This is a genomic window from Johnsonella ignava ATCC 51276, from assembly GCF_000235445.1.
In the GTDB taxonomy this organism is placed as follows: domain Bacteria; phylum Bacillota; class Clostridia; order Lachnospirales; family Lachnospiraceae; genus Johnsonella; species Johnsonella ignava.
Genome location: NZ_JH378829.1, coordinates 303571 through 361241, shown reverse-complemented (window position 1 = coordinate 361241; position 57671 = coordinate 303571). Strand labels below are relative to the sequence as shown.

The following is a 57671-nucleotide window of genomic DNA, read 5'->3' as shown; positions in this document are numbered from 1 at the left end:
TTTTGTAAATACCTGTCTGTGGTATGCCGCAGATTGTATATGTCTCAGATATTTTTTATTTTCTCTAACCTTTAAGGCAGCTATAAGCGAGCGTATTCTTATCCTTGCTGCACCCAGGTTGTTTACCTCATCTATTTTCAGTACAGTATAGATCTTTCCGGAGCCTGTAAGTATATCGGATACCTGGTCGGTAGTAACAGCATCAAGACCGCAGCCAAATGAATTAAGCTGTACAAGATCAACTGTCTCTGAAGTTTTTACAAAACTTGCGGCTTTATATAGACGTGAATGATACATCCACTGGTCGCTTACAACTACCGGACGTTCAACAGGAACAAGGTGTGATACACTGTCCTCAGTAAGCACTGCAAGCCCAAATGAAGCAATCATCTCAGGTATGCCGTGATGTATCTCAGGATCTACATGATAAGGTCTTCCGGCAAGTACAATGCCTCTCCTGCCGTGTTGTGAAAGCCAGTTTATGGTTTCCTCTCCCTTTTTTTCTATATCGATTTTAGCCTGAAGCAGTTCTTTCCAGGCAATATGTGCAGCTTTTTTGACTTCTGCCGCTCCTATGCCGAAATCATTTTTCATTACCTTTATAAGCTGCTTTGTCAGAATTTCCTCATTCGTAAATGCCATAAAGGGGTTAAGGAAACGAACTCCATGTTCAGCGATTTCTTCAACATTATTTTTAATATTTTCGGCATATGAAGTAACTATGGGGCAGTTAAAATGATTACCTGCATCAGGAGTTTCATTTCTCTCATAAGGAACGCATGGATAGAATATTGTTTTTATACCGTTTCTTATAAGCCAGCTTATATGCCCGTGAACAATTTTGGCAGGATAACATTCAGACTCGCTTGGAATTGATTCTATTCCCATCTCATAAATCTTTTTTGTTGACATGGGGGAAAGTACAGTCTTAAAGCCCAGTTCCTTAAAAAATACCGCCCAGAAAGGGAAATCCTCATACATGTTTAAAACACGAGGTATGCCTATGATGCCTCTTATAGCCTCATCAGGTTTTAATGTTGGATAATCAAATATTCTGTGGTATTTATAATCAAATAAATTCGGAACTTTAAGATGATCTGAAACAGGCTTGTCTTTTCCTAAACCTCTTTCACAGCGGTTGCCTGATATAAACTTTCTGTCTCCTGAAAATTTATTGATTGTAAGCACACAGTTGTTGCTGCAAAGCTTACATCTGCTCATTGAAGTTTCAAATGAGAGATTTATTATATCATCAAGTGAGAGCATTGTACTTTTTTGCCCTTCATGGCGTTCTCTTGCTATAAGTGCTGCACCGAAAGCTCCCATGATACCGGCTATATCCGGTCTTGTGGGATTGCAGCCTGCTATTTTCTCAAATGCACGCAGCACTGCATCATTATAAAAAGTCCCACCCTGTACTACTATATGCTCACCAAGATCCTTTGCATCGGATATCTTTATAACCTTAAATAAAGCATTTTTAACAACTGAATATGCAAGTCCGGAGGATATATCCGCTACGGTTGCCCCCTCTTTTTGTGCCTGCTTTACATTTGAGTTCATAAAAACGGTACATCTTGTACCAAGATCAACAGGGTGCTTTGCAAAAAGTGCTTCTCTGGCAAAGTCTATCACATTATAGTTAAGTGATTTGGCAAAGGTTTCTATAAATGAGCCGCAGCCTGCAGAACAGGCTTCATTAAGCTGAACGGAATCAACTGTCGCATCTTTTATGCGTATACATTTCATATCCTGTCCGCCTATATCAAGTATACAGTCCACCTTAGGCTCAAAAAATGCCGCAGCATAATAATGTGCTATTGTTTCGACTTCGCCTTCATCAAGCATAAAGGCTGATTTAAACAGTGCCTCGCCGTAACCTGTGGAGCATGAATATACTATGCGTGAATCCGGATTTATAAGCTCTTTAAGCTCTGCTATGGCTGAGATTGCGGTTTTAAGAGGTGAGCCGTTGTTTCCTGAATAATATTTCCATAACAGCCTGCCGTCATCTCCTATCAAAGCCATCTTTGTAGTGGTTGAACCGGCATCTATACCAAGATACATATCTCCTTTATAGTCTGAAAGCGAGCCGGTTTGTACGGCATTATCACTGTGTCTTAAGATAAATTCGGCGTACTCCTCGTCATTTTCAAAAAGCGGTGCAATTCTTGCTATCTCATGTGCCATCTGTACACCGTTTCTAAGTTTATTTATAAGGGAATCAAGCTGCATTGCATTAAGTTTTTCACAATTCATAGCAGCTCCTATGGCTGCAAAAAGATGTGAATTTTCCGGAGCGACTATATACTCCCCCTCAAGCTTAAGCGTTCTTATAAAAGCGGCTCTAAGCTCGGATAAAAAGTGCAGAGGACCGCCAAGAAAAGCAACATGTCCTCTTATAGGTTTGCCGCAGGCAAGACCTGATATTGTCTGATTTACAACCGCCTGAAATATAGATGCCGCCAAATCCTGTCTTGTAGCACCCTCATTTATAAGAGGCTGTATATCCGATTTTGCAAAAACACCGCATCGTGCCGCAATAGGATAAATTGCCTTGTAGTCTCTGGCATATTCGTTAAGCCCCGGAGCATCTGTCTGCAAAAGAGATGCCATCTGATCTATAAATGAACCTGTACCGCCTGCGCATATACCGTTCATTCTCTGATCTATACCGCCTGTAAAGTAGATTATCTTTGCATCCTCACCGCCAAGTTCTATTGCCACGTCAGTCTGCGGAGCAAAGTATTTTAAAGCTGTTGCAACCGATACGACTTCCTGTACAAATACTGTATCCAGGTGTTTTGCGAGATTTAATCCGCCTGAACCCGTTACCATAGGAACTATATTTATGCTTCCGAGCTGTTTTTGTGCCTTGCTTAATATATCTGCAAGAGTTCCCTGTATATTTGCGAAATGTCTGCGGTAGTCTGAAAACAAAAGAGAATTCTGTTCATCTATAATTGCGGACTTCACAGTGGTTGAGCCTATATCAATCCCAAGTATATATATATTGTTTTTACTGCTCATAATTAAATTTTTAAAGCTATATTTATGAATTTGACATGTCAGGTAAACAGTGATTAAATCAGAGCTTACTTAAATGCAGTCAAAAACAGGTTAAATTAACAAATAAAAACTTTAAGCCCTCCTTATTAAAGTACCATGATATGTAGACATGGCTTTACAGTCTTATAAACAGCTCCTGCAAAACCTGAGATTTATATATAGGTATAAAAGACATGGTGAATACAGTGTTATATAAAACTGTATCCAAATTTTATCATACGAGGCTTAATAAAGCAATTCAAACAAATGCAACTTGCGGCTTTTTGTTTGGGTTGACAATAGGGGCTTTTAATGTTTTAATTGGTAGGGTTATATCTTTTACATTTTTATTTTTAATAATTAATTGTAAATAATAACGGAATTAAAAACCTAAAAAACTTTATTTAAGCTATTTGTTTTTAAATTAAGTATTAAATTTGCATTAAAGAATGGTTAGATTTGCAAATGGTTAGATTTGCAAATGATTGGATTTGTAAATGATTTATTTGCAAATGATTGATTTACATTTAGGAGGAATATGAAATTTTTTGATAATATGGAAAGTAAGTTTTCAAAATATGCCATAAAAAACCTTTCCTTATATATAGCAGTGATTTATTGTCTGGGTTTTTTGATAAATATGTGGAATAATACTATATATGTTCGTTATCTATCACTTGATGTATATGCCATACTTCAGGGGCAGTTCTGGCGTTTATTTACATGGCTTTTATATCCGCCGTCTTCAGGTATATTATTTGCGTTCGTCATGACTTATCTTTATTATGTACTGGGAACATCGATTGAGATGAGGATCGGAAGCTTTAAATATAATGTATTTATATTTACAGGTATACTGGGACATCTTATAGCCGCATTTATTGTATTTGCTTATAATACAAATGTAAGCGGTTATGTTGGAAATACCTATTATATAACTCCAGGGCACCTTAATCTGTCAATCTTTCTGGCATATACGCTTTTAGAGCCTGACAGTATAATATGGATGTATTTTGTACTGCCTGTAAAGATAAAATATCTCTCCGTGATATATGTGGCAATGGAAGGATACAGTTTCTTTAAAGGAGATATGCTTGAAAGGATTGTCATAGCTTTGTGTCTGCTTAATGTTATGGCATTTTTCCTTTTAAGAAAGAACTGGAAAAGGGTTGCACCTGATGAAATTAAAAGAAGATATGAGTTTAAAAAACCTGCGGACAGAACTGCGGTAAAAATAGTTCCATTTACAAGCATACATAAATGCCATGTATGCGGCAGAACTGAAAAAGACGGAGACGATCTTGAATTCAGGTATTGTTCAAAATGCAATGGAAATTATGAATATTGCCAGGAACATCTTTATACACATATACATGTAAAATAGTAAAGGCTTTAAAAGTATGAAGTTCTGACATTACCGGACTTTAAAGAACTGTATTTTTATTTAAAATATAATTTAAACTCGCAGACATTACTGCGGAGGATAGATTTTAAAACTTATATATTTAAGATAATAAAGGCTTTAAAAAGCCTTAATATAAAGGAGATAATAAACAGATGAAATTTTTTATTGATACTGCAAATGTTGATGACATTAAAAAGGCGAATGATATGGGTATAATATGCGGTGTAACTACAAATCCTTCTCTTATAGCTAAAGAGGGCAGGGATTTTAACAAGGTAATTAAAGAGATCACTGATATAGTTGACGGACCTATAAGCGGTGAAGTAAAAGCAACTACAGTTGATGCACAGGGTATGATTGATGAAGCCAGAGAGATTGCCCGTATACATCACAATATGGTAATTAAGATACCTATGACTGCAGAAGGGCTTAAGGCGGTTAATGTCCTTAGCAAAGAGGGTATAAGCTGTAATATGACACTTGTATTTACCGCAGCCCAGGCACTTCTTGCCGCAAGAGCCGGCGCTGACTATGTATCACCGTTTCTTGGAAGGCTTGATGATATATCAACTCCGGGAATTGATCTTATAAAGACGATAGTTGAAATATTTGCAATTCACGGTATTGAATGTGAGATAATAGCTGCAAGTATAAGAAATCCGATACATGTAATCGACTGTGCCAAGGCAGGTGCGGATATCGCTACCGTTCCTGCACAGGTAATATTCCAGATGATTAATCATCCGCTTACAGAACAGGGAATTGAAAAATTCCAGAAGGATTATAAGGCTGTATTCGGCGAGTAGAAGCGGGAAAGGCGGGCAATAATGAAAAAAACAAAGATTATATGCACTATGGGACCAAATACCAATGATAAGCAGCTGCTTAAAAAGATGGCACTTGCAGGCATGGATATAGCAAGGTTTAATTTTTCACATGGTGATTATGATGAACATCTTTCAAGATATGAACTTTTAAAGCAGGTAAGAGAAGAAACCGGCATACATGTTGCAGCCTTAATTGACACTAAAGGTCCTGAGATACGCACAGGAGTGCTTAAAGGGCATGAAAAGGTAAACCTTATTGAGGGCAGCAGTTTTACGCTTACCGTAAATGAGATTGAGGGTGATGACAAAGCGGTTTATATAAACTATCCGGGGCTTATAAATGATGTTTCCGCCGGAGACAGTATACTTATAGATGACGGTATAATTGAACTTAAGGTCAAGTCCGTTTCTAAAGCTGAGATTGAATGCAGAGTAACCGTCGGCGGTGAGCTTGGTGAGAGAAAGGGCGTAAATGTTCCCGGAGTTTCAGTGAAGCTTCCTGCACTTACCGATAAAGATAAAGAAGATATAAAATTTGCAATGAAACAAGGTTTTGATTTTGTTGCTGCAAGTTTTGTAAGGGATGCCGAATGTATCAGGCAGATAAGAGAGCTTATTGAAGAATATAATTCAAATCTTATGATTATAGCAAAGATTGAAAATCAGGAAGGTATTGAAAATATAGATTCAATAATAGATGCCGCTGATGCCGTTATGGTTGCAAGAGGTGATATGGGTGTTGAGATACCTGCCGAGAAAGTACCGTTTATACAGAAAACTATTATAAAAAAATGCAATATAGCCTGTAAACCGGTTATTACAGCAACGCAGATGCTTGATTCTATGATAAGGAATCCCAGACCTACAAGAGCTGAGGCTACCGATGTTGCAAATGCTATATATGAAGGCAGTGATGCGGTAATGCTTTCAGGTGAAACCGCCATGGGTAAATACCCGTTAGAGGCTCTTAGCATGATGGCGAAGATAGCTGAGGAAACAGAGAAACATCTTGACCACAGGGCATACAGAAACAGGAGAATTTCTGCAATTAACGGCAAAAACATCTCAAATCAGGTAAGTTACTGTGCAGTATCGACTGCCGATGCTCTTGGTGCCGCCGCAATAGTGGCACCTTCTATATCAGGATTCACTACACGCATGCTTTCAAAGTGGAGACCGAGTATAACTATAATAGGACTTTCTCCGAGCGCTGCGGCAGTACGCCAGATGCAGCTTTACTGGGGGGTTGTGCCTATTGAAGCAAAAAGAGCACAAAGCAGTGATGAGCTTATAACGGCTTCGCTGCAAAAAGCAAAGGAGATGGGCTATCTCCATAAAGACGAGCTTGTAGTAGTAACGGCAGGCGTTATAGCGGATAAACATGAGAGAAAGCCTGCGACACATACTAATATAATGCAGATAGAGCTTGTTAAATAGTACTACCGTTAAAACGGATCGTAGAAATTCGATAAATCCCATAAATTTAAACAATTCATATATCATAATGTTTGCATATCCTATACCGGATATTAGGTTTAGGCTATGCGAATATTATAAATAAGACAATATAAAGACCACGGGCGTAGTTAAACCCGTGGTCTTTATATTGTCTTATTTCAGTAAAACATCTTCTAAAAATAGGAGTTTTTGGCATTTCTTATGCTGAATACAGTATAGCATATCCTATCGTAAAATAAATGAATACTTTATAAATTAATTCTGAATAAAATCTTAAGTATGTAATATAATTATATGTGATTTTCCAGACAATTTGAATGTATTTGATTAAAATGTTTTAAACTTTCTGTTAAGAATTATCTCTAAATTATGGTTTTATTAGTTGTGCCTCTATTTAGTTGATGTACAAACTATGGTTAGGATTTAAGAGTTAAGTTTAGGAGGTTGTCATAAATTTTAATTAAAATCTATTTTACTTTATGACAATGTTTTGATATAATTTTTATAAGAAAACTAAGGAGGGAAATTATATGATTAATTTGGTTGAAATCGGAAATAGGATTAAAACACTTAGAGATGAATCCAACCTTACTCAAACTAAGGTTGCAGAGTACTTATCATTAGATCAAAGTATGATCGCAAAAATTGAAAAAGGCGAAAGAAATATAACCTCGGATGTGATTGAGAAGTTGTCCAGATTATTTTGTTGTACAGTGGATTATATTTTATCAGGTGCAACTCCTGAACAAAAATGTACTATTTCATTTAGGACAAGCAGTTTAACATCAGACGATCTTAAATCTTTAGCAACAATTAATAAGATTGTTTTAAATCAGTTTGAGATGGATAAGATGTTGGGGGGTAATGTAAATGATTGATAAAATGAATTTGAGCAATAAAGCATCCAATTTAAGAAAAAAATTAGGTGAAGATGGTTCATCGCCTGTTGATATTTTTAAGATAGTTCAGAGAATAGACAATCTTACGCTTGTTTTTTACTCATTTGGGAAAAATATCAGTGGAGTATGTTATAAGGGAAAATCTTCAAATGTTATTGCAATAAACTCGGCTATGTCTGTAGGAAGACAAAGATTTTCTCTAGCTCATGAACTTTATCATCTATATTTTGATGATTTAAATAAAAACTCAATTAGTATGATTTCGATTGGTAATGGTGATGAAAATGAGAAAAAGGCTGATCAGTTTGCATCTTACTTTTTAGTTCCTCCATCATCACTAGATGAATTAGTTGAAGAGATTAGAAAAAAAGAAATAAAAGAAAAACTTACTGTAGAAGATGTAATTAGGATTGAACAATATTATGGAGTAAGTCATAAGGCTATGTTGTACAGGTTATTAAATGATGCTTATATTCAAAATGAACAAAGCCAAGATATGGAAATAGGTGTTATAGAGATAGCAGCAAAGTTAGGTTATGATACAACTCTTTATCGACCGTCATCAGAAAATAAAAATAAAATAGTTTTTGGTCATTATATCGCCGCTTCTGAGAAGCTTTTGGAGTTAGAACGTATTTCACAAGGTAAATATGAGGAATTATTACTAGATGCTTTTAGAGATGATATGGTTTATGGTATTGATGTAGAGGAGGAGTTGCCTCTTGACTGATGCAATATTTTTTGATACAGATTGTATTTGTGCTTTTTTGTGGGTTAATAACGAAAGCTTATTAGAAAAAATGTATCCGGATAAAATTATTATTCCTAAAGAAGTTTATGATGAAATTGATAAACCGGCTATTTCTCATCTGAAGGCTAGAATTGATCGATTGATAAAAAATGGTTCGGCTAAGGTAATGAGTATGGATATTGGAACTGAAGAATATTCTTTATACAGAAATTTAACAACTTTTTCAGGAAATAATAAAGTTATCGGTAGTGGTGAAGCTGCATCAATATCTCTTGCAAAAAAGTATAATGGAATCTTAGGCAGTAATAATATTAGAGATGTGGCTTATTATGTAAATGAGTTTTCATTAAGACATATTACGACAGGTGATTTACTTATCGAAGCATTTAAAAGGGAACTCATCACAGAACAACAAGGCAACCAGATATGGGCGGATATGATAAAAAAAAGAAGAAAAATTGGAGCAAATTCGTTTACAGAATTTCTTAAAATTAAAGTGAGCAAATTAAAATAAACTTAGATGATAATTGCCTGTAGAAAGTACTTTCCAACCATACACAACAGTTTTGTTTATACATGGACGAGCTGTCTTATTTGTGTTAGAATAAACGATAATGAGATTTTCGATATTAATATAATGCGTATTTAATTAAATTAAATTAATACGTTCCTTAATATTTATGTGCATTGATGTGCCCGAAATCGCATAGTAACAGCACAAAACATCTGCAATTTTTGTAAGGGAAAACATTTAAATATACGTTGACAGAAATTAAAAATAATATTATATTATTACTCAAAAAGAACATATGTTCACGGAGGGATTGATGAACACAGAAGATAAACAAAAAGCATTAAGTAATGCACTTGCACAGATAGAAAAAACATATGGCAAAGGCTCGGTCATGAAGCTTGGAGACTCATCCGCCGCCATGAACGTTGAAACAGTGCCTACAGGTGCACTCAGCCTTGACCTTGCACTGGGTCTTGGAGGTATACCTAAAGGCAGGGTAATTGAGATATTCGGTCCTGAATCATCGGGAAAAACAACAGTTGCACTGCATATGGTAGCCGAAGTACAAAAAAGAGGCGGCATAGCCGGCTTTATAGATGCTGAGCATGCACTTGACCCTGTATATGCGAAAAATATAGGTGTCGACATAGACAACCTTTATATATCACAGCCTGATAACGGTGAGCAGGCTCTTGAGATAACCGATACCATGGTGCGCTCCGGTGCGGTGGATATAATAATCATAGACTCGGTAGCCGCACTTGTTCCTAAAACTGAGATAGACGGAGAGATGGGAGATACACATGTAGGGCTTCAGGCAAGACTTATGAGTCAGGGACTTAGAAAACTTACAGGTATTATGAGCAAGGGAAACTGCACCGTAATCTTTATAAATCAGCTCAGAGACAAGATAGGAATTATGTTTGGAAACCCCGAGACTACTACCGGAGGAAAAGCCCTTAAATTTTATGCCACTATAAGGATAGACGTAAGAAAGGGAGAGCCTATAAAGGCAAACAATGAACAGATAGGAAATCAGATAAAGGTAAAAATCATAAAAAATAAGATTGCTCCCCCATTTAAAACTGCCGTTTTTGATATTATTTACGGAAAGGGCATTTCAAAAGAGAGCGATATACTTGATCTTGCCGTAAACTCCTCAATAGTCGATAAAAGCGGTGCATGGTACTCATATAATTCGGTGAAGATAGGACAGGGAAGGGAAAATGCCAAGCAATATCTTAAAGAAAATCCGGATATATGTTTTGAGATAGAAAACAGGATCAGGCAGCTTAACGGACTTGAACTTTTAAGTAAGGCTGCGGATATAGACTCAAAAACCGGAGATATGACGAACAGTGATACAAAAGAGCCTGATGATGGAAAAACCGCTGAAAAGTCAAAAGGGAAAAAGGCAGCGAAAAAGTCCTCTGAAAAATCAGATGAATTAAGTTTACAGGCAGAGTCTGAGGACGGTTTTAAAAATTCTGCCTCTACAGAGGATATTTACAGCTCAGGTGTGCAGGAGCCTGACGGTATGAATAAAAAAAGTTATATAAATAAACCGGAAGACTCACCGTCATATGAAATTGATGAAGACGGCGGATATGAACCCGATACTTCGGATTATGAAGATTAAGGAATATGATAGTAAGCACTATAACCCCTTTAAATAAAAAAAATTAAAGATCAGCACATATGACGGGATTGAATTTGCATTATACACAGGTGAGGCAGGGCGTTTTTTAATAGAACCCGATACTGAAATCGATGATATGATCTATTATAAGGAGATTTTCCCGCTTCTTTTTAAACGTTGCAAAGAAAAAGCCGCATATATATTAAAACTTCAGGACAAAAGCGAGTTTGAGCTGAGAAGCAAACTTAAGTCGGCTTATTACCCCGATGAAGTCATTGATAAAACCATAGCCTGGACTTTGGAAAACAGATATATCAACGATGAAAGATATGCCGCATTTATAGCTATGAGCGGCAGTGATAAAAGAAGTAAAAAAGAGCTTTATATCAGAATGAAGCAAAAGGGGATAGCTGAAGATATTATATTAAAAGCCATTGATGATGCCTGTATAGATGAAGAAAAAACGGTAAGGGAAATACTTAAAAAGAAACACTATGATCGGACATGTGATGATATAAAGATAAAATCAAAGATGATTTCATATCTTACCGCAAAAGGTTTCAGTTTTGAAACGGTAAAAAAATGTATACAGGAGGACAGTTGAAAATACACTGATTTTACACCTGTCAAATCAATATTTTAAATATAAAAAGTTTAAATTAAAAAAGTTTTTATTAACAAGTCCGAAACAAAAACTTTTACTATTAATATCTGGAGGAATACATTTGCATACGGCAATTTTCACTTTTACGCAGTCAGGGTTTTTGCTCGGCATTAACCTTGCAAAAGCCCTTGAACAGGGAAAGAAGCATATATATACTTATAGACGGTTTATATCCGATTCGGACCTTAGCCTAAATGATGACTGTATACTTCATTTTATTGAAGCTGTTAATGACGGCAGGGGACTTGGAAAAGCGGTAGAGGATGAATTTGCCGTGTCGGATGCACTTATATTTATAGGTGCGACAGGTATAGCCGTAAGGAGTATAGCGGCATATGTAAATGATAAATTTAAAGACCCGGCTGTGCTGTGCATTGACGAGACAGGCAGATTTGTAATTCCTATACTTTCAGGTCATGTGGGCGGTGCAAACAGGCTTGCATATAAGATATCCGAACTTATAGGGAGTACTCCCGTAATTACAACTGCAACGGATATAAGAAATGTCTGGGCGGTAGATGTATTCGCAAAGGAAAATCTGCTTGAAATATCCGACAGAAAAACTGCAAAAAAAATAAGTGCGGCACTGCTTGAAGGAAAAAGCATAGGCTTTTTAAGTGATTATAAGGTAAGAGGAACCTTTCCCGAACGTGTTTTAAAGGATAGTATTGAGAAATATAATGTCTATATAACAAACGGTCTTGATATAACTAAAAGTCCTGCCCTGTGTAAGATAGGGCAGGATTCCCTGCTATCTGCGGCAAATACTTATAATTTTCTTAAGCTTATACCTAAAAATATATGTATAGGTATCGGTTGCAGAAAAGGTGCAGACTTTTATGATATGCTTAAAAATTTAAAAGATGTATTTAAAAAGCACAATATTGATATAAGGTCAGTATCACATATAGCCAGTATAGATGTAAAAAAAGATGAAGTTTGCATAAAAAAACTTGCCGGGGCTCTGAATACAGAGCTTTGTTTTTTTACTGCCGATGAGCTTAAATCCGCATATGGAAGCTTTGATGATTCGGAATTTGTAAAAAAAACGGTGGGAGTCGGAAATGTATGTGAAAGGTCATGCATGCTTGTATATGGAGATATGCTGTTTAAAAAAGAAATATATCCGGATATGACATTTGCAGCTTCAGTTGAATATTCGAGGGTGTATAATATATGATACTTATAATAACCGACAGCCCTAAGGAGGCTTTTATTTTAAAAAGGTTTCTTATAAGGGAAATTTTAAGAACCTCCGTCAGACTGTATAAAGATGCCGGAAGTATACAAAGCGGCATATACAAAAAAGGTTTTAATATTTTAAAAAATAAGATTATAATATTTACTGAACACGGACGGGTAATAACTCCGGTCAGTGAGAAAAAACGCCGATTTATTGAAAATGCCGGAAAAAAAGGACAAAGGCTTGCAAAAAAAGCACGGACGGTATATCTTTTAAGGCGTGCTTCGGCAGGAGAGAGTATAGTGTTTATAAAAAAAATTATAAAAACGGGAGGGAAAAATATTTATGAATATGAATAGGGTTGTTAAACGCCTGTTTATGGAGATAAAGCAATATAAAAAATCGTCAATTATAACGATACTGTGCACTCTTGGAGCAGTTTTTTTTGAAATACTTGTCCCTTATGTCATAAGTATGATAATTGATAAGGGAGTCATGCAGTCAAGCCTATCAAATATAATAAAATATGGCTGTATCATGATTGTATTCGCCTGTGCGGCACTTGCATGCGGCATAGGTTCGGGATTTTTCGGAGCTGAAGCCTCATGCGGCTTTGCCGCTAATTTAAGGCAGGCAATGTATTTAAATATACAGAGATTTTCATTTGGAAATATAGACAAATATTCGGCTTCCGGGCTCATAACAAGGCTTACAACAGATGTTACAAATGTACAAAATTCATATCTTATGATTCTCAGGCTTCTTTTAAGAACTCCTGCCATGATATTTTTTGCTATGGTAATGACTGTAATTATAAGCCCCTCTCTTTCACTTATATTTTTTGCAGGTATATTGGTACTGGGAGTGATACTTTTAATACTTATGAAAACGGCTATGAAATCATTTACTGCGGTATTTGACAAATATGATGATTTAAATGAAAGCGTACAGGAAAATGTCAGGAATATAAGGGTTGTAAAAGCATTTGTACAGGAAAAGCAGGAAAAAAATAAATTTAACAAAGCTGCCGTAACTCTTTATGAACTTTTTGTAAAAGCTGAAAAGGGGATAGTAATAGTAAGCCCGCTTTTGTATTTTATGATTTATGGCTGTATACTGCTGCTGTCATGGTTTGGTGCAAAGATGATAGTAGCCGGGAGTTTGACAACGGGCCAGCTTACATCACTGTTTTCGTATACTATGAATATAATGATAAGCCTTATGATACTTTCATTTACTGCCGTTATGGTGATAATATCCGAGGCGAGTGCTGTAAGGATAGTTGAAGTTCTTGAAGAAAAATCAGATATAGTTTCACATGAAGAGCCGGTTAAAACAATAAAAAACGGAAGCATTGAGTTTAAAAATGTATATTTTTCATATTCAAAGGAAAGCTCTGAACCGGTACTTGAGGATATAAATATAAGTATAGCCTCGGGGCAGACCATAGGACTTTTTGGAGGCACGGGAAGTTCAAAGTCATCACTTATATCGCTTATAAGCAGGCTTTACGATGTAACCTCAGGTGAGGTGCTTGTAGGAGGTGTAAATGTCAAAGACTATGATCTTGAAGTACTTAGAAACGGAGTAAGCGTAGTTCTTCAAAAAAATGAACTTTTTTCAGGTACTATACTTGAAAACTTAAGGTGGGGCAATAAAGAGGCTGACCTAAAAGAGTGTAAAAGAGCATGCCGGACTGCATGCGCCGATGAATTTATAGAAAATCTGCCTGATGGATATAACAGTTATGTTGAAAGAGGCGGTGCGAATTTTTCAGGTGGTCAGAAACAGAGGCTTTGTATAGCGAGGGCGCTTTTAAAAAAGCCTGCTGTTATTATACTTGATGATTCTACAAGTGCAGTTGATACTGCAACTGATAAAAAGATCCGGGAGGCATTCAGGCATGAGATGCCTGAAGTAACTAAGATAATAATATCTCAGAGAATATCGTCTATAAAAGATGCTGACAGTATAATAGTTATGGAAGACGGAAAGGTAAATGCCATAGGTACACATGATGAGCTTTTACAAGGCAATGCTATATACTCAGGTGTATTTGCAGTGCAAAATGAAGGCGGCGGTGATTTTGACAGGATGGAGGACTAGATATTCATGGACAGGAAATTTGAAATAAAGACGGTAAAAAGGCTTTTAAGACTTATAATTAAAAAAAATGAGCTTAAGCTTTTTGTAGTTGGAGTGTGCATATTGTTTTCCTCTCTTTCTATGGTTATGGGAATATCATTTTTAAAGCCGCTTGTTGATAATTATATAGAGCCGCTTATAGGAGCACAAAATCCGGATTATCTGCCTATGCTCAGAGAGATTATACGCATGGGAATTATATTTACATTTGGAATTATATGCTCATATGCCCACAATTATATAATGGTATATGTAGGACAGGGCATAATGAAAGATGTGAGGAGAGAGCTTTTTGAACATATGGAAAGCCTGCCTATTGCTTATTTTGATACCCACTCTCATGGCGATATAATGTCTGTATATACAAATGATACCGACACATTAAGGCAGTTTGTAAGTCAGGCACTTCCTCAGGTACTGAGTGCGGTTATTACAATAGTAAGTGTATTTGTAAGCATGTGTCTTATAAATGTACCTCTTGCTCTGACAACCGTGCTTATGGTGGTTGTAATGCTGAATGTGAGCGGAAAAACTCTTGCATTTTCAGGCAAATATTTTATCTCCCAGCAGGAAAAGCTGGGTCAGTTAAACGGTTATATAGAAGAAATGATAAGCGGACAGAAAGTCATAAAGGTGTTCTGTCATGAAGATGAGGCTTTAAAAAATTTCAGTGTACTGAATGAGCAGTTAAGAGTAAATGCCCAAAAAGCCAATTCATTTGCAAATATACTTATGCCCATAGTAACACAACTTGGAAATTTAAGTTATGTAATAGTTGCTATACTTGGTGCGGTATTTATAATAAAAGGTTATTTTGGTCTTACAGTAGGCTCGCTTGTAGCATTTTTATCACTTGTAAGGAGTTTTAATTCGCCGTTTTCCCAGATAGGAGGGCAGGTAAATATGGTAATAAGTGCCTTTGCAGGTGCAGGAAGGGTTTTTAAGCTGCTTGATGAAAAATCCGAGACTGATGAAGGGTATGTAGTACTTGTAAATGCTTATGAGGATAAGGACGGAAACTTAAGAGAATGTGAAAAAAGAAGCGGAACATGGGCATGGAAGCATTACCATAAGGCTGACGAATCGACAACCTATAAAAAGCTTGAAGGCGATATAGTGCTTGAGGGAGTTGATTTTTCATATATTAAAGGAAAAACCGTGCTTCATGATATAAGTCTGTATGCACATAAAGGACAGAAGGTTGCTTTTGTAGGTTCAACCGGTGCGGGAAAGACTACCGTAACGAATCTTCTTAACAGATTTTATGATATAGACAGCGGTAAAATACGCTATGACGGTATAAATATACAAAAAATAAAAAAGTCGGAACTTAGAAAGAGTCTCGGCATAGTGCTTCAGGATACACATCTTTTTACAGGCAGTGTTATGGACAATATAAGATATGCCAGACCGGATGCCTCTGACGATGAATGTATACATGCAGCAAAGATTGTAAATGCCCACAGCTTTATAAAGAGACTTCCGAGGGGGTATGATACCGTACTTAGTGGAGACGGTACAAGTCTTTCACAGGGTCAGAGACAGCTTCTTTCAATAGCCAGAGCGGCACTTGCAGATCCGCCGGTGCTTATACTTGATGAGGCAACCTCTTCAATAGATACACATACCGAGCGTCTTGTACAGGACGGTATGGATGCTCTTATGGACGGCAGGACGACATTTGTTATAGCACACAGACTTTCTACTATAAGAAATGCCGACTGTATTATGGTGCTTGAGGCGGGCAGGATTATAGAAAGAGGAAGTCATGAAGAGCTTATAAAGCATAAAGGCAGGTATTTTCAGCTCTATACAGGACTTGCAGTCAATGACTGATTTATGACATCAAAACTTAAGCACTTTGTAATATATTTTTTAGATATCATTTACAAGCCGTTCAGGATAAATTCATAATTTTGCACAAATAAACTTCATGTACAATATAAAAATCATAACTAATGCTAAGATATACCCCTTAAAAAGAGGTCTATGCCTAAAAAGTCCCAACTCGCATATATTTTTTGAGAATCAGTTTCCAAAGTTTTGACAAATTATTAATATTTTATGAATATTAGTGTAAGAGATTATTGTAAAAAAACTACAAAAATGCTATCATATAGATGATATCAGGGGGAGGTTGCCCCTGTTATCATTTGTATAAATTTATCAAAGGTTAGAGGAAATGGAGGGATTTTATTTGATTTTGCATAGAAAATATTTTCAGATAAGCTATTAAGAACTGTTTTTAACTGTTTTTTAATAGAGGCTTTTTGTTTAAGTAATTAAAACCAAAAGCAACATTTAATAACGGCTCCAATGTTCAAAAAAATAAATATATTTAAAGAAGGAGGTAGCCATGACAAAAAATAAATTTGTTAGGCTGTGCCTAGTTTCCTCAGTTATGGCACTTTCATTTTCAAGCCTTGCTCAGGCGGGTGAATGGAAGGAAAATAATGGAAACTGGCAGTATGTCAATACTGACGGTACTCCCATTCAAAACAAGTGGGCAAAGTCAGGCGACAAGTGGTTTTACCTTGGGGATGACGGCAATATGGTAAAAGATGCCCTTATAGAAGATAGCGGTGATCTTTATTATGCCGATTCCGAAGGTGCCATGCTTACCGAGGCATGGAGGGAGGTGCAGGATCCCGATGGCGTCAATGAAAGCTTTTGGTACTATTTTACAAAGACCGGAAAAGCTTACAAAGGTAAAGGAGAAAAGCTCTCAACTAAAGAGATTGAAGGGAAAAAATATCTCTTTGACGATACCGGGAAAATGGTAAGGGGCTATGTCAATGCAGACGGACAAAAGATCGATGCTGACAGTACCTCACCCTATGTAGATACGGTATATTTCTTTGGTGATGACGGTGCTATGTATGTTGACAAATGGCACAGGTATGAGCTGGTTGCAGATGACAATCTGTTCAGCAGACTTGCCGGAAGAGAGTATCAATATTACAGTGAGATGTGGATGTACTTTGATAATACCGGAAAAAAGGTTAAGGCTTCAAGTGATACATCTGCAAAGGTAAAGGAAATAAACGGAAAGAGGTATGCATTTGATGAAAACGGTATAATGATGCCTCAGTTTTCTGTTGATAATGCCGAACAGTTCCTTTCCACAAGCAGTAATGCAAGAAACAAGACTAAGCTTCGATATGGTTCGGAGGATTCCGACGGTCATCTGACAGGCGATTACTGGACATTCAGAGTTCCAAGTGTCAATATGGATCAGAGTGAATTTGAAGAGCAGGAATACAGCTGGTTCAGAACAAAGTTTAACGGAACATTGTATAAAAACAAAATTCAGGATGTATACGGCAAGAAATATGCGTTTGATGAGATAGGCCGTATGCAGACAGGCTTTGTAATAATGAATGAAGACGGAACTTTTTCAAAACAGTTTGATGTAGATGCTTTCAACAGCGAAGATTTTAAAACGAACGCAGGAATACCTGAGGTTCTGCCTGTAATTACAAGAGGAAACCTATACCTGTTCAGTTCAGACGAGCTTAATGACGGCTCAATGATCAGCGGTAAGGAAATATCCGTGGCTTTAAATGACGGTGTTGCCGTGTTCGGCTTTAAGAAAAACGGCATCGCTTACGGAAATAAAAACAAGCTTCAAAAAGTCGGAGGAAAATATTATATAAACGGTCTCAGACTTAATGCCGATGCCGAGCTTGGATACGGGATTATCTATAAATCTGCAAATGATGCGGTTGTAGTGGATAAGAACGGAAGCGAAGTAAAGGGCAACAGAAAGGTTTTAAGAGACGGTGAGGGATATTGGATAGTTATACAGAACAATAAATTTGTCGCAAGGGTCAATGATGCCGACAGACCGAGGTGGAAAGACGGAAAGTTCTGGCATTATGATGATGACAAGGAAAAACCCCAGAATCAAAGATATATAGCTGCTATAAGCTTTTCTCAGGACGGGGACAGCAACCTTGATGACGATTTTATTGTATATAAAAACTGATATTGGGAGGAGAATTGATAATTAATGAAGAAAAGTTTTTTAAAGAAGCTTAAGCAGTCAACTGCGGCAGTGCTGTCGGCAGCGATGGTGCTTGGCGGCTTTCAGGGCTTTGGCACAGGGGTTGGCGTGGCACATGCCTACCAGACTGAACTTGAGCCGAATACAGCGCTTATGGAAGGAAAACCGATTTCGTCGTTCCAAAACTCACACTACTACGATCCGAGTACAAAGAGAATGGGAAGAGCGGCATCATACGGCTATGGCTCAACGACGGCATATAAATTTGGTTATATACATATGGCTTCACAAGGATCTTTTGACGGGTGGAAGTTTGATATAAACGGGTTGGTGGAGCCTGTTAATAACGAGCCGGCACATGATGAAAATCAGGAACCCTATGTTATATCGGACGGAACCGATTCGGGAGCTTTAAATTCAACCTATAAGTCATCTGATCCTCAGGGGTATACCACTGCTGTAGGATTCGGTCCTACAAAACCCACGTCTTACGTTGAGATAGGCAGAGTTAATGTAAAAAAAAGTGAGTATACAGGCTCGGACTTTCATCCCGGCAGAGACGGAGAGATAAAAAACGGTGAGGTTGTAAAGGTATTCGGCAGTGATAATAAAGATCTCAAGCTTGAGATGAGGCTTTCAGTAAAGCCCTCTCCTGACAAAAAATATATTTTGGCGGAGTATACTGTATATAATGCAAATACCAGTACATCAGACAGCGACAGTAGAATTGTTGATACCGGAAGAACTGACGGAGGTCGTACCGTCTGGTTTGCAACAGGAACAGATATTATGGTTGCTGAGGACGATTATGCACCGGCTTGGGCTACAAAGAAGGGGGCTCATGACGGAAGACATATAGAGGGTATACATGCTCAGGGGCATAATAACAAAAAGTATACTCTTGGTGCACTTGATATACTTACCTATCATCCACAGCTTAACTTAGGTATTGCAAAGAGGGAGTCGGGAGATCCGAGCAATATTACATCATGGATTGGTTACTATGGAAATTATTCAAGTAATTACTTTACTGATTTAAATGATTATTCATATATGCCTGGAGGCACAAATACATCATCAACTGACTCAGGCATAGCTTATTCGCTTAGATTTGATCTTTTACCCGGCGAGACTAAGACCGGTACTATAGCATTTTCAATGAGGGGACCTACATATTATGTAGATCCTGTAGGCGGAAATGATTCAACTGGAGACGGTTTTTTAAGTAAACCGTTTAAAACTACTAAAAAGGCACTTGAGGTAATTGGATCAAGAGGTCCGAAAAAAGTTTTTGTATTCCTTATGAATGACGAGACTATAAGTGAAACTCTGACCATTCCGGCAGGAAAGGATGTTACTATCCAGACTACCGACTATGTCATGGATCAAACTACACAGGCTAAGACAAGTCCTTATCCTATAGAGATTGATGGAAGTGGGGAAAGAACCAATTCCAAAAAGATTATAAGGGGCACCAGTCTTAGGGGAGATATGTTTAATGTCTCTAATGCAAATTCAAACCTGACATTCAGTGATATAGTTATAGACGGAAACAAATCTGCTACACAGGGACTGCCTGAAAACCAGCAGCCTATAGGTTCGCTTGTAAATGCATCAGCCGGAAATATTATGACACAGAGAGGTGCTATATTCCAGAACAATAAGATAGTTTCTAACGGAACTGATGCAACAGTTGCAAGTGCAATTAATATAAGCGGCAGTGCAAATCTTAAGATGGACTACGGCGTGGTAAAGGATAATGAATCTTATCAGGGCGGTGCGATAAATATCGAAGGTTCTGGAAAGATGACGGTTGCCAACAATGTAAATGTAACAGACAATATAAACGGTGCCGGCGGAAAATCAAATGTAAGGCTCGGTCCAGGTCAGGTTATAGGGGTTGTAGAGCCTCTTCCAAGTTCATCACGTATAGGTGTTATGACTAAAAATCCACCGGCAAGCGGAACTGCTGAGGTTAATGTTGCTGAAAAGCTCGGAAATCATTCTTCGCTTCCTTACTCGGTAAGCAATTTCCCGGCTGACAAATCGCCTGCACAGTGGACACAGCTTACAGAAGACAGCACTAATGATAACAGAGTGGTCCTTAAGGCTACACAGGCTGCATTTTCTGTAAACTATGTATATACTGATGACAATGGTAATGATACAACCGTAAAAACACCTAGAAATACGACTCTTGTATCAGGTACCGCAATAAATGAAGTGCCACCTGTAATACCAAATTATATTTATAAAAGCGTTGAAGTTACACCTCCAAACCATGGACTTTCTGTAAATAATACTACAGGAAATGTAAACGGTACTATGCCGGGTGTAGACGTCAATATAAAATACAAATATGAGAGAAATGTAGGAATTGCATATTTTAATCCGGATGGAGGTCTGCCTGCAAATATACCTCCTATAGAATCGGCAGTGGGCGTTGCACCAAGTGCAAATATGCCTACGGTTTCAAAGACAGGATATACATTTGCAGGATGGTTTAAGGTGAACATCGGTCCTGACAATACTCCGTGGACAGGTGATGATACCCTTGACCCTGCTCCTAGTGCGACACTTCCAAATCCTGTGCTTCAGGGAAAGATTTACTTTAAAGCGAAATGGAATCCGGACACTACCGGACGTCCGTTTGAGGTAACTCATAAAAATACAAATACAACAATTCCGTTTGTGTTTAAGCAGGATACTGTAAATAAGCAATATCTTGATGAAACAAGGGCGGATAAAGCAGTTATACCCGGTTATAAAAACATCTCAAGAAATGCAAATCCTTCAAATAAGGGTCAGTTTGGCGGTACATTCCAGCATGCAAGTGGAAATGTAACAGCAAATACCCAGACCGAATATGTAGGAAGAATGCCGCTTGGAGATTTAAAAGTAAACTACATGTACAATGTGGATCCTACTCAGAATTTTGAATTTAAAGTAGAACATGTAACAACCGGAGGTGTTACTGTAGGCACTGCCGTACCTCCGATTCGTAGAGTGGCAGAGGCTCCTATAAATGCTTCACCGTTAAATCTTCCGGGATATACATTGCAGGGTGCAAGCATTACACGTGGAAAGACGGATAATAGTGCAAACAATGTAATAGGACTTGATACTATTGCAAGTAGTGTTGCCGGTTCGGTAGTAGATGCAAATACGGCTACATTTGACGGAAGTAAAAATTTCAACTCATATATGCCGAATCAGGATGTAACTATAACATATACTTACAGTGCTGCCGGCTATACAGTAGCAAGGAACTATCTTGACAGCACAAGTCATTTGGCTATAGGTATTCCGAAAGCAGTTTCAGGATATCAGCAGAATGATCCTATTTTACCGAGAGGTGCAGGAGTACTTGATACGGCGGCTTCAAAGTACGGCTATACATATGGAAGCAGTACAGTAGAACCGGCAAGTACAGTTACTGTACAGGCAAACGGTGCAATAACCGGAACCGTACCGGGAAGTGATGTTACTGTTACACATATGATGAACAGAGATGGGAATTACTGGAAAAATATGACTTTTGCTGTTGCGGCTGCTCCGTATGACAAGGGTTCCATATCAACCGTTGCTCCTATAAGCTTCCTTATAGATGATCCTAATACTTCCGATGTTGAAGAGGAGGCACACAGGTTCAGCTTTATAAGTTCTACCAATGCAATGCCTGTACCGACTCCGCAGGATGCTCCGTTCTACAGATTTGCAGGCTGGTATACTGATGCCGCAGCTACAAATAAAGTGCTTGATGGTACTACATTCCAGGGAGATACAGTACTTTATGCGAAGTTTGAAAAGGATCCGGCATATTGGATAGATATAAACTTTGACAGTGATGATAAGGGAAGCATATCCGCTCCCTCGACACTGAATGTCAAGAACAATGCTACATGGGCATCAATAGCTTCAGAGCGTCCGTCTCCTGTAAACAGCGTGCCAAATTATATATTTGACAGATGGACTATAAACGGTAATAATGTTGATGATTCTACCGTGCTTGTGCCGGGTACCTATCATGCAAACTTTAAGAAGGATCCTAATATATGGGGTCTTAATATAGGAGACTTTAATGCAAGCGGTCATATAGCTTCTGACGGTAAGGGTCAGATAAGAGTAAGACAGACTCAAGCCGGAAATGTTTATATAATTACTGATGAGAATGACAATGTAGTTGCAGTCCGTACAGCACCTGATGATAGTGTACTTCCTTTTGACGGTCTCTATCCGGGTACAAGATATAAGGTAAGAGAGGCTGTTCCGGGAACTAATGCAACTGTAGGTCAGCCTGTTCCTTCAGGAAGCGGAATAAGTGCTCCCAAGACGGTTGATATACCTACTCTTGAGAATAACTACAATGTCGGATTTGATCCTGTAAATGAGGACAGGTCGCAGATTGTTGTAAACCCTGCCGATCCGGATTCAGACTATGCTCTTTTAGATGAAGACGGTAATGTAGTGCATGACTGGAAAACACCGGTTGGAAATAATCCTGCTACCGTAACCTTTGATAACCTTGATCCCGGCAAAACCTACAAGGTTGTTGCAAGGAAGAAAGGCGATACATCAGTTACTCCCGCTTCAAAGAGCGACCTTGGAACTAATGTAAATGCAAATCCCGGAGATATGGCGGAAGCAAACAAATATATAGTTGAGGTTAAGCCCGGAGACAACAATATTGTAAAAATATTGTCAGTAGGCGGAAAAACACCTTCAGAGCGTGATGGCGGCAGTGATTTAAAGGTAATTGATGCCAAAGCGGAAGAGGAGGTATCCGTACATGCCGAAGCTGTCGATGCAAATGGAAGAGCTTTTAAATACTGGGTTGTAATTTCAGGCAGAAGCAAAAATATCTCAGGAAAGATAACAAATACCGATTTCACATTTAAACTCAGTGGAAGCAATGTTGTGTTAAAGGCTGTTTATGAAAAAACGAGACCGAACGCACATAGCGGAAATGCTGAAAATATTATAGTTGATGAGGAGATAAGAGGAGGTGCTTCAGGTGAGTATGCACTTGATCCTGACGGCATAGAGGGTGTTGAAAGTCGTCTTACCACTCCTGCTGATAGAGTTCTTATAGGACAGGGAGCAGATGTAAGATATAGAGTTGTATTTAACAAGAGACAGGCGACTTCAACTGAGGTAGCTAATGTTAAACCGATATCCGAATCAGGACATAATCATCCGGATGCTTTCAGCACTGCGTGGGCACTTGATATAAAATCTGAGAGATATATTGACGGAAGGTTTGTCGGAGAGGTTGTTCCTCCGCCAGCAACACCTTCAAATGCTACTGTACCGGTACTTGTACAGCTCCCGGCTGAAGATACCGATATGATGGATTATCAGCTTTTTGATGTAACTGATGCTTCTACACTTGCACTTGGTGCAATTGACAACTTTGCTACCGATGAAAGCAACAATCCTGAAAAGACTGCCGGATACTTCAGTTTCACAGGAGAGATAGGTCATAAGTATGTACTTGTATACTCAAAGGCATTTAAGCTTAGATTTATAGATAATAATCAGTCAAGAAATTATCTTGATTTTGATGAAAATGGTGTCCGCAATAATTTCTACCATATGTTTAAGGTAAGGAAGAAGGATTCTGCTATTGATTATCTAAGCGGACCTGATGAGTACGCAAGAGTTATAGCCTATGCAGGTGATCCGAGCGTTTCGGGTTCACGTGGTACCATGGTTACACCGTTTATAGATGTATTCGGTGTAAGACATACCTATCTGGGATGGAGCAGGAGCAATATGCCTGCAAATATACGCCCGTTTGATCAGGCTGCAGAAATTACAAGCAGACAGGTACTTTATGCTTACTATGATAATAACCGTACCTTAAGAGAACAGGCAAAAACTGAACTTGAAGGTCTTAAGGTTGAGGCTGAAGACATAATAAAGAGCCCATATCTTAAGAACAATGAGGTTGATGAACTTAAACAGGCAATTGCCCGTGCTGCTGCAAGACTTGCACAAAAACGTGGAGAACTTCTTGACAAATCACTCTTTGAAACCGGAGGAGGACAGGAAGATCCGCTTCGTATGGCGACTCAGGAAGAGCTTGAGGATTGCATCAATGAATTAAAGCGTTTGATTGATGAATATAAATCAAGAATTTCAGCAAGAGACGGTAACTTTAAAAACAGAACCGGCGGCGGAGGTTCAGGCGGAGGTACAGGAAGTGCCGGAAGAGGTAACGGCACCGCTTCAAGACCGTTTGAGGCAACAAGTGAGAAAACATTTACTCTCGGTGTTGACGGCAGCTGGAAGATAAATGAGCAGACCGGAAGATGGTCATTTGTATTAAATGGAGGACTTCCATTAAATAATACATGGGGTAAGATACAGTACAAGGATGCTGCAGGAAAACTTCTTACAAAATGGTATTTCTTTGACAATCAGTCTTCAATGGCACAGGGTTGGTATCATGATACCAGAGCCGATAAGTGGTATTTCCTGAATGACTCAAGCGGAGCCGATGCAGGTCAGATGGTAACCGGCTGGTACAGGGATGCTGCAGGTATGTGGTATTATCTTGATCCGGTGCTTGGAGAGATGTATGTAGGATGGCGTCAGGTTGGTGATCCATGGTACTATTTCTCACCTTCAAGCGTTGAAGGTCATCCAAAGGGCTCACTTTATGTAAATACCACAACACCTGACGGTTACAGAGTAAACCATAACGGTGAATGGGTACAGTAGGGCGAGAAGGAGATATTTATTTAATGAAAAAATTTAATTTTAAAAGACATATAGCTTTTATGCTGTCTGCCGGCATGGTTTTTTCCATGCTGGCACCGGCAGTGCCGGCGTATGCAGCTGATTATAAAAACTTTAGCTTTAATCTTGGTATATATAACACGAATGAGGGAGTAAGTCTGCCTGATTTGGTTTCAGGAGGTGTACAGAATGTTAAACAAAGATATCCGAATCTTCCCGTAGATACCAATAAAAACGGTCAGCCGGATACGTCAGTTACCCCAAACGACAACCTTGAAATGCCGTGGTGGGATGTAGAATGGGACACATTTACTGCAAACCCGGCACAAGGTACGAAACCGGCAGCCACATGGAACGGTGTAAATTTTAACTTTGACGGTTATGCACTTGCAGGTTGGTATGAAAACCGGTATGATTCGAATCCTACACAGCAGAGAGTTAATAAGCTTCCTAAGAATTTCCCACCGGGTTCTGGGACTAAGACCTATTATGCACGCTATGTCTCAGACGGTACAAAATATAATTTTAAGGTGAAACATATTGACAGTTCAGGGCTTAGTGTATTTGGAACAGGGGTGACTGAAAAAGAGGAAACATCTCAAAATCAGGTTTTAGTTACTATCCAGGCAAGACCTAAGGTAATCCCGGGATTAAAAGCCAATTTAAATCCGGCTTCCGATATAAGTATGTTTAACCCGAATACAACTGTTCCGGCTTCAAAGACATATTCACAGTATGGATTTACGGTTGATCCTGATAATAATGTAACAGGTTCGGTAGTAAATAAGGACATGGAGGTTAAGTATACATATGTTGTTGATACTTCAAAAACTTTCGGTCTTTCAAGCGAGCATGTTTATCTGAGTGCTGACGGTACAAGTATTGCAAACAGTAAGATGGAGAGAGCTCCGCTTAGTGCTGGAGCCAGTATAGCTTCTGCCGATGCAAGGGTTATACAGCCTGATCAGACTGCTATAACACCACAAAACGGCAATACTCAGCCGAGGTATCTTTTGGTTACGGCTGACGGAGTAAATCCAAAGACCGGAACAAGCGGCTTTGGAGGCGGCGATGTTAAGGCACCGTATTATACATCAGGCACAACTCCTGATGTGAGTCGTTATGTAGTGGCACATGCCGCTACATTTGAAAGCGGTTACAAGATCGGAGGCAACATGCCGAACCAGGCACTGGGTGTGAGATATACCTATGTTCCTAACCCGGATTACAGGGTTCATATATCGGTACAGTATGTTGATGAAAATGATCAGCCTATACTGGATCTTGTAAAAGATAAGCTCGGAAGCTCATGGGACAATTCATGGGTTGTAAATAATAATGATAACACTGTAGAGTTTCCTGTAGTACCAAACGGTACCGCAAATATACCGGTACCCAGTCTTACAGACTCAGGATATGGGGCTCCGCAGTATGTATATACAAGCAATGCGCTTGATGTTACAAATACTACAAACAACTACAATCCGGCTACAAACAGCGGAACCTACGGTGTTACAATAGGCGGCAATACAGTAGGTATGAAAATAACCTATACCAAGGATCCGGGAAGTTGGGCTACACTTGTTATAAACAAGGAAGGTTCAGGTACTCTTACTGACAGGTTAAGTGGTGCTGAGTATGACAATGCACAGCCACGTCCTATAAGTTTAAAGAAAAATAATGACGGTACGGTATCTGTAGGTCTTGATATACTTCCGACCGCATCTCAGCCTTATGGTTATGAATTTGACGGTTATTATGTAACCGGTACCTCAACAAAAGTGCCTGATACAGGTACTATAAATATAGGGGCTCCGTATACATTAACCGCTAAGTTTAAACAGAATGCAAACTGGAAGACATTTACATTTAAATTTTCAGGAAGTAATGGATATATGGTGCCGTCAGGAGGAAAATCCATTTCTATAAATCCTCTGGATGGGGCTACCGGTCAACAGAGAGTTCTTACATTTACAGATCTCCAGTCAGAATATGCTACTGAATTTCCACAGGTAGTAGCTGATGGAGGCTATGATATCAAGTGGTATGACCAGAACGGTAATGAGATTGATGGAAATACTGATATGGCAGCCATGCCTGACGGTGCAGTATTTACCGCATATGCGGTATCAAATACACCGTATGTGTCAAGAACTCCGAATGCAGAGGGAGTTATAAATGAAACCACAGGCTTTGCTTCAATAAATATGCTGCCTGCATCTGACGGACAGGTTTACAGCTCACGTCCGGATGCCTATTATGCAGTTACAGATGAGGCGGGCAATATAGTAAGGCTTATAAGGAACTCCGATCTTCAGGCTGCAAATGGTGTAATAGGTGGAGTGGCACCTGGAAGAAGATACAAGCTTTATGAGCTTGAGTCAAATCGTTCCAACTCAGGAACTCTTGCGGAAGGCGGAAATATAGCAGATGCTGCAAGTACTGTAAGCAATCCTCCCAAGGATGTAACAGTGCCTGTAAGCGTACAGCCTCAGGTTGATATAGATGCCGACAATGACAGAAAGAATCAGGTTACTATAAATCCGGTTACTCCGAATACAAAGTATGCTTTACTTGATTCAAACGGAAATATAGTAAGGGGTGCAGACTGGACCTCTCCAAGAGCGGGAGAAAACAGCATAACTTTCGGTAATTTAACTCCGGGAGAAACTTATTATGTGGTTGCAAAGCCTGCTTCAGGGGATAATACTGCTGCTAACGATCCCTCACTTGAGAGACTTCCGTTTGTAGCTTCGGCTTCTGTAACTACTAATGAGCATAAGCTTAAATTTGTTGATATTGAAGTAGGCGGTGCAGGTCTTACTTTAAGCAATCCTCCTGCAGATTACAGTAATGTAACTGAGGGTCATGTTACTGATGTTGAAGCACCTCTTGTTTATAACGGTAAAACTTTTGCACAGTGGAATGTGATAGAAGGACCGGCAAGTGCTGTAAACGGTGCTCTTAGCGGAAGAAACATAAGGGTAACTATGCCGAGAGCAAACCTTACTCTTCAGCCGTTTTATGCAGCTTTTGGAACTCACAGCGACTGGAATGTTCCGGCTGTAACTGTAAGTCCAAATGTTGACAATAAAAATGTAGGTATAAAGATCCCCGAGTTGCCTATTGTTCCGGGTACAAAACTTAGAGTTCGTGCAGAAAAGACTGCCGTATCATCAGGAGCTCTTGCAGATGTATCATCACAGGAGATAAACAGGATAGGCGGCGGACGTTACAGAGGACTTTGGGAGCTTAAGATAAGGCTTGAGAAAAGTACAGATGGTGGTTCAAACTGGAGTGATTACACACCTCCTGCAGGACACGAAAATGTTCATGCTTATATAGAATCAGGCAAGCTTAATCCGAACCGTGAATATTCATTATATAAGATTGCAACGGCAAGTAGTGCAGAGAGGATCGACGGTGTGATTGATCCGAACTGGCAGAATCCGAATTCAGGCTATTCAGGTCAGTTTGAGCATGATTTTGAGCTTGGCAGCAAATATATACTTGGTTATATAACACCTGCAACCAACAGAGTAACTATAAAGGAAAATATAAACAATACAAGAGTTGCACAGTTTGATGTAGGTGAACGCCAGACGGTAAATGATTTCAGAGATCAGTATGCTTCGCATATAAGAAGTACACCTTTTATTGAAAGTGATGGTGTAAAATGGACATATCTCGGACTTAGTTACAGCGGTTCAAATTATGATCCATTTGATGAAAATATGATGCTTACAGATGATGTTACTCTATATATCTACTATGAAAATGACAGGGATCAGAGAAACAGTGCTGAAAGCAGACTCAACCAGCTTAAAGCTGAAGCAGAGGCACTCTTAAATAACAGTGGACTGACAGGACTTCAGAGGCGTAATTTAAGAGCTGCATTGCAGGAAGCTATAGATGCTCTTACAAAGACTGCACCTCGCAAGTCAAGTACTGATGAACTTCAGCAGATGATAAGCAGGCTTGAAGCGGTTCTTAATGATATAAGAAGAGGCGGCAGCGGCAATAACGGCAACTCCGGCGGTGGCGGCGGAAGATCCGGCGGCGGCGGTGGCGGCGGTTCCTCAAGAGGAATCAATACCAACAACCCTTCAATAAAAGTAGGTCAGGACGGAGATTGGGAGCTTGTTGATGCTGCAAACCATATCTGGCACTTTAAGCTTAAAAACGGCACAAAGGTAAAGGGATGGGCTAAACTGTCCTATTCATATAACGGAACTACAAAGACCGAGTGGTATCATTTTGCCGATAACAATGTGATGGACAGCGGTTGGTACTACGATGTAGAAGGTGCTACATGGTACTATCTGTCAGAAGATCATAACGGATTTTTCGGAGAGATGAAAACCGGTTGGTATTATAGTGAAAGTGATAAGAAATGGTACTACTTAAATCCTGCAAACGGCGGTATGATAACCGGTTGGAGCCTTATAGACGGAAAGTGGTACTATATGGCGGTAAGTGCAAATGTACAGTCATGGTTCTATAATGACAATATAAAGAAGTGGGAATATCGCACTGATGTTGCACATCCGTATGGTTCACTCTATGTAAGTGAGACCACACCTGACGGCTATAATGTCGGTTCAGACGGTGCATGGAATAGTAATTAGAACCTTTAACAAAACATTTTAAATAAATATGCAGTGAGCTTTCCGGTGCTTAGATTCCGGAAAGTTCACGGCATATCAGTATGGCATAATTATATAGATGTATACACAATAAAAAACACCGCTTATATCCGGGTTTCTAAGAACGGATATAAGTAGTGTTTTTTGTTTTATTAAATTTAATATAAATTCCGACTATTCTATAAAAAGCAAGAATATCTGCAAGATAAAATTCCGAGTATAATTGAGTTCATAAAAAAATCACAGATATGATTAGCACTTAGTATTGACAAGTGCTAATCAGTCTGTTATAATACAGCTATAACAAATAAAACAAATACAATAAAAAGGAGATAAATTATGTTAATGCCAAGTATTTTTAAAGAGAATTTTATGGATGATATTTTTAGGATGCCTGAGAGATTTTATTCAAGAGCATACAGCAATAACGGTCTTATGCAGACAGATGTTAAAGAGTTTGATGACAGGTATGATGTTACTATGAATCTTCCAGGATTTAATAAGGAAGATATAAAAGGTGAGCTGAAAGACGGTTACCTTGTAGTATCAGCATCTGTAAATCAGACAAATGATGAAAAGGATAAAGACGGAAAGTTCATACGCAGGGAGCGTTACAGCGGAAGTTGCAGCAGAAGTTTTTATGTGGGTGAAAATGTAGCAAAGGAGGATATAAAAGCAAAATTTGAAGACGGTGTATTAAAGCTTACTATTCCTAAAAAGGAAGAAAAACATGTAGAAGAAGAACCGAAATACATTTCTATCGAAGGCTAATATTTAGCAAACAGGTTAATATGTTTCAGTCAGTTTTTTTAAAAATAGAGCATATGAAATAATGTGAGCAAGTGCTCGGCAGATTAACTTGATATAGAAGACTGTAATAGATAATAAAACCCAAAACAGCCACGAGCAAGCAGGTTCGTGGCTGTTTTTACTTCTTGTTTAAATTTTCTTCCTCTGTATCGTGTTCTATTGGTTTCCAACTGTTTCTGGTATTTGATAAAACGGCTCGTAAAATCACAGCAATAGCACTTATAACAGATGTAAGTACACCTGCCAACTGAACTTTAATATCATCAGCACAGAAGAATATAACAACCCCAAAAATAATTAAACCGGTGCAAAGTGAAATAGCACTAATAATACCAATAAAACTGTCTCTAATCTCGGAATTTACTTGCTTATTTATTAAATCGTGTCTATTAGACTGCTCTTTTTCTGCCATTTTTAAAATTCTATCTGCAGAGCCGGGCAATACGTCTTCATATCCTTGTAATATACTTGGTGGCGGTAACGGTCCTGAAAAAAGAGAAGCGGACAGTGAATATTCTTTTGTTGATATATCTTCTTTATCTACCAATGTATCAGAATTATCATTATTTTTTGCTGAAATTTCCTGCTGCTTTTCTGATGTCATTACCTACAGCCTCCCAATCGCTTTTTATCCCTTTGTAGCTTTCTATAATTAGATTTTTATTTAATTCATCATATGACAACCTGTTTTCCGGACATCCGAATAATTTATTAAAGCCCTTATAAAAATCCTTGCTGATTTTCATATTATTGTCCTCCTTACATGTTATATTATATATGATACAATATTTTGTAAGAAAATAAAAGTGAAGAAAGTATTAAATGTCGTGTTGCTATTTGTGATTTGTGGCATACCGGTATAAAAAACATGCTGCAAATAGTATAAACTTAATGAAACCGGTAAAATAAAACCCTTGCAAGTACTATATCTGCAAGGGTTTTGCCGTATCAGCGATATAATTAAAAACTGCGGGTAGCAGGACTCGAACCTGCACGGTTTCCCACAAGAACCTAAATCTTGCGTGTCTGCCAATTCCACCATACCCGCATTATAAACTTTGTTAAACATACAATGTATTATGTTGTTACAAAGACAGAGGATAGTGTATACCAGCTTTTAAGATATGTCAACTTAAATGTATAAAACTTTTATATAAATCTTTTATAATCTTTTATACTTAAAGCTTTTATTTTTATAAGCTATTTATAACGGAGCCTTATATTTTGAAAAAAGTGCAGATATAGGGCTTTTTATATGGGTATAACTAAAATTTATTGTTGAAATATATTTTTTTTCTGTTATAATAAGTGTCAAATTTCGTATAAATACAATTGTTTTTCTGCCAAAGACAATATATAAAGATTTGCCTTTATTCGGATTAAAAATATTTATTAAAATCCTTATAAACGGAAAATATTTATCATAGGCGGCATTTTATATTAAACTGTATTTATATGTTATTAATAAAGGATGGAGGTAAGTATTATGAAATTAAAATCACTAAAATTTAAGCACATCGCAGTATTTTCACTTTTGATGTCTATTACAACCCTTTTTATAGCGGGTTGTTCAGGCTCGGGAGGTCAAAATACAGGTGCTGACGGAAAGAAGGTTATAAAGATAGGTGTATTTGAACCGCTTTCAGGTGAAAACGGCGGAGGCGGTCTACAGGAAGTTTTGGGTGTACGGTATGCAAATAAGGTATATCCGACAGTGAATGTAGGCGGCGAGGAATATAAGGTTGAATTGGTTGAAGTTGACAACAAGTCTGACAAAACCGAGGCGGTAAGTGCGGCACAGAAGCTTGTAAGCGATAAGGTAACGATGGTTTTGGGAAGCTACGGTTCAAGTGTATCTATTGCAGCCGCACCTATATTTGAACAGGCTAAAATCCCTGCAATAGGGCTTTCATGTACAAATCCGCAGGTAACGTTAGGAAATGAATACTATTTCAGGGTGGCATTTATAGATCCGTTTCAGGGAAAGATTATGGCGAAGTACGCTATAGATTCCGGAGCGAAAAAGGCAGCTGTGCTTACACAGCTTGGAGATGATTACTCCTCAGGGCTTGGTGCATTTTTTGAGAAGGCATTTAAGGAATATGGCGGTGAGATTGTAAAATCCGAACAGTTTCAGACAAATCAAACTGATTTCAGAGCGGTGCTTACAAATATAAAAGCGGCAGAACCCGACTTCATATTTGCACCGTCATCTATAACAACTGCACCGCTTATAATATCACAGGCAAGGGAACTTGGAATTACTGCGGTGATTGGTGCAGGAGATACATGGGAGAACTCGACTATAATCGATAATGCAGGCAAAAATGCGGAAGGTATAGTTTTTTCAACATTTTTTGATGAGGCTGAACCTGCAAATGATGAGGCAAGTAAGTTTATCCCGGGCTTTAAGGAATACCTTAAGGAGAATAAACAGCCTGAGATAATTCCGGCAGTATCAGTTCTTGGATATGACGGTTATATAGTAGCATTAAAAGCTATAGAGAAAGCCGGAAGCACTGATACGGCTGCAATACAGGCGGCTCTAAAGGATGTTTCAATCGACGGCGTTACAGGAAGTCTTTCATTTGATGAAAACGGTGATGCTAAAAAGTCGATTGCATATATAAAAACCGTTAAGGACGGAAAAATTACATTCCTTACGACTACAAAATTTGATTAATAAAGTATCAGGGAGTCCGGGCTTTCCGGACTCTTTAAAATTAATTTAAACGAAGAATTGAAATGGAGGCAAAAAGCCTTATGAATTTTACGACTTTTTTGCAGCAGTGCCTTACAGGTATATCGCTGGGAGGTGCGTATGCACTTATAGCCATAGGCTATACACTTGTATATGGGATATTGCGGCTTATAAACTTTGCACATGGTGATATCTTTATGATGGCAGGTTATTTTATGATATTTGCAATGGCAGTGATGCCTTGGTATATAGCCGTTCCCATAGTCCTTATAGCAACGACCGTACTGGGCGTGCTTATAGAGAAGACGGCATATCGCCCATTGCGGGATGCTCCGAGAATGAGTGTAATGATATCTGCAATAGGTGTTTCATATCTTTTGCAAAATCTTGCAACCTATCTTTTTACGGCACTCCCAAAGGGTTATCCCAGTATACCGGTACTGAAAAAAGTAATAGTATTTAAAAATTTAAGCACATCACTTGTTACATTAATTACACCGGTGCTTACTATAATCCTTGTATATCTTCTTATAGCTTTAGTAAATAAATCAAAGACCGGTATGGCTATGAGAGCGGTTTCAAGGGATTATGAAACTGCAAGGCTTATGGGTATAAAGATAGACAGGATAGTGTCATTTACATTTGCTATGGGTTCGCTCCTTGCAGGTATAGGTTCAATACTTTATTTTACCGACAGGATGACGCTGTATCCGTTTTCAGGTTCGCTGCCCGGTCTTAAATGCTTTGTGGCTGCGGTTATAGGCGGGATAGGAAGTATACCCGGTGCAGTAGTGGGCGGATTTATATTAGGGATAGGAGAGACCGCACTTGCTGCGGCAGGGTATTCAACCTTTTCAGACGCATTTACATTTGTACTTTTAATCATTATGCTGCTTGTAAAACCTACGGGTATCTTTGGGGAGAAGGCAGTTGATAAGGTTTAATGACAGTATTTAAAAGATATGTGGTCTGAGAATATAACATAACGGCTTGATGCAGCTTAATGAACACTTAATTTGATGGGAATTAATTTAAAATGAAAACTAAAAACAAAAATTCAGATAAAAATAAATATAGAATATGCAGTGCGGCAGTATTTATACTATGCATATTATTGCTTATATTCCTTGAAGCAAATAAATATAAATACAGCTATATCACAGGTATACTTGTAAGATCTGCGATATATGCACTTGTTGCAGTTTCGATGAATCTGGTAACGGGCTTTACAGGTCTGTTTTCACTGGGACAGGCGGGATTTATGGCAATAGGGGCATATACGGTAGGTATTTTAACAATACCTGTGGCTCAAAGACCGGCTGTCTATTATATGAACGGTATATCACCGGTTATAGAAAAGATGTATATGCCTTTTTGGGCAGCGATTATAGCAGGAGGGATTTTTGCGGCATTTTGTGCCGCACTTATAGGGATACCGGTGCTTAGACTTAAAAGCGACTACCTTGCGATAGCCACATTAGGCTTTTCAGAGATTATAAGAGCTTTTATAGCCTCACCGCAGCTTAATAAGATTACAAACGGCTCATACGGTTTAAAAAACATACCTTCATTTCCGAATCTATATACCATATTCGGTATATGTGCAGTTTGTATAGCTTTAATTGTGCTGCTTATAAATTCATCATACGGCAGGGTATTTAAAGCAATAAGAGAAGATGAAACCGCCGCACAGGCTATGGGCATAAATCTGTTTAAATATAAGGAGCTGTCATTTGTGATATCCTCATTTTTTACCGGTATAGGCGGAGGGCTTTTGGCAATGTTTATGGGTTCAATAGATTCAAAGACATTCCAGATAGCACTTACCTATGATATACTGCTTATAGTAGTATTAGGCGGTATAGGCAGCGTAACCGGAAGTATACTGGGTGCATTTTTAATTACCTCAGGCAGGGAGTGGCTTAGATTCTTTGATGAACCGCTTACTCTGGCAGGTATAAATATACCTCTGTTTAGAGCGGGATTTCGTATGGTTATATTTTCAATACTTTTAATGGCAGTAGTGCTTTTTTATAGAAAGGGAATTATGGGTACCAATGAATTTTCATGGGAGGCTGTTTTTAATCTGTTTAAAAAAAGAAATTCTGCCGGAGCAGGTAGCGGACGAAGCGATATTCAGGATAATCACTCTGATGACGGCGTTAAAAGAATCTTAAATGACAGGGAGGCTTAGTATGAGTAAAAATAATATACTTATTGCAGAACATATAAGTATGCAGTTCGGAGGTGTCCTTGCTATAAATGATCTTTCAATAAATGTCGGTGTAAATGAGATAGTTGCACTTATAGGGCCGAACGGAGCGGGAAAGACTACGGCATTTAACTGCATTACAGGCATCTACGAGCCTACTGTCGGAAAGATAGTATTTGACGGGCACACGGTGATAGGTGCTTTTCCTAAGAACAGGCAAAAAAAGGATTTTTTAGGTACGCTTCCGGAACATGAGATAGAGAGGGTGTCAAACACTCCTGACAGGATTACAAGAAAGGGAATGGCAAGAACTTTTCAAAACATAAGACTTTTCGGCAATTTAAGTGTTATTGAAAATGTACTTATAGCTAAACATACAAATGCAAAGCAGAATGTATTTTCAGCAGTGCTGCGGCTTAATTCTTCCGAAGAAAAAAGGATGTTAGAGGAAAGTAAAGAGCTTCTTGATATGCAGGGGCTTATAGAATATAAAGATGAAAGGGCAGGCAGCCTTCCATACGGTTTGCAGAGAAGGCTTGAGATCGCCAGAGCACTTGCACTTGATCCTAAACTGCTTTTGCTTGATGAACCGGCAGCCGGTATGAACCCTCAGGAAACACATGAACTTACTGAACTTATAAGTAAGATAAGGGATGATTATAAACTTGGCATATTTATGATTGAACATCACATGGATCTGGTAATGGGTATATCCGACAGGGTTTATGTACTTGATTTTGGAAAACTTATAGCGGAAGGGACCCCGGATGAGATACAAAACAATGAACATGTTATAGATGCTTATCTGGGTGTGGTTGAAGAAAATGCTTAAAGTAAACGGGCTTAAGGTAAATTACGGGAGTATAGAGGCGGTAAAGGGAGTTGATTTTGAAGTAAAAGAAAACGACATAGTTACTCTTATAGGTGCAAACGGCGCCGGAAAGTCTACTATACTTAAAACGGTTGCAGGTCTTATAAAACCTGCAGAAGGAAAAATTGAATTTATGGGCGATGATATAACAGGCTTTGAAACCTCAAATATAATATCAAGGGGAATAACTCTTGTACCTGAAGGAAGACGTGTATTTCCTGATATGACGGTACTTGAGAATATAAAGATAGGTGCATATCTTAGAAAAGATTCGTTAAGTAATGATATAGAGTGGATTTACAGTCTGTTCCCCAGACTTAAGGAAAGACATTGGCAGCATGCAGGTACTCTTTCAGGAGGCGAACAACAGATGCTTGCTCTGGCAAGAGCACTTATGAGCCGACCTAAGCTGCTTATGATGGATGAGCCTTCACTTGGACTGGCTCCTATTATAGTAAAAGGCATATTTGAAATAATAAATGAAATACAAAAATCAGGTGTTACAGTGCTTTTAATTGAGCAGAATGCAAATATGGCACTGAATGCGGCTTCATATGCGTATGTCCTTGAAACAGGCAGGGTGATGCTTAAGGGAAGCGGCAAAGAGCTTCTTGCCGATGAATCGGTAAGAGAGGCTTATCTGGGAAAAAACAGAAATGAAAAATATGTCAATTAGAAAAAAATGATTGGCAGCAGGTTTTAGGCTTATACTTCTATATTTTTAATAATTGAAATAATTTTATATATCATCAATATTTTAACTATTGACAAAATATCACAGCAATAATAGTATAAAAACAGCTTACTATATGGTTTTTATATAGCTTTTTATCATATCAATCAGGTTTAAAATATATTTTATAATTGGATATGGAAAGCATTATACTAAATATACAGCATCATTTAGTATATATAATAAACAATAATATCGATATAATAATACCGTACAGTATCATTTAAAAAATATGTTATATAATGTCATACAATAATGTAGGTATCAAAAGTATTTGATACTTATTGATACAGGATTGCTACAGCTTCGCTTCTCGCAATCCTTGCAAAAATATTTGTAATCCGCTCATTTTTTGCAAAAATGGCTACTTACTCATATTTTTTGCCAAAAGTATAAAATAAAGAGTATATATAAAGTACATTCACATTAAAATATGGGAGGTGTGATTATGTTACTGTTTTCTACTATTCTTGATATAAAAAAAGCCATGGGTAAGGATGAATTTATAAACAGCATAATTGAATGGAACAAAGGCAGCTCCGATCCTGATGATATAATATCCGGTATAGAGTGGATCGGGGATGAAAATACACGTTTTGGGAAAGATAGCCTGTGGCTGGAAATATCATACTATAAGTGCAGAAATATAATGGCGGTACGTTGTGAAAAAACCGGTTCTGACGGTATAGTGTGGGATAGTGATTATATTATGAATTTTGATGATATGAAATTGTGTATTCAGCTTGACAGGAGCTATAAAGAAGATACGGTGTTTGACGATTCGGATTTTTCAACCCCTCATTATATTGCCGAACTTATAGATAAGGATTATATAGAAAATGATGAAATGCTTGAAGTATCTGATGAGCCGGTTTTAATTAATGAGAGCAATATTGAGCTTATTACAGATTTGATAAATGGAGATATAAGATATAAACTGCCTGTAATATATGTATCAAAGACTATATTTAATACGGATCCCGTTGATGTAAACCATCTGGCACGTTGTCTTAAAGGCATCGCTCATGTGCTTGTACAGGAAAACAGGGCATCAAATGCAAAATGCAGGCGGATGTGTTATGATAATAATGAATTTAACGGTGCGGTAGGGATATATTATCCGAATCCTGCAATTTTGAGAAAACGATATCTTTACAGAACTTATAACGGAAGCTCAGGTGTATTGACAGGGAAAATAATAAGCACTATATTAAGATACTCAAGTTCACAAAATATAGAAAAACTTTATACATGGTACGGAGTAAGCAATGCTATGCTCAGTGATACGCTTAACAGGCAGATAGAAAAAAGGCTTGCGGCTGAAGCTGCAAGACATTCGGCGGAAAAAGCTAGAAAGTCTGCGGAAAAAGCCAGAAAATCCGCTGAAGATGAGAAAGAAATGGTTTATGAATCATTTGATGACGAACTTAAAAAACTCAAAGCACAGGTTGATGAGCTGAGCAGACATAATGATATATTAAGATATGAAAATCAGGGACTTAGAGAAAAGGTAAATTCGTTTTCATCAGTGCCTGTTATATATATGGGTGATGAGGATGAGCTTTTTTCCGGTGAGATAAAGGAGATAGTGATTTCATCACTTGATGAAGTGCTCAAAAAAACTGAACAAAAGACCAGGCGATGGGATGTTCTTAATGATATAGTGATTAATAATGAGTTTAAAAATACTATTGAAGATAAACAAAAGACTGTAAAACGGCTTTTTAGAGGCTATGAATGTGTATCCGCCATGATGAGGCAGGAACTTGCCGCTATAGGACTTGAGCTCAAAGAGGAGGGAAAGCATTACAAGATAGTTTATTACGGTGATGATCGGTACTGGACTACAATATCAAAGACTCCAAGCGATGCCAGGAGCGGCAGGAATATAGCACATACTATAATAAAGACAATGCTTTAGCTCTGATATGAACCTTTTCAAAAAATAATTATTGTGATATACTCTGAAACATAAATCAAATATTTTCAGGGGAAAACTATGCAGGCTAAAGAAAATGGAGCTAAAACCGACATCAGTGCTGATAATGATACGGCAGGGATAAATTTTGAAGAAATTTTTAAAGACAGGGCATTTTCCCAAAAATACGGCTGCCGCAGGGTCATGCTGAAATTAAGCGGAGAAGCTCTTGCAAGTGAGAGCGGAGGTTATGACGATGCAGTTGTAAAGGGAGTGGCGTCCCAGATTATACAGGCAAAGCAAATGTGTGATTCAGGCAGGCTTGATGTGGGTATAGTTATAGGAGGCGGAAATTACTGGAGAGGTAGGACTTCTGAAAGAATAGACAGGGTAAAGGCGGATCAGATAGGGATGCTTGCAACTGTGATGAACTGTATATACGTTTCCGAGATATTCAGGAGTGAGGGTATGTGTACGGCGGTATTTTCATCATTTACCTGTGGCAGCATGACTGAACTTTTCTCAAAGGACAGAGTAAATGAGTGCTTTGAACAGGGAAAAGTGGTGTTTTTTGCCGGAGGTACCGGACATCCTTATTTTTCAACAGATACGGGGGTTGTATTAAGGGCAGTTGAGATGGATGCAGGTATTATACTTCTTGCAAAAGCTGTTGACGGAGTATATGATTCCGATCCGAGACTTAACAAAGAGGCTTCAAGATATGATGTGGTAAGTATACAGGAAGTTATAGACAGGAAACTTGCGGTCATGGATCTTACCGCCTCGGTGATGTGTATGGAACATAAGATTGCACTTGCCGTTTTTGATTTAAATCGTAAAAACTCCATAGCACAAGCTATGCAGGGAAAAATTAGCGGTACCATAGTTACCGTATAGGAGAAGAATAATGGAAGTTAATGTAAAAGAATTTCAGGAAAAGATGGAAAAAACTATAAGCGTATTGCAGGGCGAATATGCAACTATAAGGGCAGGAAGAGCGAATCCGCATGTGCTTGACAAGATAAAGGTCAATTATTACGGAACTCCGACTCCCATACAGCAGGTAGGTAATATCTCAGTGCCTGAAGCAAGGGTCATGGTGATACAGCCGTGGGAAAAGGGACTTTTAAAGGAGATAGAAAAAGCTGTAAATATGTCCGATCTGGGTATACATCCTACAAATGACGGCAATGTAATAAGACTTGTATTTCCTGAGCTTACAGAAGAAAGGCGTAAGGAGCTTGTAAAGGATATAAAGAAAAAAGGAGAGGCTGCCAAGGTTGCAGTAAGAAATATAAGAAGAGATGCTATAGATCATATGAAAAAATCGGAAAAAGCCGGTGAGATAAGTGAGGATGCACTGGCGGATTTTGAAGATAAGATACAGAAAGCTACTGATAAATCAATTAAAAAAATTGATGAGAACATTGAAAATAAATCAAAAGAGATTCTTACAGTTTGATTTATAAAAGGACAGCATACAAAAGTATAGATTAAAACAATGGGAAATAATAATATTGAGATTGATTCGGCAGGCGGGGATTTAAAAATACCCCGCCATATTGCCATAATACTTGACGGCAACGGAAGGTGGGCAAAGTCTCGCAATCTGCCGAGAGCGGCAGGGCATAAAGCGGGTTGTGAAACACTTGAGGGTATAGTTGAGGATTGTGTAAGGCTGGGAGTTGAATATCTGACTGTATATGGCTTTTCGACTGAAAACTGGAAGAGGAGCGAGCAGGAGATTTCGGCACTTATGGCACTTTTCAGGTTTTATATGGTAAAGCTTGTAAAGGTTGCAAATGATAACAATGTTAAAGTAAGGATGATAGGAGATAAGTCAAGATTTGATGCCGATATAAGGCAGGGAATTGACAAATTGATATTAAGCACAAAGGATAATACCGGTATGACATTTACATTTGCGGTTAATTACGGTTCAAGAGATGAGCTTACAAGAGCTTTTAAAAAGTTAATGTCGGACTGTTTTAACGGTAAATTTGAGATTGAAGATGTTAATTCCGGTTTAATAGATAATTATCTTGATACCGCCGGTATTCCCGATCCGGATCTTTTAATAAGAACAAGCGGTGAGCTTAGAATATCAAACTTTTTGCTTTGGCAGATAGCCTACAGTGAGATTTATGTAACAGATACCTACTGGCCTGATTTTAATAAGGCTGAGCTGATTAAAGCCATAGCCGAGTATAGCAGGCGTGAGAGAAGATTCGGAGGCAGATAATGTTTCTTACAAGGCTTATAAGCGGAGCTGTGCTGTTGGCTGCCGCTTTTTTTCTGGTAAATACAGGGGGTATATTTTTACTCCTTGTTTCAGCGGTACTTGCACTTATAGGTATGTATGAGTTTTACAGGGTTATTAAAATTGAGAAAAAAAATATTTCCTATGTGGGATATATTTTTGCGGTTATATATTATGTTTTTGTATATATACAGTCGTGCGGCTGTATACCGGCAGGGATTTTTGGAGAGTATTGTTCTTTTACGGCAGCGGCATCACTTATAATGTTAATGGGAATATATGTATTTACATTTCCTAAATACAAGATTGATGATATATGCGGTATATTTTTCGGTATATTCTATGTTGCTGTACTTTTTTCATTTTTATATAAAACAAGGGTATTGTATAATGGGAAATATCTTGTATGGCTGATTTTTTTATCAAGCTGGGGAAGTGATACCTGTGCATATACTGTGGGTATGCTTATAGGAAAGCATAAGATAGCTCCTGAACTTAGCCCTAAAAAAAGCGTTGAGGGCTGTGTAGGGGGGGTATGCGGTGCGGCGCTCCTGGGATTTATATATGCATGGATATTTTTAGAAAAAATGGATGCCGGTCATGATTTAAGACTTATATGCGGCATAGCCTGTGCATTAGGCTCTATTATATCGCAGATTGGTGATTTTGCGGCTTCCGCCATAAAAAGAAATTATGATATAAAAGACTATGGTAATTTAATTCCCGGTCATGGAGGTGTATTGGACAGATTTGATTCAATGCTTTTTACCGCACCTGCAATATATTTTGCATTATATTTTTTTATCTAAAAGATACAGGCTTTTATCCGGCGGCTTTTCAATAGTTTAAATTTATATTATATTTTTATTAATTAGGTACTTTAAATGAAAAAATTAAGTATAATAGGTTCCACAGGTTCAATAGGGTTGCAGGCACTTGATGTGGTAAGACTGCATAGGGATATAAAAATTACGGCACTTGCCGCTCACAGCAGTGTATCAAAACTTGAAGCCCAGATAAGGGAGTTTAAACCTGATATAGCTTCGCTTTGGAGCGAAGATGCGGCTCTTGATTTAAAGGTCAGAGTAAAAGATACCGGCTGCAAAGTATTATACGGTATGGAGGGCCTTATTGAGGTTGCTTCTTACAGAGCCGGAGATATCGGCAGTGTTTCAAACGGTGCAGGTATAATTACTGATGATATTTCATCCGGTAAGGCTGAGAATGTCGGTATTTCTTCCTGTAATCACTGTAGTATAGAATCTTCCGGGAGCTACAATATAGAATCTTCGGACGATATACTGCTAAGTGCGGTAGTAGGCATGATAGGCATAGAACCTGCCATAGCAGCCATAAAGTCGGGCAGGACTTTGGCGCTTGCAAATAAGGAGAGTCTTGTATGTGCAGGTCATATAATTATGCCGCTTGCAAAACAGTATAATGTTGATATACTGCCGGTTGATTCTGAACATTCAGCGATATTTCAGTGTCTAAGCGGTGAACATTCAAACATTTCGAGGATAATGCTTACCGCTTCAGGGGGACCTTTTAGGGGGTATACAAAAAAACAGCTTGAGACTGTACAACTTTCCGATGCACTTAAGCACCCGAACTGGAGTATGGGGAAAAAGATAAGTATAGATTCTGCAACCATGGTAAATAAAGGGCTTGAGGTTATGGAGGCATGCCATTTATTCGGTGTTGCCCCTGATAAGATAGATGTGCTTATACAGCCGTCCTCAGTGGTGCATTCCATGGTTGAGTTTGAAGACGGTGCCGTTATGGCACAGCTTGGAGCAGCTGATATGAAGCTTCCTATACAGTACGCTCTATATTACCCGTACAGGCGATATTCGGATATAAACAGGCTGGATTTTTATAAAATTTCAACTATCAGCTTTGAAAAACCTGATATGGAGGTTTTTGAGGGGCTTGCCCTTGCTTACAAGGCTGCATGTGAGGGCGGGAGTATGCCGACGGTGTTTAATGCGGCAAATGAATATGCGGTAGAAAGATTTTTGAATAATAAAATCAGATTTAATGATATAAGCGGGATTATAAAGGAGGCTATGAGAAAACATAAAAAAATCATAAATCCTTCGCTTAATGATATTATAGACATAAAAAAAGAGGTTGAAGATTATCTGGAGAATTTAATTTAATAAAACATAGAATTAACAAAATACAGGATTCATAAAATATAAAAAACGGTATAATAAAGTTTATGCCGGGATAAAGGCGTTTATATATTTTATTTAATATGGAATATATAAATACCGGATTAAAGATACGGAGGATATCAAAGGATAGTATGAATATAATTATTGCACTGTTTGTATTTGGTTTTATAGTTTTAATACATGAATTGGGGCATTTTATTTTTGCAAAAAGGGCAGGGATTAAGGTCGTTGAATTTTCGATAGGCATGGGTCCCAGACTTTTTAAAATCAATGGTAAGGAAACAATTTATTCAATCAAGCTTTTGCCTCTTGGAGGCTCATGCATGATGCTTGGTGAGGATGAAGAAGAAGAGAGGCTTGAGGGCAGTTTTAACTCAAAGGGAGTTTTAGACAGGTTTTTAGTTATATTTGCAGGTCCTTTATTTAATTTTATACTTGCATTTTTTATATCTATTTTAATTATAGCAAATATAGGCGTTGACAAGCCTGTTATAGCGGAGGCACTTGAGGGATATCCGGCGGTTGAGGCGGGCATACAAAAAGGTGATGAGATTATAAAGATTGATAATAAAGATATAACTATATACAGAGAGATTCCGTTGTATATATACATGAATCCGGGTAAAACTCTTAATGTTAAAATAAAAAGAAATACCGAGACGGGAACACAGATACTTGATTTTTTACTTGAACCGAAATATTCTGCCGAAAGACAGGGTTATCTCATAGGTATAAGACCTGAAAAGAGAAGTATGCTTAAAAATCCTTTAAGTATATTGGGTTATTCATTAAATGAAGTAAAATACAATATAAATATGGCTGTTGAGGGGATTCTTTATATGATAGCCGGCAAAATAAAGCCGTCTCAGGTGAGCGGACCTGTCGGAATAGTAAAGGCGATAGGCGATACCGTTGAAGAATCAAAGCCTGAAGGAATAAAGGTTATACTTTTAAATCTGGGAGTATTTATGGCACTTTTAAGTGCTAATCTTGGCGTAATGAACCTTTTGCCTATACCGGCACTTGACGGCGGCAGGATTTTATTTATTTTAATAGAAGCCGTTACAAGAAGACCTATAAACCGGAAAGCTGAGGGCTATATACATTTTGCAGGTTTTGCACTACTTATGCTTTTGATGGTATTTATATTATTTAATGATATAAAACATTTGGTTATAAGATAAAAGTGCTGTTTGGGGTGTTTATGCCGTTTATATGATGCAGATCCAAGTAAATTTATAAGAATGCGAGAGGTTGTTTGTCCTGTTTATGACGTTTATATGTGTTTTTTTGCCGCATCTGTAAACGGCAGTCAGCCGGTCTGAAAAATGCAGTTTAAGTTATGATTTCCTTAGAAATTTAATTTCAGGAAATGCAAACATGTATCATATTGGGGTAAATTAAAATACATATTATATTTAATAAAGATTATATTTATAGAAACTTAAAGTACGGATTATAATGAAAACCAGAAAAATCAAAATAGGTAACAGAGTGATAGGCGGGGGAGCTCCTGTGCTTATACAGTCAATGTGCAATACAAAAACAGATGATATCGAAGGAACAATCCGGCAGACTCTGGAGCTTGAGAGAGCAGGCTGTGATATAATCAGGGTGGCAGTGCCGGATATGAGTGCGGCAGAGGCACTTAAGGAAATTAAAAAAAATATACATATACCTCTTGTGGCGGATATTCATTTTGATTACAGACTTGCTCTTGCCTCTATTGAAAACGGGGCTGATAAAATCAGAATAAACCCCGGAAATATAGGCTCTTATGACAGAATTAAGGCGGTTGTAGAGGCTGCAAGACAGAAAGATATACCTATAAGGGTAGGTGTAAATTCAGGATCACTTGAGAAAGAAATTCTTGAAAAGTATAATGGGGTAACTGCACAGGGTATAGTTGAGTCGGCACTTGACAAAGTAGCCGTCATAGAGAAGCTTGGCTATGAAAATCTTGTGGTAAGTATAAAATCTTCCGATGTAATGATGTGTGTAAAGGCACATGAACTTATGGCAAAAAGCTGTGATTATCCTCTCCATATAGGGATCACCGAATCAGGTACATTGCAGAGAGGGACTGTAAAATCATCGGTTGGTCTTGGTATAATATTGTATCAGGGAATAGGTGATACTATAAGGGTAAGTCTTACTGGTGATCCTGTTGAGGAGGTGAAATGTGCGAAACTTATATTAAAAAGCCTGGGTTTAAGGAAAGACGGGATTGAGGTGGTATCATGCCCTACCTGCGGGAGAACCTCAATTGATCTTATAAGCCTTGCGGATAAAGTGGAGATGATTGTAAGCGATTTTGACCTCAATATAAAGGTTGCGGTTATGGGTTGTGTGGTAAACGGTCCGGGTGAAGCGAGAGAGGCTGATATCGGTATAGCAGGAGGCAAGGGTGAGGGGCTTCTTATAAAAAAGGGCAAGGTTATAAAAAAGCTTCCTGAAAACGAACTGCTTGAAGCGCTAAAACAGGAACTTAAGCGAATGCAGGCTGAGGCTTCCTGTAATAATGCAGGCTGAAGCTGCCCGGATAATACAGGATTAGGCTGTTTGTAATTAGAATATTTATACATTTTGATTTATATTTATAAGGCAGGAATTAAAAAGATAAATGAAAAAGATATTTGAGGCATTTCCGAACTTAAGCGTTTCTGATGAAATATTTGCTATATTTAAATCCGTCGAAGTTGAGAAAATTGTAAGTTCGGCGGATTTTGCATATATAAAAATATATATATGTTCAGAGCATCTTATTCATAAGAGATATATCTATGATATGGAACGGCTTATAAAGGATAAAATTTTTGCATATAAAAATGTCCGTATAGTAATAATTGAAAAATACAGGCTTTCAGCTGCCTATACGCCTGAAAATTTATACGAAGCCTATAAGGACAGTATACTTTCGGAAATTAGAAACTATAAAATTGTAGAATATTCCATACTGAAAAATGCGGATATACAATTTTACGGAGCTTTAAACAAGAATCCGGTAATGGAGATAAGTATTGAGAAAAACCCGCTTAATCTTTCAGCAGCTAATGATCTTATAACGGTTCTTGAAAAAATATTTAATGACAGATGCGGCATAAAATGCACTGTTGTGCCGAGGTATACTGAATATAAAAAGCCGGTATATGAGGAGGTGTATGCAGCGGCAGGAAAGTTTGCAGGAGATGATAAGGCATATATGCAGGCAGGCGGGTTTGCAGGAGATACCGGAGGATATGCACAGGCGGGCAGTTTCGGAGAAAACACCGGGAAATATGCACAGTCCGGCGGATCCAAAGGAGAGATAAAAAGTTTTATAGAAACGAATCCGGAGTATATTACTGTAGATAATCCCGAATACAGTTTTATAGAGCAGACCGGCTCTGTAAACTCTGTGAAAAAAGATGAGTCTGATGCCAGCATTCAGATGCGGAAACAACAATATATAAAGTCGTCTGTAAAAACTATAAAAGGAGGCGAGTCTGACGACTATATGAATACACAAAAAAAAGCAAACAGGAATAAGCCGGGCACGTTTAAAAAGACTTCTTCGCCTGATGTGCTTTACGGCAGAGATTTTGAGGATAAATTTATACAACTTGCCGACCTTATGGGAGCAGCCGGAGATATAATAATAAAGGGAAAAATTATATCGGCTGAAGAAAGAACTATAAAGAAGACGGGTTCAATACTTTATATATTTTCAATAAGTGATTTTACCGATTCAATATCGGTAAAGGTATTTACTGATGAGGAAAGTATAGTACAGATAAGAAAGGCTGCCGCTCCGGGTACTTTTATAAAGCTTTACGGTGCAGCGACAATTGATAAATATGACGGTGAGCTTGTTATAGGTTCGGTCAAGGGAATTAAATCATGTGAACCTTTCGGAGCGGCAGGAGATAAAAGGCTTGACCTTGCACAAAGAAAACGTGTTGAGCTTCATTGCCATACAAAGATGAGTGAGTTTGACGGTATAGCATCCGCAAAGGAGATAATACAGCATGTGTATGACTGGGGTATGGAAGCGGTTGCAATAACCGATCACTGCAATGTACAGGCATTTACCGAGGCTTATCACAGTATTGATAAAAAGAAGATGGAAAAGCCGCCTAAGATAATATATGGTATGGAGGGCTGTCTTGCCGATGATTTAAAAGGGCTTGTTGAAAATCCGGGAGAGTATACGCTTGATGATAATTTTGTAGTATTTGATATTGAAACCACCGGATTTTCTCCGCATAATGACCGTATTATAGAGATAGGTGCGGTAAGAATAGAAAAAGGTGTTATAACTTCAAGGTTTTCAAGCTTTGTAAATCCGGGACGCCCTATACCGTACAGAATAGAGGAACTTACAGGTATAAATGATTCAATGGTGCTTGATGCACCTGACATAGACAGTGTGCTTCCGAAGTTTCTTGAATTTTGTGCGGATTCGGCGGCAGTTGCACATAATGCCTCATTTGATACAAGTTTTATAAGGGAGAATGCAAAAAGGCAGGGACTTGTATATGAACCGGCAATTATAGATACCGTTGCATTTGCAAGACTTTTACTGCCGCAGCTTGGAAGATTTAAGCTTGATACGGTATGCAAAGCACTTGATATTTCTCTTGAAAATCATCACCGTGCAGTTGACGATGCACAGGCTACTGCCTATGTATGGCTTAAATTTATGGATATGATGCGCAAAAGGGATATTAACAGGCTTAAGGATATAAGTGAGCTTTCAAAAACAAACGCCGACATGGTAAAAAAGATGAACTTAAGCCATGTAAGCCTGCTTGCAAAAAATGATATAGGACGTATAAATCTGTACAGGCTTGTATCATTATCATCTATTGAATATTTTAATAAAAAACCGAGGATACCTAAATCACTGCTTGTAAAATACCGTGAAGGGCTTTTAATAGGCTCTGCATGTTCATCAGGTGAACTTTTTAATGCAATAATGAGAGGTGCTTCAGATGATGAGCTTGCAAGAATTGTTGAATTTTACGACTATCTTGAGATACAGCCTGCCGTAAACTATGCCTATCTTCTGGAAGAGGAGAGGAACACTCTTAAAAGTATTCAGGATATAATAAATATAAATAAAAAGATAGTAGCACTTGGTCAGGCTTATAAAAAAACTGTTGTTGCAACGGGTGATGTGCATTTTATAAATCCTGAAGATGAGGTTTACAGGCGTATAATAATGTTTGGCAAAGATATAAAGGGAGCTGATAAGCAGCCGCCGCTTTATTTCAGGACTACCGACGAGATGCTTTCAGAATTTGAGTATCTGGGAAGTGAAAAAGCATATGAGGTAGTGGTAAAAAATACAAATCTGATTGCCGATATGGTTGAATATATAAATCCGGTAAGACCTGATAAATGTCCTCCTGTGATAGAAAATTCTGATGAGATGCTTAGAAATGCGTGTTATGAAAAGGCGTATGAGCAGTATGGAAAAAATCTTCCGGATATAGTCCGCAGCAGACTTGAAAAAGAGCTGAATTCAATAATTTCAAACGGCTTTGCGGTTATGTATATAATTGCAAAAAAGCTTGTCGAAAAGAGCAATGAGGAGGGATACCTTGTAGGCTCAAGAGGGTCGGTAGGATCTTCATTTGCGGCATATACTTCGGGAATTACGGAAGTAAATCCCCTGCCTGCACATTATTACTGTGAATGTAAATATGTTGATTTTGATTCGCCTGAGGTTAAAGCTTATGTAGGTATGGCAGGTTGTGATATGCCTGACAGATATTGTCCCAAATGCGGTAAAATGCTTAAAAAGGACGGTTTTGATATACCGTTTGAAACCTTTTTAGGTTTTAAGGGGGATAAGGAGCCTGATATAGACTTGAATTTTTCGGGAGAATATCAGCCTCATGCTCATGAATATACAGAGGAGCTTTTCGGCAAGGGATTTACATTTAGAGCAGGAACTGTAGGAACACTTGCCGGAAAGACTGCATTCGGCTATGTTAAAAATTACTTTGCGGAACATGGTGAAAGAAAAAACAAGGCTGAGATAGGGAGACTTTCGCTGGGCTGTGTAGGCGTAAAAAGAACTACGGGGCAGCATCCGGGGGGAATAATAGTACTGCCTCACGGTGAGGAGATAGATACATTTACTCCGGTTCAAAAGCCTGCAAATGACATGAACAGCAGAACAATTACAACACATTTTGATTATCATGCCATAGATCACAATCTTCTTAAACTTGATATACTCGGCCATCAGGATCCGACCATGATAAGGATGCTCCAGGATCTTACAGGCATAGATCCGGTAAAGGATATACCGCTTGATTCAAAGGAAACAATGAGCCTTTTCAAGGATACAAGTGCACTTAATATAAAACCTGAAGACATAATGAACTGTAAGCTGGGAGCTTTAGGCGTGCCTGAGTTCGGAACCGATTTTGCCATGCAGATGCTTATAGATGCAAAACCTGAAGGGCTTTCAGATCTCGTAAGGATAGCAGGGCTTGCACATGGAACCGATGTATGGCTCGGAAATGCACAGGAACTTATAAAATCCGGGACTGCCACTATAAGGACGGCAATCTGTACAAGAGATGATATAATGATATATCTTATAGACAACGGAATTGAGGAGGGGATATCGTTTAAGATAATGGAGGCTGTGCGCAAGGGCAAGGGACTTACTTCTGAACAGGAAGAGATTATGCGTGATGCAGGCATACCCGAATGGTATATAGGTTCATGTAAAAAGATTAAATATATGTTTCCTAAAGCTCATGCAGCTGCCTATGTTATGATGGCATGGAGGATAGCTTATTGTAAAATATTTTATCCGATCGAGTATTATACTTCGTATTTTACTATAAGAGCGACAGGTTTTTCATATGAGATTATGTGTTTCGGAAAAGAGAGACTTGAGCATTATATAAATGATTATAAAAGACGTGAGGGCGAATCCGCACTTACTTCAAAGGATGCCGATACCTTAAGGGATATGAGGATTGTACAGGAGATGTATGCAAGAAAGATAGAATTTGAACCGATAGATATATATAAGGCACAGGCACAGAAGTTTATAATTACCGAAGAAAGAAAGATAATGCCTGCACTTTCAAGTATAGACGGGCTTGGTGAGATAGCGGCAAATCAGATAGCAAATGCGGCTGCCGGTGGAAAGTTTATCTCTAAAGATGACCTTATGGAGAGGGCAAAGATAGGAAAATCAACTGCAGAGCTGCTTGAAAATCTGGGGCTTTTGCAGGGGCTGCCTCAGAGCAGCCAGATCTCAATATTTGATTTGTATTGATTAAAAGTTCCTTTTGTTTTAATGATGAAAAGCTTTTTGTTCTACTGTTTAAAAGCTCCTTTTGTTTTAATTGACAAGAGGGGCTTTTATGTTTAAAATAAGGCTGTCATATTTTTATCATTAATAAAAAAATAACAAGTAATTAGTTGGAAAGTTTTAATAAACTCAACAAAAACAACTATTTGGTATTTTCGTAAAAATCTGACAGTTTATCACTGTATAAAAATTTTAGGAGGATTTTACCAATGAAATACAAAAATGAGATTGAAAAGTATATCGAAGATCATAAACAGGAGATGATAGACGATATAATAAAACTTTGCGAGATTAACAGCCAGAAAATGCCGTATAAGGAGGGTATGCCTTTCGGTGAAGGACCGTATAAGGCACTTATGGCAGCTATTTCAATGGGAGAAGGCTATGGTTTTTCAGTGAAAAACTATGATAATTATGTTGCAGCGATTGATCTTAATGACAAGGAAAAAGGACTTGATATACTTGCACACCTTGATGTGGTTCCGGAGGGGGAAGGATGGACAAAGACCGAACCCTTTAAACCGCATATAGAGGACGGAAAGATATACGGAAGGGGAACTTCAGATGATAAGGGTCCGGCAGTTGCTGCACTGTATGCACTCAGAGCATTAAAGGAGCTCAATATACCTCTCAGTAAAAATGTAAGGCTTATACTTGGTACCGATGAGGAATGTGGAAGTGAATGTATAAAGCATTATTATAAATTTGAAAAGGAAGCACCTTTATCATTTTCACCTGATGCCGAATATCCTGTTGTAAATATAGAAAAGGGAAAGCTTCACGGAAATTTTGTAGCAAACTTTGAAAAAAGTACAGAGCTTCCCAGAATAGTATCAATTGAAGCAGGTACTAAGGTAAATGTAGTTCCGCCTAAGGCAAAGATGGTGATTGAAGGTCTTAAGATTGATGATGTTAAAGCTGAGGCTGATAAAGTAAGTGCGGAAACCGGAATTAAGTTTTTGTTTGATCTTGAGCCGGTATTTGAGATAACCGCAATGGGAAAAAATGCACACGGTTCAACTCCTCAGAACGGAAATAATGCGATTACGGCTCTCCTCCTGCTTATAAGCAGACTTAAATTTGCAAAATCAAAACAGATTGAGATACTGAATAATCTCTATAAGCTTATGCCTCATGGAGAAACTGACGGAAAAAGTCTGGGAATTAAATGTTCCGATGAAAAAAGCGGTGAACTTACACTTGCATTTTCACTTCTTAAGGTTACTCAGGATAATATAGACGGAGGATTTGACTTAAGATGCCCTATATGTGCCTCTACAAAGGATATAATGTCTACACTTAGGGTTAAACTCAGTGCTGCCGGTGTTGAACTTACCAATCAGACAATGACGGAGCCTCATGAGGTTCCGGGAGACGGGCATTTTGTACAGACTTTAAATAAATGCTATGAGGAGTACACAGGTCTTAAGGGAGGTGCCATAGCCATAGGAGGTCTTACTTATGTGCATGATATAAAAAACGGGGTTGCATTTGGTGCAATATTCCCCGGAACCGATACACATATGCACGGTGCTGATGAATTTATGGTAATAAGTGAACTTGTAGCATCTGCAAAAATCTTTGCACAGGTAATAGTTGAGCTTTGCAGTTAAAAACAAAGTTTATACGGATTGAAGATGGATTTTAACAGATTGTCATATACATTAAGGGAATATATAGGGAAATTTCTTGACAGTGATGTGGCAGTAGCATTTTCGGGCGGCGTTGACAGTGCCCTTGTGCTTAAAATTGCGGTTGAAGAGGCTAAAAAGAGAGGGAGCAGGGTAACGGCACTGACTTTTAATACCTTTCTTTCGCCCTCAGCCGATATTGAGATTACAAGAAAGCTTGCAAAAGAGTACGGTGTAAGACTGGTTGAGGAGTATATAGACCAGACAGATAACGAAAAAGTGCTTATGAATGATGTAAAAAGGTGCTTTTACTGCAAATATACACTGTTTTCAAGAGCAAAACAGACGGCATATGAGCTGGGTGCAAAATATGTATTTGACGGAACCAATAAAAGCGATCTTGGAGTATACAGACCCGGTCTTGCCGCACTTAAGGAGCTTGGCATCATAAGTCCGCTTGCAGAATGCGGATTTGAAAAAAGTGATGTCAGGCTCCTTGCTGCCGAACTGGGTATAAGTGTGGCAAAACGCCCTTCTGCACCATGTCTTGCGACCAGATTTCCATACGGGTCTAAGCTTCCGCTTGATAAATTTGAGATGGTTGATACAGGTGAAAAGCTGCTTAGACAGTTAGGTTTTGATGTGTGTAGGATAAGACTTTATGGTGATATAACAAGGATAGAAATTTTGCCTGATGACTTTTTAAAATTTATAAAAGAACGTGAAAGTATAATAGCAGGGCTTAAAAAAATCGGATTTAAATATATAAATCTTGATATAGAGGGTTTCAGATCGGGAAGTATGGATGAAGTGATTGATAAGGATTAATAAATCAGTCCTGACGAGTGGTAAAAACATATAACTATATAATGGGGTGAGCATGTCCGCTCATCTCATTTTTTTAAATATAAAATTTGGAGGACCGATCCACAGGATCTGAAACTGATTATCATAGAAAATAACCAAGAAAGGAAAATGTGTAGTGAATTTCTGCCGGGGTTTATTATACAAGACAGACTTATGAGTACTCATATTTTGGATAAGTTGAATTTTTATCGTTTTGAGCGTGAGAATCAATTTTTTGATAGGAAAAGTGCAAGGATAAAACCACTGGATATTTTAAGATATTTAGTAGCGTTTGCTAATGCGGAAGGCGGGCAGTTAGTTATAGGCATTGAAGATGATGGAACTGTTACAGGTTTTAATTGTGAAAAAGCACATGGTATTGATGAGTATAGAAATATATTTTTGACTGAATTAAAGGAAACGCCCATAAATCCAAAATTTGATATTGTAACAGTCAAAAATAATAGAAATCAGGAAGATAAAATATTAATTATATCTGTAGATGTTTCGTCTGATAGAGTTATCAAATCATATGATGGAAAAGTATATCTCAGACAAAATGAGAGTGCATTAGATAAGCTTTATGATGCTTATATGGCAAATGACACCATCAATCTGCTTCATGAAGATTTCGACTATATGATTGAAGATTTAAGAGAACAGGGACAGATAAAAGACCTGCCCTATGTTCAACAGGAGAAAGATGACCTTGTAAATATTGTCGGAAATGTTGTAGGCAATGTAGATGTAATCGAAAGAGAAAATAAGAACGGAGAAGCCTTTAAGGTGGCAAATTTCTCCGTAGTTTCTAAAGATGATAAGGGGAATAAGGTGTATCATAATTGCTCCGCCTACGGAGAAAAGAGTGATATTCCAAAGGACTTTAAACAGGGAGATTTCGTAAAGCTATTCGGACAGCTTAGAACCTCTATTGATGATAACGGCAAGGAGCATAGCAATGTAAGGATATTATCCTCAAAGCTCTTAAAGGCGAAAGAACAGATGAAAGGACAGGATAAGAGTCAAGAGATTGCTAAACTGAAAAGTGAGATAGAAGAAAGAGAAAAAGACTTATTTTATGCAGATTCTTGGGAACAGGCAGGACAGATTAGAGCAGATATTGAAAAAATGAAAGCCAAGTTAAATACCTTAACCGGCTCTGAAAAAGGGAAAGAAAACGATAAAAAATCCATACTGGGTGCTATCAAAGAATATCAGGCGGAAGATAAGCAAAAGCCGAAAGAGAGTAAAGAAAAACCAAAAGAAACGGAGAGATAAATGTTTGTCGGTGTGGTCTTAGGGCTGCACCGTCTCTTTTTTTGTCTATATGTTTACTTTTACGCTTATATAATATATAATAAGAGCGTGAAAGGAAGTGAGTTCATGAACCAGTTAGAACAGATTGGGGAAATTTCAACTGTGGGTAATGGAGTGTTAAGAACTTCAGAAGTCATCAGTAAAGGAATTTCTAAAACGACTTTGGCAAAATTTGTAGAAAAATATAATTATGAGCGTATTTCACATGGAATTTATTGTTCTCCGGATGTATGGAAAGATGGACTGTACTTATTACAGCTTCGTTGCCCGAAAACAATCTTTTCTCACGATACAGCCTTGTTTCTGCTTGATATGACGGATCAAGAGCCGCTGCAATATACTGTTACAGTAAAAAGTGGATATAATGCCACTCATTTAAGAGAAGATGGTGTAAAAGTATTCTCTATTAAAAAAGACTTTTTTGAACTTGGGATTTCAAAAGCAAAAACACCTTTTAGAAATGAAGTTTTCATCTATAATCCTGAGCGTACTGTTTGTGATATGATTCGTAGTCGTTCACAAATTGAAATTCAAATTTTTCAGGATGCAATGAAGCAGTATATTAGGCGTAAAGACAAGAATTTGCACCTGCTTATGGAATATGCAAAAAAACTTCGAGTAAATCATATGTTAAGTAAATATTTGGAGGTGTTATTATAATGATTCATTCATCAAAACAACTAAAAGATTTGATACGAAATTTGTCAAAAGAAGTCGGTATTGAAGCCCATGTACTGATTAGAAAATATATGATGGAGCGGTTTTTAGAGCGAGTATCTTCATCAAAATACAATGGAAGTTTTATCCTAAAAGGCGGAATGTTGGTAGCAGCTTTTGTAGGGGTAGAGGCAAGGGCTACAATGGATATAGATACTACAATTAAAGGTATTCCTTTAACGATAGTTGATATGGAGCGTACAATTACAGAAATTTCAAATATAGATTTAGATGATAATGTGAAGTTCAGAATTAAAAAAGTATCGGAAATTATGGATGAAGCAGAATATTCAGGGATACGATTCAGTATGGATGCTGTATTAGATGGAGCAGTTATTCCTTTGAAGATTTATATTTCTACAGGTGATGTGATTACTCCAAGAGAAATAGCCTATTCATACAAATTGATGTTTGAAGATAGAACAATCCCAATTATGACATATCCTATTGAAACGGTTTTGGCAGAAAAGCTGGAGACTGTCATTTCAAGATCCATAACCAATACAAGAATGAGAGATTTTTATGATATTCACATACTCTTAAAATCACAAAATATAAATGCTGATATATTGGCTTTAGCGTTAGAGAGAACTGCTAAGAAGAGAGGAAATTTTAGCCTTTTAGAAAATGTAGAAAGCGTATTGAAGATAGTAAAATCAGATGAAGATATGAAAAGGTTGTGGAACATTTATCAGAAAAAGTTTAAATATGCAGGTGAATATACTTGGGATGAGGTAATACATTCGGTTAGGGAGCTATCCATAGAAGCTAAATTAGATGTTGTAAAACACCGTTGAAAAAAGAATAGAGCAAATACAAAAACAAGAAAATGATAATGTGGAATCCGCAAAATAGAAAAAAGATATGAAAGATAAAAGGAAAAAAGAGATGAAGATTTATCTCTCCATCTCCTTACCCATATAAATTCCATAGTTCTTTCGTATCTGATAAAGCTCGTCCATAGTCGATTTTGAGGAAGAATACTCCTGCATAAGGGTATTCTTTTTTTCTTGCAATTTATCAAGCTCAGATAAAATATCCCTTGAATTTGGGAGTTTGGAATAAGACTTTTTAAGTTCAGAAAGAGCATTTTCATAGAGGGTAATCTGAGCTTTGTATTCCTCGAAAAATGCCCTATCAGACGGATTTACCTTATATTCCTTGTAATAGGCACGATATTTTTTGACAATATGAACTTGCTCCATCGTAGTGGATAACTGTTCCATTTCCTTATCAATCGCTTTGATTTTATCCTGTAAATTTTGTCTTTCATCAGCACTTTTCTTGATAAATTCATCAAGCTGCTGAACGGATTTTATGCCATGTTCTCTGATAAAGATAACGGATTCTGCCATTGTATTAAGGTTATGTTTCGTTGCCCAATATTCATAGCCTTTACTTTCTTTTACCTTTGCATTGGTGTTCATATCAATGATATTTCCGATGCGTTTTTTTACAGGAGGAGTCTTAATCGTTTCTCTTTCTGCTATGCGTTCTTTTAATCGTTCTTCGGTATAATCTTCGCCAATCGTCTTAGATCTTGTAAATCTTGGCTTATCTTTCGGCTTAAAAGCGATATGCTTACCGTACTTAATTTCATAACCAAGCTCGGTCATTTTCTTTAGAAATTCGTCCCAATCCTTAGACTGTTTTACCATGTAATCAATATCAAATTGAAGCCTGCTTTTCCAAGAAGTACCTCTTTTTGCTTGCCCATTTTCATACCAAGACTTACCGTTCGTCCTATATTTTTTCTTAAAGCTTTCGTAGTGTTCATCAATGACGGAAAGGTTGTTTATAATGAACCCATAAATTAAGACAAAAAAATTATTGTTTCTAAGTTGGATTTTCCGTATAATTTTATAGCGAAAGGAGTCCAAATATGGCAAGACAACAACACTCCCCGGAGGAAAAATCGAAACTTGTCCTTGAAGCAATTCGAGGCGAGCGTACAATCAATGAGATAGCTGCCGAGAACAATATTCATCCAAACATGCTTTCAAAATGGAAACGAGAAGCTGAGTCTCAGTTGTATACACTATTCCAAGATAATTTATCAAAAGAACGCAAAGCTCAAAAAGCACATGAATCTGAAATAAATGATTTATATGCTCAGATTGGCAAACTTACCACTCAGAACGAGTGGCTAAAAAAAAATCTAGGTTTCTGAGCTTAATGTAGCACAACGCCGTCTGCTTGTTGACATGAATGGCTCAACCCTT

38 protein-coding genes, 1 tRNA gene and 3 pseudogenes (1 of these 42 running past the window's edge) are annotated in these 57671 nt (G+C 38.0%); 37 read left to right on the top strand and 5 right to left on the bottom strand.

Annotation, left to right across the window (positions count from 1 at the left end; genetic code table 11):
• Positions 1 to 3030, bottom strand: partial view of a 2-hydroxyacyl-CoA dehydratase gene (locus tag HMPREF9333_RS01745; protein ID WP_005539357.1) — the 5' portion only. Its footprint begins 1281 nt before the window's first position; 3030 of the gene's 4311 nt are visible here — the first part of the coding sequence; it begins with the start codon at positions 3028 to 3030; the stop codon falls past the left edge of the window.
• 556 nt (positions 3031 to 3586) lie between these two features.
• Here HMPREF9333_RS01745 and HMPREF9333_RS01740 point away from each other — a divergent pair.
• The 16 genes from HMPREF9333_RS01740 (at position 3587) to HMPREF9333_RS01665 (ending at position 30700) form a co-directional block, all read left to right on the top strand.
• A complete protein-coding gene (locus HMPREF9333_RS01740; RefSeq protein ID WP_005539355.1) occupies positions 3587 to 4432 on the top strand; it encodes a hypothetical protein in 846 nt (281 codons plus the stop codon).
• Positions 4433 to 4605: 173 nt separating this feature from the next.
• A complete protein-coding gene (fsa, locus tag HMPREF9333_RS01735) occupies positions 4606 to 5259 on the top strand; it encodes a fructose-6-phosphate aldolase (protein ID WP_005539354.1) in 654 nt (217 codons plus the stop codon).
• A gap of 21 nt (positions 5260 to 5280) precedes the next feature.
• Positions 5281 to 6717, top strand: a complete 1437-nt coding sequence (gene pyk, locus HMPREF9333_RS01730) for a pyruvate kinase (RefSeq protein ID WP_005539353.1) — start codon at positions 5281 to 5283, stop codon at positions 6715 to 6717.
• A gap of 551 nt (positions 6718 to 7268) precedes the next feature.
• Positions 7269 to 7616: a helix-turn-helix domain-containing protein gene (locus HMPREF9333_RS01725; protein ID WP_005539351.1), complete on the top strand. Its 348-nt coding sequence runs from the start codon at positions 7269 to 7271 to the stop codon at positions 7614 to 7616.
• Complete coding sequence (locus tag HMPREF9333_RS12440) at positions 7609 to 8367, top strand: ImmA/IrrE family metallo-endopeptidase (protein WP_005539350.1); 759 nt, start codon at positions 7609 to 7611, stop codon at positions 8365 to 8367. The genes HMPREF9333_RS01725 and HMPREF9333_RS12440 overlap by 8 nt, the downstream gene beginning before the upstream one ends.
• Positions 8360 to 8902: a hypothetical protein gene (locus tag HMPREF9333_RS01715; RefSeq protein ID WP_005539349.1), complete on the top strand. Its 543-nt coding sequence runs from the start codon at positions 8360 to 8362 to the stop codon at positions 8900 to 8902. Before HMPREF9333_RS12440 ends, HMPREF9333_RS01715 begins: the two co-directional genes overlap by 8 nt.
• A 313-nt stretch (positions 8903 to 9215) precedes the next feature.
• The gene (gene recA, locus HMPREF9333_RS01710) at positions 9216 to 10541 is read left to right on the top strand and encodes a recombinase RecA (RefSeq protein ID WP_005539348.1); all 1326 of its coding nucleotides are present in this window, start codon (positions 9216 to 9218) and stop codon (positions 10539 to 10541) included.
• Positions 10542 to 10677: 136 nt separating this feature from the next.
• Positions 10678 to 11145: a regulatory protein RecX gene (locus HMPREF9333_RS01705; protein ID WP_005539347.1), complete on the top strand. Its 468-nt coding sequence runs from the start codon at positions 10678 to 10680 to the stop codon at positions 11143 to 11145.
• Positions 11146 to 11266: 121 nt separating this feature from the next.
• Positions 11267 to 12385, top strand: coding sequence for a cobalt-precorrin 5A hydrolase (locus tag HMPREF9333_RS01700; RefSeq protein ID WP_005539346.1), 1119 nt, complete (start codon positions 11267 to 11269; stop codon positions 12383 to 12385).
• Positions 12382 to 12747, top strand: coding sequence for a hypothetical protein (locus tag HMPREF9333_RS01695; RefSeq protein ID WP_005539345.1), 366 nt, complete (start codon positions 12382 to 12384; stop codon positions 12745 to 12747). The genes HMPREF9333_RS01700 and HMPREF9333_RS01695 overlap by 4 nt, the downstream gene beginning before the upstream one ends.
• Entirely contained in the window at positions 12734 to 14494 is a 1761-nt protein-coding gene (locus tag HMPREF9333_RS01690) for an ABC transporter ATP-binding protein (RefSeq protein WP_005539344.1), read from the top strand. Before HMPREF9333_RS01695 ends, HMPREF9333_RS01690 begins: the two co-directional genes overlap by 14 nt.
• 6 nt (positions 14495 to 14500) lie before the next feature.
• Positions 14501 to 16369: an ABC transporter ATP-binding protein gene (locus HMPREF9333_RS01685; RefSeq protein WP_005539343.1), complete on the top strand. Its 1869-nt coding sequence runs from the start codon at positions 14501 to 14503 to the stop codon at positions 16367 to 16369.
• Between the two features lie 520 nt (positions 16370 to 16889).
• Positions 16890 to 18521, top strand: coding sequence for an N-acetylmuramoyl-L-alanine amidase family protein (locus HMPREF9333_RS01680; protein WP_005539342.1), 1632 nt, complete (start codon positions 16890 to 16892; stop codon positions 18519 to 18521).
• Between the two features lie 24 nt (positions 18522 to 18545).
• A complete protein-coding gene (locus HMPREF9333_RS01675; protein WP_005539341.1) occupies positions 18546 to 25265 on the top strand; it encodes an MSCRAMM family protein in 6720 nt (2239 codons plus the stop codon).
• 23 nt (positions 25266 to 25288) lie between these two features.
• Entirely contained in the window at positions 25289 to 29911 is a 4623-nt protein-coding gene (locus HMPREF9333_RS01670) for a hypothetical protein (protein WP_005539340.1), read from the top strand.
• Between the two features lie 357 nt (positions 29912 to 30268).
• Positions 30269 to 30700, top strand: coding sequence for an Hsp20/alpha crystallin family protein (locus tag HMPREF9333_RS01665; protein WP_005539338.1), 432 nt, complete (start codon positions 30269 to 30271; stop codon positions 30698 to 30700).
• 157 nt (positions 30701 to 30857) lie between these two features.
• Here the strand turns inward: HMPREF9333_RS01665 and HMPREF9333_RS12090 are convergent, their stop codons facing one another.
• From HMPREF9333_RS12090 to HMPREF9333_RS01650, 3 genes are all read right to left on the bottom strand, one after another.
• The gene (locus tag HMPREF9333_RS12090) at positions 30858 to 31343 is read right to left on the bottom strand and encodes a DUF2335 domain-containing protein (RefSeq protein WP_005539336.1); all 486 of its coding nucleotides are present in this window, start codon (positions 31341 to 31343) and stop codon (positions 30858 to 30860) included.
• On the bottom strand, positions 31303 to 31485 hold the full coding sequence (locus HMPREF9333_RS01655; RefSeq protein WP_005539335.1) for a hypothetical protein: 183 nt from the start codon (positions 31483 to 31485) through the stop codon (positions 31303 to 31305). The genes HMPREF9333_RS12090 and HMPREF9333_RS01655 overlap by 41 nt, the downstream gene beginning before the upstream one ends.
• A 222-nt stretch (positions 31486 to 31707) precedes the next feature.
• A tRNA-Leu gene (locus HMPREF9333_RS01650) sits at positions 31708 to 31787 on the bottom strand.
• Between the two features lie 438 nt (positions 31788 to 32225).
• On the opposite strand from HMPREF9333_RS01650, the gene HMPREF9333_RS01645 reads away from it, so the two are divergent.
• From HMPREF9333_RS01645 to HMPREF9333_RS01555, 20 genes and pseudogenes are all read left to right on the top strand, one after another.
• The gene (locus tag HMPREF9333_RS01645; RefSeq protein WP_005539333.1) at positions 32226 to 33422 is read left to right on the top strand and encodes an ABC transporter substrate-binding protein; all 1197 of its coding nucleotides are present in this window, start codon (positions 32226 to 32228) and stop codon (positions 33420 to 33422) included.
• Between the two features lie 80 nt (positions 33423 to 33502).
• Positions 33503 to 34384, top strand: a complete 882-nt coding sequence (locus HMPREF9333_RS01640; RefSeq protein ID WP_040882092.1) for a branched-chain amino acid ABC transporter permease — start codon at positions 33503 to 33505, stop codon at positions 34382 to 34384.
• A 92-nt stretch (positions 34385 to 34476) separates the two neighbouring features.
• A complete protein-coding gene (locus tag HMPREF9333_RS01635; protein WP_005539330.1) occupies positions 34477 to 35634 on the top strand; it encodes a branched-chain amino acid ABC transporter permease in 1158 nt (385 codons plus the stop codon).
• Between the two features lies 1 nt (position 35635).
• Complete coding sequence (locus HMPREF9333_RS01630; protein ID WP_005539328.1) at positions 35636 to 36484, top strand: ABC transporter ATP-binding protein; 849 nt, start codon at positions 35636 to 35638, stop codon at positions 36482 to 36484.
• The gene (locus HMPREF9333_RS01625; RefSeq protein ID WP_005539326.1) at positions 36477 to 37199 is read left to right on the top strand and encodes an ABC transporter ATP-binding protein; all 723 of its coding nucleotides are present in this window, start codon (positions 36477 to 36479) and stop codon (positions 37197 to 37199) included. The genes HMPREF9333_RS01630 and HMPREF9333_RS01625 overlap by 8 nt, the downstream gene beginning before the upstream one ends.
• 505 nt (positions 37200 to 37704) lie before the next feature.
• A complete protein-coding gene (locus HMPREF9333_RS01620) occupies positions 37705 to 39177 on the top strand; it encodes a hypothetical protein (protein WP_005539325.1) in 1473 nt (490 codons plus the stop codon).
• Positions 39178 to 39378: 201 nt separating this feature from the next.
• A complete protein-coding gene (gene pyrH, locus HMPREF9333_RS01615; protein WP_040882090.1) occupies positions 39379 to 40071 on the top strand; it encodes a UMP kinase in 693 nt (230 codons plus the stop codon).
• A 10-nt stretch (positions 40072 to 40081) separates the two neighbouring features.
• The gene (gene frr / locus HMPREF9333_RS01610) at positions 40082 to 40636 is read left to right on the top strand and encodes a ribosome recycling factor (protein ID WP_005539321.1); all 555 of its coding nucleotides are present in this window, start codon (positions 40082 to 40084) and stop codon (positions 40634 to 40636) included.
• A gap of 39 nt (positions 40637 to 40675) precedes the next feature.
• Entirely contained in the window at positions 40676 to 41416 is a 741-nt protein-coding gene (locus HMPREF9333_RS01605; RefSeq protein WP_005539320.1) for an isoprenyl transferase, read from the top strand.
• A complete protein-coding gene (locus HMPREF9333_RS01600) occupies positions 41416 to 42243 on the top strand; it encodes a phosphatidate cytidylyltransferase (protein ID WP_005539318.1) in 828 nt (275 codons plus the stop codon). Before HMPREF9333_RS01605 ends, HMPREF9333_RS01600 begins: the two co-directional genes overlap by 1 nt.
• Before the next feature lie 75 nt (positions 42244 to 42318).
• Entirely contained in the window at positions 42319 to 43596 is a 1278-nt protein-coding gene (gene dxr, locus HMPREF9333_RS01595) for a 1-deoxy-D-xylulose-5-phosphate reductoisomerase (RefSeq protein ID WP_005539317.1), read from the top strand.
• 149 nt (positions 43597 to 43745) lie between these two features.
• Entirely contained in the window at positions 43746 to 44798 is a 1053-nt protein-coding gene (rseP, locus tag HMPREF9333_RS01590) for an RIP metalloprotease RseP (protein ID WP_005539314.1), read from the top strand.
• 277 nt (positions 44799 to 45075) lie between these two features.
• Positions 45076 to 46146, top strand: coding sequence for a flavodoxin-dependent (E)-4-hydroxy-3-methylbut-2-enyl-diphosphate synthase (gene ispG / locus HMPREF9333_RS01585; protein ID WP_005539312.1), 1071 nt, complete (start codon positions 45076 to 45078; stop codon positions 46144 to 46146).
• A gap of 91 nt (positions 46147 to 46237) precedes the next feature.
• A complete protein-coding gene (locus HMPREF9333_RS01580; RefSeq protein WP_005539310.1) occupies positions 46238 to 50902 on the top strand; it encodes a PolC-type DNA polymerase III in 4665 nt (1554 codons plus the stop codon).
• Positions 50903 to 51147: 245 nt separating this feature from the next.
• Positions 51148 to 52551 (top strand): dipeptidase PepV, encoded by a 1404-nt coding sequence (gene pepV / locus HMPREF9333_RS01575; protein ID WP_005539308.1) that lies wholly within the window; start codon positions 51148 to 51150, stop codon positions 52549 to 52551.
• Positions 52552 to 52575: 24 nt separating this feature from the next.
• A complete protein-coding gene (gene larE, locus HMPREF9333_RS01570; protein WP_005539306.1) occupies positions 52576 to 53397 on the top strand; it encodes an ATP-dependent sacrificial sulfur transferase LarE in 822 nt (273 codons plus the stop codon).
• Between the two features lie 147 nt (positions 53398 to 53544).
• Positions 53545 to 53970 (top strand): annotated as a pseudogene (locus HMPREF9333_RS13140) (ATP-binding protein); the annotation flags it as partial.
• A 3-nt stretch (positions 53971 to 53973) separates the two neighbouring features.
• Positions 53974 to 54429, top strand: a pseudogene (locus HMPREF9333_RS13720) (single-stranded DNA-binding protein); the annotation flags it as partial.
• 369 nt (positions 54430 to 54798) lie between these two features.
• Positions 54799 to 55392, top strand: coding sequence for a type IV toxin-antitoxin system AbiEi family antitoxin domain-containing protein (locus HMPREF9333_RS01560; RefSeq protein WP_040882087.1), 594 nt, complete (start codon positions 54799 to 54801; stop codon positions 55390 to 55392).
• Complete coding sequence (locus HMPREF9333_RS01555) at positions 55392 to 56246, top strand: nucleotidyl transferase AbiEii/AbiGii toxin family protein (RefSeq protein ID WP_005539300.1); 855 nt, start codon at positions 55392 to 55394, stop codon at positions 56244 to 56246. The genes HMPREF9333_RS01560 and HMPREF9333_RS01555 overlap by 1 nt, the downstream gene beginning before the upstream one ends.
• Positions 56247 to 56345: 99 nt before the next feature.
• Here the strand turns inward: HMPREF9333_RS01555 and HMPREF9333_RS01550 are convergent.
• Positions 56346 to 57245 (bottom strand): annotated as a pseudogene (locus tag HMPREF9333_RS01550) (relaxase/mobilization nuclease domain-containing protein); the annotation flags it as partial.
• Positions 57246 to 57331: 86 nt separating this feature from the next.
• Between HMPREF9333_RS01550 and HMPREF9333_RS01545 the strand changes: the two are divergent.
• Complete coding sequence (locus tag HMPREF9333_RS01545) at positions 57332 to 57619, top strand: transposase (RefSeq protein WP_005539295.1); 288 nt, start codon at positions 57332 to 57334, stop codon at positions 57617 to 57619.
• Positions 57620 to 57671 lie beyond the last annotated feature (52 nt).

What these genes read in the sequence shown, in the direction of transcription:
- HMPREF9333_RS01740 (WP_005539355.1), top strand. Translation starts at nt 3,587, where the DNA reads ATGAAATTTTTTGATAATATGGAAAGTAAGTTTTCAAAATATGCCATA.
- fsa (WP_005539354.1), top strand. Translation starts at nt 4,606, where the DNA reads ATGAAATTTTTTATTGATACTGCAAATGTTGATGACATTAAAAAGGCG.
- pyk (WP_005539353.1), top strand. Translation starts at nt 5,281, where the DNA reads ATGAAAAAAACAAAGATTATATGCACTATGGGACCAAATACCAATGAT.
- HMPREF9333_RS01725 (WP_005539351.1), top strand. Translation starts at nt 7,269, where the DNA reads ATGATTAATTTGGTTGAAATCGGAAATAGGATTAAAACACTTAGAGAT.
- HMPREF9333_RS12440 (WP_005539350.1), top strand. Translation starts at nt 7,609, where the DNA reads ATGATTGATAAAATGAATTTGAGCAATAAAGCATCCAATTTAAGAAAA.
- recA (WP_005539348.1), top strand. Translation starts at nt 9,216, where the DNA reads ATGAACACAGAAGATAAACAAAAAGCATTAAGTAATGCACTTGCACAG.
- HMPREF9333_RS01705 (WP_005539347.1), top strand. Translation starts at nt 10,678, where the DNA reads ATGATCTATTATAAGGAGATTTTCCCGCTTCTTTTTAAACGTTGCAAA.
- HMPREF9333_RS01695 (WP_005539345.1), top strand. Translation starts at nt 12,382, where the DNA reads ATGATACTTATAATAACCGACAGCCCTAAGGAGGCTTTTATTTTAAAA.
- HMPREF9333_RS01690 (WP_005539344.1), top strand. Translation starts at nt 12,734, where the DNA reads ATGAATATGAATAGGGTTGTTAAACGCCTGTTTATGGAGATAAAGCAA.
- HMPREF9333_RS01685 (WP_005539343.1), top strand. Translation starts at nt 14,501, where the DNA reads ATGGACAGGAAATTTGAAATAAAGACGGTAAAAAGGCTTTTAAGACTT.
- HMPREF9333_RS01680 (WP_005539342.1), top strand. Translation starts at nt 16,890, where the DNA reads ATGACAAAAAATAAATTTGTTAGGCTGTGCCTAGTTTCCTCAGTTATG.
- HMPREF9333_RS01675 (WP_005539341.1), top strand. Translation starts at nt 18,546, where the DNA reads ATGAAGAAAAGTTTTTTAAAGAAGCTTAAGCAGTCAACTGCGGCAGTG.
- HMPREF9333_RS01670 (WP_005539340.1), top strand. Translation starts at nt 25,289, where the DNA reads ATGAAAAAATTTAATTTTAAAAGACATATAGCTTTTATGCTGTCTGCC.
- HMPREF9333_RS01665 (WP_005539338.1), top strand. Translation starts at nt 30,269, where the DNA reads ATGTTAATGCCAAGTATTTTTAAAGAGAATTTTATGGATGATATTTTT.
- HMPREF9333_RS12090 (WP_005539336.1), bottom strand. Translation starts at nt 31,343, where the DNA reads ATGACATCAGAAAAGCAGCAGGAAATTTCAGCAAAAAATAATGATAAT.
- HMPREF9333_RS01655 (WP_005539335.1), bottom strand. Translation starts at nt 31,485, where the DNA reads ATGAAAATCAGCAAGGATTTTTATAAGGGCTTTAATAAATTATTCGGA.
- HMPREF9333_RS01645 (WP_005539333.1), top strand. Translation starts at nt 32,226, where the DNA reads ATGAAATTAAAATCACTAAAATTTAAGCACATCGCAGTATTTTCACTT.
- HMPREF9333_RS01640 (WP_040882092.1), top strand. Translation starts at nt 33,503, where the DNA reads ATGAATTTTACGACTTTTTTGCAGCAGTGCCTTACAGGTATATCGCTG.
- HMPREF9333_RS01635 (WP_005539330.1), top strand. Translation starts at nt 34,477, where the DNA reads ATGAAAACTAAAAACAAAAATTCAGATAAAAATAAATATAGAATATGC.
- HMPREF9333_RS01630 (WP_005539328.1), top strand. Translation starts at nt 35,636, where the DNA reads ATGAGTAAAAATAATATACTTATTGCAGAACATATAAGTATGCAGTTC.
- HMPREF9333_RS01625 (WP_005539326.1), top strand. Translation starts at nt 36,477, where the DNA reads ATGCTTAAAGTAAACGGGCTTAAGGTAAATTACGGGAGTATAGAGGCG.
- HMPREF9333_RS01620 (WP_005539325.1), top strand. Translation starts at nt 37,705, where the DNA reads ATGTTACTGTTTTCTACTATTCTTGATATAAAAAAAGCCATGGGTAAG.
- pyrH (WP_040882090.1), top strand. Translation starts at nt 39,379, where the DNA reads ATGCTGAAATTAAGCGGAGAAGCTCTTGCAAGTGAGAGCGGAGGTTAT.
- frr (WP_005539321.1), top strand. Translation starts at nt 40,082, where the DNA reads ATGGAAGTTAATGTAAAAGAATTTCAGGAAAAGATGGAAAAAACTATA.
- HMPREF9333_RS01605 (WP_005539320.1), top strand. Translation starts at nt 40,676, where the DNA reads ATGGGAAATAATAATATTGAGATTGATTCGGCAGGCGGGGATTTAAAA.
- HMPREF9333_RS01600 (WP_005539318.1), top strand. Translation starts at nt 41,416, where the DNA reads ATGTTTCTTACAAGGCTTATAAGCGGAGCTGTGCTGTTGGCTGCCGCT.
- dxr (WP_005539317.1), top strand. Translation starts at nt 42,319, where the DNA reads ATGAAAAAATTAAGTATAATAGGTTCCACAGGTTCAATAGGGTTGCAG.
- rseP (WP_005539314.1), top strand. Translation starts at nt 43,746, where the DNA reads ATGAATATAATTATTGCACTGTTTGTATTTGGTTTTATAGTTTTAATA.
- ispG (WP_005539312.1), top strand. Translation starts at nt 45,076, where the DNA reads ATGAAAACCAGAAAAATCAAAATAGGTAACAGAGTGATAGGCGGGGGA.
- HMPREF9333_RS01580 (WP_005539310.1), top strand. Translation starts at nt 46,238, where the DNA reads ATGAAAAAGATATTTGAGGCATTTCCGAACTTAAGCGTTTCTGATGAA.
- pepV (WP_005539308.1), top strand. Translation starts at nt 51,148, where the DNA reads ATGAAATACAAAAATGAGATTGAAAAGTATATCGAAGATCATAAACAG.
- larE (WP_005539306.1), top strand. Translation starts at nt 52,576, where the DNA reads ATGGATTTTAACAGATTGTCATATACATTAAGGGAATATATAGGGAAA.
- HMPREF9333_RS01560 (WP_040882087.1), top strand. Translation starts at nt 54,799, where the DNA reads ATGAACCAGTTAGAACAGATTGGGGAAATTTCAACTGTGGGTAATGGA.
- HMPREF9333_RS01555 (WP_005539300.1), top strand. Translation starts at nt 55,392, where the DNA reads ATGATTCATTCATCAAAACAACTAAAAGATTTGATACGAAATTTGTCA.
- HMPREF9333_RS01545 (WP_005539295.1), top strand. Translation starts at nt 57,332, where the DNA reads ATGGCAAGACAACAACACTCCCCGGAGGAAAAATCGAAACTTGTCCTT.